Here is a 44,419-nt window from a genome sequence, read left to right as displayed (position 1 = left end):
ACAAGACAGTGAAGCTGACACCTAGATCATCGGAACCGAAATCCCTACTAGGCCGATATGCGCGTTAGACGCCGATGCGCCCAAACCGCCCGCATATCCCTTCATTTCATAGCAATGTCAAAGAGCGATCTTCACACAAAAAACGAACGATCCGCCAATTGCTTGGCGTATCTCTCCGCGCCTTGTCTTCAGATTTTCCGATCCGGTGCCTTGGCTGCGCCGCCGCTTCGAACCGTCACCGTCGCCGTTTCTGCTTCGGTGGAGGGGTATTTACGGAGGGCGCGCCGGGGCCGCAAGAGGAAAAAGTGCAGGCGGGGAGATTTTTTTCCGCTCGGTCGAAAATCATGCGATTTCGGGGCCTTGGCGACAGGAAGCGTCAGATGCGGCCCGGTCTTCCGCAAGAAACTTGCGCCTGGGACACGCAACAGGGGCCGAGTCAGGCAGTCTTTTCACGCTGGACCGGGGCGGGAACCAGCCGCAGGGCAAGAAGCCCGGCGGTCACGGCCAGGTAGGCCAGCGACTCGACCGTCCAGAGCTTGCCGATCATAGCGAAGTGCAGCGCGCCAAGGGGAATGGCCACATAGGCCAGCCGGTGCAGCCGTCGCCAGCGGCGCGCGCCCAGGCGGCGCAGGGCGGCGTCGGTCGAGGTCAGCGCGAGTGGGACAAGCAGCAGGAACGCGGCGAAGCCGGCCAGGATGTAGGGCCGTTTCACCAGATCGCCGGCGATCTGCGGCCAGCGCAGACCCATGTCCAGCGCGACCCAGACCAGGAAATGCAGCGCCACATAGGCAAAGCCCAGCACCCCCACCGCGCGGCGGAACCTGACCAGCCGCAGGCCCGCCCGCATCAGCGGGGTCACCGCCAGCGAGGCGATCAGCAGCCGCAGCCCCCAGAGGCCCAGCGGATGCTGCAGCCCCCGCACCGGATCGGGGCCAAGATCGCCCGCCAAAGCGCGCGCCATCAGCACGCCCAGCGGTACGCAGCCCAGGGCCCAGACCGGCCAGGTCGGCAGGCGGCGCAGCAGCGTGTTGACACGCTGCATCAATAGTCCGCCGCCAGGTCCTGCCCGGCATAAAGGCCGGCGACGTGTTCGGCATAGCCGTTGAACATCCGCGTGTCCTCGCGCCCGCCGAACAGGCCCGAGCCGACGCGGCGCTCGCTGGACTGGCTCCAGCGCGGATGGTCGACCTGCGGGTTCACGTTGGCGTAAAAGCCGTACTCCTCGGGCTGCAATTCGTTCCAGGTGGTGCCCGGGCGGTCTGCGACCAGGCTGATGCGGGTGATGCTCTTCAACGATTTGAAGCCGTATTTCCACGGCACCACGACGCGGATCGGCGCGCCGTTCTGCTTGGGCATCGCTTCGCCATACAGCCCGGTGGCCAGAATCGTCAGCGGGTGCATCGCTTCGTCCAGCCGCAGCGCCTCGCGCAGCGGCCAGGGCATCAGCGGGCTTTGCTGGTTCCACATCTCCTCGGGCCGGTGCAACGTTTCGAAGCTGACGTATCTGGCGGCGGGCTGCACGCCAACGCGGTTCAGAAGTCCCGCCAGTTCGAAGCCGATCCAGGGCACCACCAGGCTCCAGGTTTCCACGCAGCGCAGGCGGTAGATGCGTTCCTCAAGCGGCTGGCCCTTCAGCACGTCGGCCAGATCATAGCTGCCGGGGCGGTCGACCAGGCCGTCGATGGTGATCGCCCAGGGGTCGGTTGTCAGCGCCGAGGCATAGGCGGCCGGGTCGCCCTTGTCGAAGCCGAATTCGTAGAAGTTGTTGAACGATGTGATGTCCTCAAGGCTGTTCGGCGCCTCGGCGCTGGAATAGAGGCTGGGTGCGGCCGCGATGCGGGCCGCGGCGGGAAAGGCGGCCAGCCCGGCCGCCCCGGCGATCAGCTGGCGGCGGTTCAGCCAGTCCGTTCGCGGCGTGACGTCTGACCAGCGCAGGTCGGATTTCCAGGGCATCGGCACGGCTCCTTGCGGCGGCTGGGAAACAGTATGGGGCGTTCGGGCGGCTTGGCAAACAGGCCCCGCTGTCCACATTACGGTCAGGCACGCGGCAGCGTTTCATCACGCGCGCTCAACCGGGTTCACCTTGATTTGACTGGAAAGCCGCAACGTCGCTGGCTTAGCGCGGTCGGCCGGCAGGGCAAGGGCGGCTCACGCAGGCGTGCAGGTGATCTTCCGGCGGGGCTGGCCCATATGATGCGGGCCGATGACGGCAGAGACCATGACCCAAGGAGTGAGTCCAAGATGATCCGCAGAACCTTTCTGGCCCTGACCGCCGCCACCGCCTTCGCCATGCCTGCCTTCGCGCAGGACAAGGACATTGTCGATACCGCCGTGGGCGCGGGCAGCTTCACCACGCTGGTCGCCGCCGTGCAGGCGGCCGGGCTGGTTGACACGCTCAAGGGCGAAGGCCCGTTCACCGTGTTCGCCCCCACCGACGCCGCCTTTGCCGCGCTGCCGGCCGGCACGGTGGAAGACCTGCTCAAGCCCGAGAACAAGGACAAGCTGGTGGCGATCCTGACCTACCACGTCGTGGCGGGCAAGGTGATGTCGACCGACCTGACCGAAGGCATGACGGCCGCCACCGTGAACGGCAAGAACATCACCATCACGCTGGATGGCGGGGCCAAGGTGAACGGCGCCGTGATTTCGGCCGCGGATGTCGCCGCCTCGAACGGGGTGATCCATGTCATCGACTCGGTGATCCTGCCGCCGGAAGGCTGACGCACGGAAAGGGGGGGCGCCAAAAGCGCCCCCCTTTCGCATCGGACAAACGCAATCCTCATGAAAACCGGGATCACCAGATGAACCGTCGCACTCTCTTCCAGCTTGGCGGGGCCATTTCGGCCGTCGCCCTTTTCGCGGCCTGCGTGCCGGCCGACACCCAGCCCGACATTGTCGACATCGCGTCGTCGAATGACGACTTCTCGACCCTGGTCGCCGCCGTTTCGGCGGCGGGTCTGGTCGAGACGCTGAAGGGCGACGGCCCCTTCACCGTCTTTGCGCCGACGAATGCCGCCTTCGCGGCGCTGCCGCCGGGGACGGTCGAGAACCTGCTGAAACCCGAGAACAAGGACCAGCTGGTCAAGATCCTGACCTATCACGTCGTGCCGGGCGAAGTGACCTCGGACCAGCTGGCCGGCAAGCGGATGGATGTGGCGACCGTGCAGGGCCAGACAGTGCACGTCGACGGACGCGAGGGCGTGAAGGTCAACAAGTCGCGGGTGACCACGGCAGACCTGATGGCGTCGAACGGTGTGATCCACGTCATCGACAAGGTGCTGCTGCCGAAGTGACGGCGTCGGACGGGCGGTCCGCCAGCCGGTCCGACCGGGCGGATGCCTGTGGAAAGGGGGCCCGAAGGCCCCCTTTGTCATCGGCGCCGGCCGATGGCTTCAGTGCACCACCGCCGCTTGCGGCCGTTCGCGGTTCGAGGCAATCACCCGGTCGCCCACGATCAGGCCTTCCGGCCCCGCCGAGACCTTCAGCGTGGTACCGTCCAGCACGTCGCCGGCCAGCAGCATCTCGGCCAGCGGGTCCTGCAACTGGCGCTGGATCACCCGCTTCAGGGGCCGCGCGCCGAACACCGGATCATAGCCTTCGTCGGCCAGCCACTGTTTGGCCTGCGGGTCAAGGTCGAGCGTGATCTTGCGCGCCGCCAGCCGCTGTTCCAGCCGGCGAAGCTGGATCTCGACGATCCCGCTCATGTCGGCCCGGTTCAGCCGGTCGAAGATGATCTGCTCATCCAGCCGGTTCAGGAATTCGGGGCGGAAGTGGGCCCGCACCGCTTCCATCACCTCGGCCCGCGCGGCGGCGGGATCGGCGCCATCCGGCAACTCGCTCAAGGCCCGCGCGCCAAGGTTGCTGGTCAGGATGATCAGCGTCTGCTTGAAGTCGACCGTGCGGCCCTGGCCATCGGTCAGCCGCCCGTCGTCCAGCACCTGCAACAGCACGTTGAACACATCGGGGTGGGCCTTTTCCACCTCGTCGAACAGCAGCACCTGATAGGGCCGGCGGCGGACGGCCTCGGTCAGCACGCCGCCTTCGTCATAGCCGACATAGCCGGGCGGCGCGCCGATCAGGCGCGACACCGAGTGCTTTTCCATGAATTCCGACATGTCGATGCGGACCATCGCCTGATCGTCGTCGAAGAGATAGGCCGCGAGCGCTTTGGTCAGTTCGGTCTTGCCCACGCCGGTGGGGCCAAGGAACAGGAAGCTTCCCAGCGGGCGGCTTTCATCCGACAGCCCGGCGCGGGACCGCCGGACGGCCTTGGACACGGCCTCGACCGCGGCCCGCTGGCCGATGACGCGCTTGCCCAGTTCCTCTTCCATCTTGAGCAGCTTTTCCTTTTCGCCCTCAAGCATCTTGGTCGTCGGAATGCCGGTCCAGCGTTCGACCACCTCGGCGATCTGCTCGGGGCGGACGGATTCGGACACCAGCGCATCGCCTTCGCGGGCCTCGGCCTCGGCCAGCTGCTTTTCCAGCGCCGGGATGCGGCCATACTGCAACTCACCCGCCTTGGCGAAGTCGCCCTCGCGCTTGGCGGTTTCCAGCTCGCTGCGGGCGTGGTCCAGCTGCTCCTTCAGCGTGCGCGCGGCCTCAAGGCTGTCGCGCTCGGCCTGCCACTTGGCGGTCATCTCGGACGAGCTTTCCTGCAGGTCGGCCAGTTCCTTTTCCAGCTTTTCCAGCCGGTCCTTGGACGCCGCGTCGTCTTCCTTCTTCAGCGCCTCGGCCTCGATCTGCAGCTGCAGGATCTGGCGATCCAGCTGGTCCAGTTCCTCGGGCTTGCTGTCCACTTCCATCCGCAGCCGGCTTGCGGCCTCATCCACCAGGTCGATGGCCTTGTCCGGCAGGAACCGGTCGGTGATGTAGCGGTGCGACAGCGTTGCCGCCGCCACCAGGGCCGCATCGGCGATCTTCACCCCGTGGTGAAGCTCGTACTTCTCCTTGATGCCGCGGAGGATGGAGATGGTGTCCTCGACCGTCGGTTCCGACACGAACACCGGCTGGAAGCGACGGGCCAGCGCCGCGTCCTTTTCCACGTGCTTGCGGTATTCGTCCAGCGTGGTGGCGCCGATGCAGTGCAACTCGCCCCGCGCCAGCGCCGGCTTGATCAGGTTGGCCGCATCCATCGCGCCTTCGGATTTGCCGGCGCCGACCAGGGTGTGCATCTCATCGATGAACAGGATGATCTCGCCCGCGGCGGATTCGATCTCCTTGAGGATGGCCTTCAGCCGTTCCTCGAACTCGCCGCGATACTTGGCCCCGGCGATCAGCGAGCCCATGTCCAGCGCCATCAGCTTCTTGTTGCGAAGGGATTCCGGCACGTCGCCGTTGACGATGCGCAGCGCCAGGCCCTCGGCGATGGCGGTCTTGCCGACGCCGGGTTCGCCGATCAGGACGGGGTTGTTCTTGGTGCGCCGGCTCAGCACCTGCATGGTGCGGCGAATCTCGTCGTCGCGGCCGATGATCGGGTCGATCTTGCCGCTGGCGGCGGCTTCGGTCAGGTCGCGGGCGTATTTCTTCAACGCCTCCATCGTGTCTTCCGACGAGGCCGAATCCGCCGTGCGCCCCTTGCGAACGTCATTGATCGCAGAGTTCAGGCCCTGCGCCGTGACCGCCCCGGCGGTCAGCGCGTCCTTGGCGCGGGTGTTGACCAGCGCCAGCGCGGTCAGGATGCGTTCGACGGGAACAAAGCTGTCGCCGGCCTTCTTGGCCACCGACTCGGCCTCATCCAGGACCCGCACCAGCGAGGGGTCAATGTAGGTCTGCCCGTCCCCGCCCGAGACCTTGGGCAGCTTGGCGATCGCCGCATTCACCGCGGCGTTGACCTGCTCGGGCGACCCGCCCGCCTTGCGGATCAGGTTCGCCGCGAGGCCCTGGTCGTCATCCATGAGGGCCTTCAGCAGATGGTCGGGCAGCACGCGCTGGTGGCTTTCCCGCATCGCGATGGTCTGCGCAGACTGAAGAAATCCGCGCGACCGCTCGGTGAACTTTTCAAGGTTCATCCGTTGTCTCCTTTTTCCAAGCACCGCCTGGCGGACGCCCTGAAAAGGCACGCCCACCCCTGGCCTTGGGCATGACATGGGGGTGCCCGCCGCGGCCTTCAAGCGCCGATCCGCCGGCGCCCGGGAATTTTCCGGCGGCTTCCCGCAAGGCCCCGTCGCGCGGCCTTTTTCCGCCCATGCCACAGGGTGGTTTCGGCGGCTTTGGCCGGGGGGTGCAGAGCCGGACTTGCAGCAAAGGTCCGGGGCGGTCAGGTGAGATGGGTTCAGCCCGGGAGGCGCGCGCGATGTACGACGTGATGGAACCGATCCTGCCGGTGGTGCCGGTCGAGGGCATCGCCGTGAACATCAGCCGATCGGGGCTGGCCATGGGCGACCGCTGCGAGGCGCGGCTGATGTCGGACGGCCGGGTGGGAATCTTCGCCCGGGTGCGCCAGCCGATCCTGCGGGTGATCCCGCGCTGGCGGCAGGGCTACCTGGGCCATCTTGGCCCGGTGGCCGGTCAGGTGATGGCTCCGGCGTTGCTGGAGGGCGCGTCTCTGCGGGTGCGGGTGGTGCAGTTGACCCCCGAGCATCTGGCCGGGCCGGGCATGCCCGAAATCATGATCTCGGTCTGGGGCGATCCGCGCTGGCTGACACCGTTCCTTGCGGTGCCCGCGGCGTTCCAGACGATGGACCTGGAGCCAGCCCCCGAGCCCGCTCTCCGCAACCGCCCCCGGCGGCTGAAGCCGGCCTAGAGGTCAGTCCCGGGGCTTGGGTGTCAGCAGCCGCTTCGGCCGCATCGCCTCGGCCGCCTTGAACAGGCTGAAGGTCTGGTTGACGTAGTTCACCACGCCCGAAAGCTTGTCCATGTAGGCCGCCAGTTCCGGCGTCCGCTCGGCCTCGACCATCTGCACCGGGCGGGCGGGGTCGGTGCCTTCGAACTGGCAGTAGAACAGCGGCTCGCCGCGGCGCAGGATCAGGTCCTTTGCGGGTTCATGCCATTCGAACGCCCACATCAGCGGCCGCGGCCACAGGCTGACCGGGAACCGCCCACCGAAGATGGTGCCGGGCATCGGGTCGGGACGATAGTGCAGAAAGGCCGACAGTTGGGTGATGTAGACCAACTCATCGGCGACAAAGCAGTAGGGCAGGTGCAGTTGCACCGTCGGCCGGTCGGGATAGCGCCACTCGGCCTCGGACACCAGCGTCAGCACCTCGCCCAGCTTGGTGCTGCGGATCGGGCTGGCCGCGCCCGCCCGGTTCACCAGCTGCGGCTTGCCCCTGTCATCGCGCTGGAAGCCCACCTGAATGTCGAACGGGCATTTCACCGCGAAATACCGGCTTTCCAGCTGGATCACCCCGGGGCAGCGGCTGGCCGACTTGGCATGCGCCTTGTTGGTCTGGCGGAAACTCACCCGTTCGGGCGGATCATACAGCACCGCGCCCTTGTCATGGGCCAGGAACCAGCCCACCAGGATCGGCCCGGAGCCGGGTCCATCCTCGGGCCGGTCGATGGTGACGGTGATGTCCATGCGCGCGGCCCTCCTGTCCCGGCGCAGCTTGCCGCAAAGGGTTTGCGAGTCAATGAACGGCGGCGACCAGCGCGCGCACGCAGTTCGCATCGGTGACGCGCAGGGTCGCCGGGCCGAAGCCGAAGGCGGCGACCGGCCCCGCCGCAGCGACATCGACCAGGCAAGAGGCGTGCAGTTCGGTCAGGCCCGCGGCCACAAGGCGCGCGGCATTCGCGGCGGTGATGCCTGATCCGGCCAGGATCGCGATCCGGCCTTGCGCCGCCTGAACCAGGGCCGCCAGGGACACAATCCCGTCCTCGGCCCTGGGCACCCCGCCCGAGGTCAGCACCCGGGCAAACCCCAGCCCGATGGCGGTTTCCAGCGCCTCGACCCGGTCGGGCACCAGGTCGAAACAGCGGTGCAGCGTCAGGTCCAGGCCCTGTGCGGCGGTGACAAGCCGCACAAGCAGCCCTGCATCCAACCGCCCATCCGGCAGGCTTGCCCCCAGAACCACGCCGGCCAGGCCCGCCGCGCGGGCGGCGGCGATGTCGGCCTCCATCACCACCACCTCGGCGGGCGAAAAGACGAAATCCCCCGCCCGCGGCCGGATCATCGCCAGCGCCGGCACCCCGGCCTGTGCCGCAAGGCCCATCAGCCCGACCGAGGGGGTAAGGCCACCGACCGACAGTGCCGAACAGACCTCAAGCCGGTCCGCACCGCCGTTGATCGCCGCCGCCAGGCCTTCGGCCGTGTCGACGCACAGCTCGACGGTCACCCGCCCCATGCCTGTTCCCCGGCCTGTGCCGCGCCCAGGATGCCGGCATCCGCCCCGCAGACGGCCGGCACCACCAGCGCGCCTTCGGGGCGCCGCAACACCCGGTCGCGCACCGCCTGGTCCAGCCAGCCGATCAACGCGGCATCGTTCGACAACCCGCCGCCCACCGGCACCGCCGTTGCGCCGACCGTGTTCACCACCATCGCCAAGGGCCCCGAGACAAGGTCGCGCCACAGCTCCATCGTTGCGCTCGCCGCCGGTTCGCCGTCGCGCCAACGGCCGACGATTTCGCGCGTGTGAAGGCTTTCGCCGGTTCGCGCCAGGTGCAACCGCTCCATCCCCCGTGCGCCGCCGATGGTGTCCAGGCAGCCCACCTGCCCGCAGCCGCAGGGCAAGGCCCAGGGTTCGCAAACCACCGGCCCATGGCCCCATTCGCCGGCATGGCCGCCGGCGCCGGTGACCAGACGCCCGTCGATCACCAGCCCGCCGCCAACGCCGGTGCCCAGGATGATGCCGAACACGTTGCGGTGCCCCCGCCCGGCGCCGCGCCGCGCCTCGGCCAGGGCAAAGCAGTCGGCGTCGTTCAGCACCAGCACCGGCAGACCCAGCCGTTCGGCCAGTTCCGGCCCCAGCGCCAGCCCGTCGATGCAGGGAATGTTGGCCACCTTGCCCGTGCCGGTTTCCGGGTCCACCACCCCGGGCACCGACAGCGCCAGACCCTTCAGCGTGCGCCCCGCGGCATAGCCCCCGACCACGGCGGCGAACGCGTCAAGCGAACGCGCCGGCGTCTCGGCCTCGCCCAGACGTTCCAGCACATGCCCGTCCCACAGACCGGCCCGGATGCGGCTGCCGCCGATGTCGAATGCCAGGATCATGCGCGCCCCCTTCGTGCCCCCAGTCTTGACAGCCCTTCCCCGCGCCGTCAAACCGCCCCGAACCCGAAAGAGAGGCCCCGATGGATGACCGCCTGATCGTCGCGCTGGATGTGCCGAACCTGCTGGACGGCCTTGCCCTGGCCGACCGGCTGGGGGACTCGGTGTCGTTCTACAAGATCGGCCTCGGCATGCTGACCGGCGGCGGCCTTGCCCTGGCCAACGAGCTGAAGGCCGAACGCGGCAAGCGCATCTTCCTGGACCTCAAGCTGTTCGACATCGGCGCCACGATCGAGGCGGCGGTGCGCGGCATCGCCCGCTACGACCTGGACTTCCTGACCGTCCACGGCGACCCGCAGGTGGTGCGGGCGGCGGCCACCGGCAAGGGCGGCAGCGGACTGAAGATCCTGGCCGTCACCATCCTCACCTCGCTGGACCGCGCCGATCTGGATGCCAACCTGATCCGCCCCGGCGACATCCATGAGATCACGCTGGAACGTGCCCGCCGCGCGCTTGAGGCTGGCGCCGATGGCGTGATCGCCAGCCCGCAAGAGGCCGCGATGATCCGCGCGCTGCCCGAAGCCAAGGGCCGCCTCATCGTCACCCCCGGCGTCCGCCCCGCCGGCGCCGCCACCGGCGACCAGAAGCGCATCGCCACCCCCGCGCGGGCCATCGCCGACGGCGCCGATCACATCGTCGTCGGCCGCCCGGTCTGGCAGGCCGAAGACCCGGCGGCGGCGGCCCGCACCATCATTGCAAGCCTGCCGCCACGGCCCTAGCCTGCCCCGAAACCGAAAAGGGGCCTGCATGACCATCGACGGAACCCTCAAGGCCCGCAGCCCGCGCATCCGTTTGGGCATGGTCGGCGGCGGGCGCGATGCCTTCATCGGCGCAGTCCACCGCATCGCCGCGCGGCTGGACGACCGGTATGACCTGGTGGCCGGCTGCTTCTCGGCCAGCCCCGAAAAGGCCCTCGCCTCGGCTGCCGACATCGGCGTGCCGCGGGCCTATGCCAGCTTCGCCGAGATGGCCTCGCGTGAGGCGCGGCGGGAAGACGGCATCGAGGCGGTGGCCATCGTCACCCCCAACCACCTGCACGCGCCGGTGGCGATGCAGTTCCTGCGCCGCGGCATCCACGTGATCTGCGACAAGCCGCTGACCGCCACGCTGCCCGAGGCGAAACGCCTGGCCAAGGCCGCCGAAGCCAGCGGAGTGATCTTCGCGCTGACCCACAACTACACCGGCTATCCGCTGATCCGGCAGGCCCGGGCCATGGTCCAGGCCGGGGTGCTGGGCGAATTGCGGCTGGTGCAGGTGGAATATGCGCAGGGCTGGCTGTCGACGGACCTTGAGACGACGGGCCACAAGCAGGCCGACTGGCGCACCGACCCGGCCCGCACCGGGGCCGGCGGCAGCACCGGCGACATCGGCACCCATGCCTTCAACCTGGCGGGCTTCGTCTCGGGCCTGCGGGTCGCTGAACTGGCCGCCGATGTGCACAGCTTCGTGCCCGGCCGCCGGGTGGACGACAATGCCCACGTCCTGTTGCGGTTCGAAGGCGGGGCAAAGGGCATGCTCTGGTGCAGCCAGGTTGCCGCCGGAATGGAGAACGGCCTGCGGCTGCGGGTATTCGGCACGCGGGGAGGCCTGGACTGGGCGCAGGAAGACCCCAACGTGCTGTGGCACCTGCCGCTGGACGCCCCGCGCCAGCGGCTGACCCGTGGCGGCATCGGCATGGGGCCGGAGGCGGCGCGGACGATCCGCGTGCCGGCGGGCCACCCGGAAGGCTATCTGGAAGGCTTCGCCAACATCTACACCGAAGCCGCCCACGCCATCCTGGCCCGGCGCGAGGGCCGGCCGGTGGACCCCGAGGTCGCGTTCCCCGGGCTGAAGGAGGGAGTTGAAGGGCTGGCTTTCGTCGACGCCTGCGTGCGGTCCTCGGCGCGCAATGGAACCTGGGTGAAACTCGCACTCTGACGGTCCGGCCGGGAACCGGAATTCGAAGTCGAATTCCGTCCGCGATTTCCGACTTCGGAAATCGCTTCCCTCATGGATTGTCGTTGATGTCGCGATCCCAAAGCTTGACCTGACCCTGCCGCGTGCCCACCAGCTTGCGCGTCACCGCCCAGGCGACCAGCGACAACACGGCGAACACCAGCAGCAGCAGCGGCAGTCCCGGCCCAACGATGCCGAAGCCCACCAGCACCCCGGTCAGCACCGCGCCCACGGCAAAGCCCAGGAAGATGAACCCTGGCGCCAGCACCTCAAGCACGCCCAGGCCGAAGCCCAGCACGATCCAGGCCCACCATACCGTCCAGATCTGTTCCGGCATCGTTCAGCCCTTCCCTTTCAGAAGCTTGAAGGCATCGCCAAAGACATCCAGCGCGGCAGTGGGGATCAGGATGGTCTGCTTGCCCTGGCCCACGGCCACCGCCTGCAAGGCTTCGACCTGCTTGAGCGCCACCTGATACTGCGCCGCTTCAAGCCCGCTTTCCTTGATCGTCTCGGCAATCACACCAGTCGCATAGGCCTCGGCATCTGCGGTGATCCGCTTGGCCTTGGCCTGCTGTTCGGCGGCATACAATTCGGCATCCGCCTGCAACTCGACCGCGCGCTTCTTGCCCTCGGCCTCCATCACCTGGGCCCGCCGGGCGCGCTCTGCGTTCAGTTGCTGCAGCATCGCCGCCCGCGTCGCCTCGTCCAGATTGACGTCCAGGATTTCCGCCCGGGTCACTTCGACCCCCCAGTCGTCGACCATCATGGCGACCTGCTCGCGCACCCGTTCGATCAGCTGCGCGCGGTTCGACTGCACCTGGTCCAGCTCCAGCTTGCCGATCTCGCTGCGCACGATGCCGGCCACCGTGGTGGCGATGGCGCCGTCGATGTCGCGGATGCGGTAGACGGTCTTTTCCGGCTCGGTCACCCGGTAGAACACCGAGGTCTCCACCTTGACCAGCACGTTGTCGGCGGTGATCGCGTCCTGGCTGGCGTTCGGCAGCTGGCGTTCCAGCACCGAGACCTTGTGCGCGATCCGGTCCAGGAAGGGCACCACGAAGTTGATCCCCGGCCCCAGCACGGCCTTGAGCCGGCCGAAGCGTTCGACCACATGCTTGTCGCTTTGCGGCACGATCCGCACGCCAAGGAAGATGCAGAGAATGATGAAGGCCGCGATCGCCAGATAGACCGCGTTCCAGCCGATGAAATCCTGTCCGTCCACGAAACCTCTCCCGACAAATCGCTTTCAGGCGCCCCCGCCCGCATGTCGGTCAATCTGGCGATTCGGAACGCCGGTCGCAAGGGCCGGCATTCCGCCGCCGCTACCAGCGGCGCTCGAACCGGCGACGCAACAGGATGGCTGCCACGTTCATCACCAGAAGAAAGGCCAGCAGCACGATGATCGCCCCGTTCGACCGCTCGATGAAGGCCGGGTCGGCGCGGCTGGCCCAGGAATAGACCTGCACCGGCAGCGCGGTTGCGGGGTCAAGGAAGCCTTCGGCCGGCGCCGCCGGGTAGTTGTCGACAAACGCCACCATGCCGATCAGCAAGAGCGGCGCCGTTTCCCCCAGTGCCGAGGCCAGACCAAGGATGGTGCCGGTCAGGATGCCGGGCATGGCCAGAGGCAGCACGTGGTGGAACACCGTCTGCATCTTCGACGCCCCGATCCCCAGCGCCGCATCGCGGATCGACGGCGGCACCGCCCGGATCGAGGCGCGGGTGGCAATGATGATCGTCGGCAGCGTCATCAAGGACAACACCAGCGCGCCGACCAGCGACGACGATTGCGGAAAGCCGAAGAAATTGATGAACAGCGCCAGACCCAGGATGCCGAACACGATCGACGGCACCGCGGCCAGGTTCGAGATGTTCACCTCGACCGCATCGGTCCAGGTGTTCTTGGGCGCGAACTCCTCGAGGTAGATCGAGGCGGCAATGCCCACCGGCACGCACATCACCAGCACCAGAAGCATCATGTAGACCGAGCCAAGGATCGCGACGCCCAGGCCAGCGGCCTCGGGGCGCTGGTCCGAGGCGTCCGGATTGGTCAGGAAATCCCAGTTGAAGCCGGAACTGAGAATGCCTGCCTCTTGCAGTCTCTCGGCCAGCATCAGCTGCTCGGGCGAGACGTTGCTGTCGCGCTTGGCCGTCTCCATCGTCACCCGGCCCTTCAGGAAGCCGTCGATCCGGCCCGCTGCCAGCACATCGGCCGGGATCGTGGTGCCCACCAACTGAGGATCGGCCAGGACCTTCGCCCGCAACTCGCCCGCCGCATCCTTCGAGATCAGCGCGGTCACATCCTTTTCGGACAGATCGCCGGTGTCGATGCCCAGGCGTTCCAGTTCCGCCTTCAGGCCGGCGGCGATCACCTTGCCATAGCCCACGGTCGTGACCTTGGTCATCTCGTCGCGGCTGCGATTGCCCTTGGGGTCCAGCACGGATTCGCTCAGTTCGACCGGGAAGCTCAGCCGCGCCTGGCTGAACGACGACACGCCGTCACGCAGGATGGTGAACAGCATGATGCCCAGCATCAGCAGCGAGACCGAGATCGCGATCACGCCATAGGCACGGAAGCGCGCCTCTACGGCATTGCGACGGCGAGTCAGCGGCGATTCGGACAGCAGCGACTGGCGCGGCCGGTGGTGGCTGTCGGGGGCGGCAGAGATGTCGGTCATTCGTATTGCTCCCGATACTTGCGCACGATCCACAGCGCGAAGATGTTCAGCGCCAGCGTGATGATGAATAGCGTCATGCCCAGTGCAAAGGCGACAAGCGTCTCGGGCGCGGCGAAATCGGTGTCGCCGGTCAACTGGCCGACGATCTTCACCGTCATCGTCGTCATCGCCTCGAACGGGTTCAGGCTCAGCTTCGCCGCAGCGCCGGCGCCCATCACCACCACCATGGTCTCGCCGATGGCGCGGCTGGCCGACAGCAGGATGGCACCCACGATACCCGGCAGGGCGGCGGGCAGGATCACCTGCTTCACCGTCTCGGACCGGGTGGCGCCCAGGCCCAGGCTGCCGTCCCGGATGGACTGGGGCACGGCGTTGATGATGTCATCCGACAAGGACGAGATGAACGGGATGTTCAGGATGCCGATCACCAGGCCGGCGGTCATCACCGAAGACCCCGAGTTGCCAAGGCCCAGCGGCTGGGCGAAATAGTCGCGCAGGAACGGCCCCACCGTGACCAGCGCGAACAGGCCGAAGACCACGGTCGGGATGCCGGCGATCACCTCGATCATCGGCTTGACCCAGGCGCGCACCCGCGGGGTGGCATATTCCGAAAGGTAGATCGCGGCGAAAAGCCCGATCGGCACCGAGACGATCATCGACACCAGCGTGATGTACATCGTGCCCCAGACCAGCGGCGCGATCCCCAGATCCGACCCGCCGCGAAAGTTCGGCGACCAGGTCAGGCTGAAGAAGAAGTCCTTGGCCGGGTATTTGGTGAAGAAATCCCAGGTCTCGGACACCATCGAATAGACGATGCCAATGGTGGTCAGGATGGCGATCGAAGAGGCCAGGATCAGCAGGCCCATGATCACCCGCTCGACCGCATTGCGGGCGCGGAACTTTCCCGAACTCCGCCCGACCGCCCAGAACAGCCCGCCGACCGCCGCCGCCAGCACCAGCAGCGTGCGCCCGAGCGCGCCCCAGGACGCCATCTCGCGGTAACTCTGGGCGGCCGCGAGAACCTCTTTGGTGACGTTCGAGCCAAGCGCCACGCCGACAGCGGCCAGGCGGTCGCGGACATCGGTGAATTCGGTGCGGATCATGCCCGCTTCCTGTTCCGTCATGGCGCCTTCCGCCACGGCGGTATCCAGCCCGGCGGCCACGCGGCGCACGTCGGCCAGCATCAGTTCGCGGCTGGAGCCGTCGGCCACCATCGCCTCGGGCAAGGTGGCGCTGATCCGGCTCTCGATGACGATGGGCTGTGCGATCAGCCAGACGATCAGCACCGCCAGCGCCGGCAAGACCGTGCTCAGCGCGCCGTTCCAGCCGTAGTGCGCGGGCAGCGAATGCAGCCCGCGCGGGTCACCGCCGGCCGCGACCATCACCCTCCGCCTGGCCAGGACATAGCCTGCGATGCCAAGCACCACGACGACGGCAAACAGCAGCAGGACGGACATGGGCGCTTCCGTTCGGAAAGGGTGGAAAAAGACGTCGGGGCGGCACCCGATGGCGCCGCCCCGCAAAGGTCAGATCATTCCAGCGGGCCCATCGGGGTTTCCGCGGCCACGGCTTCCTGGGTCGCCTTCAGTTCCGGGTCGGACACCAGGCCATAGGCGGCCAGCGGGCCGTCCGGGCCGGCAATGTCGTCCGACACGAAGAACTCGATGTATTCCTTCAGGCCGGGGATCACGCCGATGTGGGCCTTCTTGACGTAGAAGTACAGCGGACGCGACACCGGGTAATCGCCCGAGGCGATGGACTCGGTCGAGGGAACGACGCCGCTCATGGTGGCGACCTTCAGCTTGTCGGTGTTGTTCTGGTAGAACGACAGGCCGAACACGCCGACGGCTTTCTTGTCGGTTTCCAGGCGCGCCAGCGTCTCGGTGTAGTCGCCGTCGATGTCGATCGACTTGCCGTCGGTGCGCAGCTCAAGGCAGGCCTTGGAAGCGTTGCCCTTCTTTTCCTTCTCGTCCGCGCCCGCGGCGGCGGCCAGGAACAGGTCGTAGGCGCCGGTATCCTTGCAGCCCGCCTCGATCACCTTGATGTCGAAGACTTCGCGGGTGCCGTGCTTGGTGCCCGGGACCAGCGTCAGGATGTCCTGCGCCGGCAGGGCGGCGTTCACTTCGGCCCAGGTCGCAACCGCGTTGTCGACGATCGCGCCATCCTTGGCGACCTTGGCCGCCAGAGCAAGGTAGACATCGGACGGGGTCAGCGCGAAGTCGGGTCCGTTCACATCGCTGGCGAAGACGATGCCGTCATAGCCGATGCGGACTTCCATGATCTCTTCGATGCCGTTGGCCTTGCACAGGTCGATGTCCGACTGGCTGATGCGGCTGGACGAGTTGGCGATGTCGACGGTGTTCTCGCCCACGCCTTCGCACAGCTTCTTGCGGCCCGCACCCGAACCGCCGCCTTCCACGACCGGGGTCGGGAAGTCGAAGTTCTCGCCGAAGGCTTCGGCGACGATGGTGGAATAGGGCAGCACGGTGGACGAGCCGGTGATCTGGATCTGGTCGCGCGCGGCGGCCAGCGACGTCGACGCGGCCAGAACAGCCAACGCCGAGACGGTGAGCTTGATGGGGGTCATGGGAATTGCTCCTCAGGGTCAATGCGGGCCGCAGGACGGGCCTCGCACAGCGGGCTAGGCCCGTTCGATGACGTCTGTATTGCGCTTTTGTAAAAGCTGGATGACAGATCGCCGACAGGCGGTACCGCCGGCGACACCTTTCCCCCGCCCGGCCTTGCCGCTAGGGTGCGCGCCACAACAGGACCGGAAGCTCAGCATGACCCAACGCCTGCACCTCGTCTTCGGCGGCGAACTCGTCAGCCCCGACAAGACCATGTTCAAGGACGTGTCGCAAATTCACGTCGTCGGGATGTTCCCCGACTATGCCAGCGCCCATTCCGCCTGGAAGGCCGAGGCGCAGCGCACCGTGGACAATGCCCACATGCGCTATTTCATCGCCCACATCCACCGCCTGCGGGATGAGGAACAGGCCGCTTCCTCCACCGAAGAGCTTGGCTGACGCAGATGCCGGGGTCGATCGGGCTGCGGCTCTACACGCTGTCGCAACGCCGCGAGACCGGCCCCGAGACTGCCCGGCCGCCCCGACCCGAAGGTCGCCTGGCCTGGCTGCACGCCGGTGGCCCGCCGGCCGGACTGCAGGAACTGGCCCGCCGCCTGGTCGAAGAGGACGGCATCGCCGTTCTGCTGACCGGCGCTGCCGAGGCCAAGGCCGACCCCGGGGTGATTCTGCAACCCGCACCCTCCGAGACCCCAACCGAGGCGCTGGCCTTCCTTGACCATTGGCGCCCCGAGATCGCGCTGATTTCGGATGGCGAGCTGCGCCCGGTGCTGCTGCATACCGCGGCCGAACGCGGCCTGCCGCTGCTGATGGCCGACGCCCGCGCGCCGCATCTGCTGCGCGACCGCGACGGCTGGTATCCGGGCCTTCTGCGCAGCACGCTGGGCCTGTTCACCCAGATCATCACCGTCGACACCGCCGCCGCCCAGCGCTTTCGCAAGGCCGGCGCGCTGCCCTCGGCCGTCTCGGTCGCCGGCCGGATGGAGGAACGCTCGGCGGTCCTGCCCTGCCTAGAAGCCGAACGCCAGGCGCTGGCGCAGATGCTGGCCTCGCGCCCGCGCTGGCTGGCCGCGCCGCTGCCCGAGGCCGAGGTCGAGACCATCGTCGCGGCGCATCGCTCGGCGATGGGCCTGGCCCACCGGCTGCTGCTGATCGTGATGCCGGAACGGCCCGAGCAGGCCGAACCGCTGGCCCGGCGGCTGGAAGCCGAGGGCTGGTCGGTCGCCCTGCGCACGGCCGAGCAGGAGCCAGAGGCAGAGACCGAGATCTACGTCGTCGATCACCCCTCGGAATTGGGCCTGTGGTATCGGCTGGCCCCGATCACCTTCCTGGGCGGCAGCCTGTCGGCTGGCGGCGCACTCCGCAACCCGCTGGAACCCGCGGCGATGGGCTCGGCCATCCTGCATGGCCCGCGGCCAGGCCCGCATGGCGGCGTGCTGGGCCGTCTGGGCGCCGCGCGAGCCGCCCGCGCGGTGGCGTCGGCGGGCGATCTGGCCGAAGCCTTGGGCGACCTTCTCTCGCCCGACCGTGCAGCCCGGCTGGCACAGGCGGCCTGGCTCGTGGCCTCGGAAGGGGCGGAGGTGACCGACACCGTGCTGGCCCGCGTTCGCCAGGTCTTGGACGGGGCCGGTTGATGCGCGCGCCCGGGTTCTGGGCCACGCCGCCCGACCAGCCGGCACTGCTGGCGCGGCTGCTGGCGCCGCTGGGCCGGGTCTACGCCGCCGCCACCGCCCGCCGCCTGAAAGCGCCCGCTTACCGCGCCCGTGTGCCAGTGATCTGCATCGGCAACCTCAACGCCGGCGGCACCGGCAAGACCCCCACCACCATGGCCCTGACGATGCGCCTCCTGGCCCGCGGCCAATCCGTCCACATCGTCAGCCGCGGCTACGGCGGCAGCCTGCAAGGCCCCGAGCGCGTCGACGACCAGCGCCATGCTGCGGCACAGGTGGGCGACGAACCCTTGCTGCTGGCGGCCTTCGCCCCGGTCTGGGTGGCCCGCGACCGCGCCGCCGGCGTGCGCGCGGCCGAAGCGGCGGGGGCGCGGGTGATTCTGCTCGATGACGGCTTTCAGAACCCGTCGGTGGTGAAGGACCTGTCACTGGTGGTGGTCGATGCCGGACAGGGGTTTGGCAACGGCCTCTGCCTGCCCGCCGGCCCGCTGCGCGAACCCGTCGCGACCGGCCTCGCCCGCGCCTCGGCGGTGCTGTCGATCGGCGATGCCGCTGCGCAAGCCGCCTTCCGCGCCACCTGGGGCGCCGCCCTTGGCCCGCTGCCGCACCTGACCGGCCGGCTGGAACCCCTGCAGATGGGCATGGACTGGCAGGGCGCGCGCGTGCTGGCCTTCGCCGGCATCGGCCAGCCGGAAAAGTTCTTCGCCACCCTGCGCAGCCTGGGCGCCAACGTCGTCCGGGCCGAGCCGCTGGACGACCACCAGCCGCTTTCGCCCACCCTGCTGACGCGCCTGGAAGCCGACGCCGCAACCCTGAACGCCCAGCTTGTCACCACCGAAAAGGACGCCGCCCGCCTGCCTGCCGCCTTTCGCCCCAAGGTCCTGACCCTGGTGGTGCGGCTGGAGCTGGACGACTGGTCAGCCCTCGACGCTTTGCTGGCCGGCCTGGGCCTCTAACCCCGGCCGCCGGACCGGGGGCCAGCCCCCGGACCCCCGGAGCATTTGGCAAAGGGCAAATGCAGGCAGACCGGATCTCTTGCATTTGCCCTTTTCAAAATACTCCCGCCGGAGGCAGCGACGCCGATGCCGGGCGCGCCGGTCAGCCTTCGGGATCGGCGAAGTAATCCTCGTCCACGCTGCGGATGACATAGGTCAGCCGGTCTCGCACGCCGACGCCATGGCGGATCATCAGCCGGGCCAGGTGCGCACCGTCGATCAGAACCACCCGGTGCTGCACCTTGCCCAGATAGGCCCGCGCGTCGGCGCTGAAGGTCGAGGTGGTGACGAACACGCCCTTGGTCGCGCCCTCGCCGGTGAGGCTGCCGATGAACTGCTGGATCGCGGGCCGCCCGACCTTGATCTCGGGGGCGTAGCGCTTGGCCTGGATATAGACCGCGTCCAGCCCCAGCGCGTCTTCGTGAATGATCCCGTCGATGCCGCCATCGCCCGAGGCGCGCGTCATGTGGTGGCTGCCGAAGTTGCCCGCGCCGTAGCCCATCTTCGCCAGAAGCTCCAGGATCAGCCGCTCGAAGCGCACCGGGTTGATGGCATAGAGCCGCTGGAGGATACCGTCTGCCAAGGCTGACTCGATCTCGCGGTGGGCGCGGTCGATCACGTCTTCCGGGGTCTCGCCCGGCAGATCGGCGGGGGCGGGGCGGGGCGAAGGCTCGCTCTCCCCGGACTTCTGGGCCGCCTTCGCCATCGCCGCCTGATGCGACGGAAGCGACCGGATGATCCTCCAGTCCAGCGGCTTGCGCGCCGCAAGCCAGGCCCGGCCTTCGTCGGAGGCGACCATCACGCCGCGCGCCGGACGGTCCACCAGCCCTGCCTTGAGCAGGTGGAAGATCGCCCAGTCCGCCCGGTCGAAGACACGCGTCCGGGTGCCGCTTTTCAGCATCTCGGCCATCTCTTCGCCGGTCAGGCCGAACTCGCGTTGCAGCGAGGGCAGGCAGGCACGGGCATTCCGCGCCTCGCCCGCCAGAAGCCGCAGGCAGGGCAGCAGGAACTCCCCCATCGACGGGATGGTCACGCCGTCATCCCGATCGCCGCGCGGCCCATCACCTCGACCACCTTCGCCTCGATCTGCGCGGCGTCCATCCCGGCGACGCGGTACATCGCTTCGGGGCTGGCCTGGTCGATGAAGCTGTCGGGCAGCACCATGCTGCGGAACCGCAAGCCGCCGTCGAAGACGCCTTCCTCGGCCAGGAACTGGGCGACGTGGCTGCCGAAGCCGCCTACGGCGCCTTCTTCGACGCAGATCAGCGCCTGGTGGTGGCGGACGAGCTGGCGGATCAGGTCGTGGTCCAGCGGCTTGGCAAAGCGGGCATCGGCCACGGTGGGGGCCAGCCCACGGGCCGCCAGCGATTCGGCGGCCTTGAGCACCTCGGCCAGCCGCGTGCCGAAGGACAGGATCGCCACGCGCGAGCCTTCCCGCATCACCCGGCCGCGGCCGATCTCCAGCGGAACGCCCCGTTCAGGCATCTCGACGCCCATCCCCTCGCCGCGGGGATAGCGGAAGGCGATGGGGCCGCTGTCGTGCGCGACCGCGGTAGCGACCATGTGTTTCAGGTCGGCCTCATCCGCTGCGGCCATCACCACCATGCCGGGCAGGTTGGCCAGGAAGGCCACGTCGAAGGCGCCGGCATGGGTGGCGCCATCGGCCCCCACCAGCCCGGCCCGGTCGATGGCGAACCGGACGGGCAGGCGCTGGATCGCCACGTCATGCACCACCTGGTCATAGCCGCGCTGCAGGAAGGTGGAGTAGATCGTGCAGAAGGGCTTCATCCCCCCCGCCGCCAGGCCGGCGCTGAAGGTCACGGCGTGCTGTTCGGCGATGCCCACATCGAAGCACCGCTTCGGGAAGCGGGCGCCGAACAGGTCAAGGCCCGTGCCTTCGGGCATCGCCGCCGTCACCGCCACCACCTTGTCGTCGGCCTCGGCCTCCTGGATCAGCGCTTCGGCGAAGACGCGGGTATAGACGGGGGCGTTCGAAATGGCCTTCTTCTGCTCGCCCGTCACCACGTCGAACTTGCCCCGCGCATGGCCGCGGTCGGGGGCATTCTCGGCCGGGGCATAGCCCTTGCCCTTCTTCGTCAGCACATGGATCAGCGTCGGCCCGGTGGCCCGCGCCTTCACCGTGCGCAGGACCGGCAGAAGCTGGTCAAGGTCGTGCCCGTCGATCGGGCCGATGTAGTCGAAGCCCAGTTCCTCGAACAGGGTGCCGCCCACCGCCATGCCCTTGAGCATTTCCTTCGCCCGCCGCGCGCCTTCCTGGAAGGGCGAGGGCAGCAGCGACACGAACCCCTTCGCCGCCTGCCGCAGGTCCTGCACCGGGGCCTCGGCGTAAAGCCGCGACAGATAGGACGACAGCGCCCCCACCGGCGGGGCAATCGACATCTCGTTGTCGTTCAGGATGACGAACATCCGCGTCTTCAGGTGGCCGGCGTTGTTCATCGCCTCGAAGGCCATGCCCGCGCTCATGCTGCCATCACCGATCACGGCAATGGCATCGCCGGGGTCGCCGCCTAGGTCGGCCGCCACGGCCAAGCCCAGCGCCGCGCTGATCGAGGTCGACGAATGCCCCGCCCCGAACGGGTCATAGGGGCTTTCCGACCGCTTGGTGAAGCCACTGAGGCCGCCCTCGGTCCGCAGGGTGCGGATGCGGTCGCGCCGCCCGGTCAGGATCTTGTGCGGATAGCACTGGTGGCCGACGTCCCAGACCAGCTTGTCGCGCGGCGCGTCGAAGACGGCATGCAGCGCCACCGTCAGTTCCACCACGCCCAGACCCGCGCCCAGATGCCCGCCGGTCACCGACACGGCCGAAACCGTCTCGGCCCGCAACTCCTGCGCCAGAAGCGCAAGCTCTCGGTCGGTCAGCGCCTTCAGGTCGGCGGGAGTGGCGACACGGTCAAGGATCGGGGTGGCGGGACGGTCGGCCAAGGGGGCCTCCTTCACTGGCTCAGTTCTGGCGGTGAATCGTGAATGCCGCCGCCGCTATAAGGTTTTCCGCGGCCTTTCCATAGGGCGACAGTGCCGCAGCCGCCTGCGCCACCAGCGCCTCGGCCTTGGACCGGGCACCCTCAAGGCCCAGGAGCGAGACGAAGGTGGCCTTGCCCGCGGCCTCGTCCTTGTGCACCCGCTTTCCGGCGGTTTCGGCATCGCTGGTGACATCCAGGATGTCGTCGGCGATCTGGAACGCCAGCCCCAGCGCGGTGGCATAGGCCCGCAGCGGCCCGCGGTCGGCCTGCGCAAGGATCGCCCCGGCTTCGGCCGAAAAACGGATCAGCGCGCCGGTCTTGCCGGCCTGCAGCGCGGTGATCTCGTCCAGGGTCAGCGGCCGCCCGGCGGTTTCGGCGGCAATGTCCAGCGCCTGGCCCAGCACCATGCCTTCGGCGCCCGAAGCCCTGGCCAAGGCCTCGACCAGCCCGATCCGCACTTCGGCACTGCCGCAGGCCGGGTCGGCCAGCAATTCGAAGGCCAGCGTCTGCAGGGCATCTCCGGCCAGCACGGCGGTTGCCTCGTCCCACTTCACATGCACCGTGGGCAGGCCGCGGCGCAGGTCGTCGTTGTCCATGCAGGGCATGTCGTCATGCACCAGACTATAGGCGTGCAGGCATTCCACCGCCGCCGCGGCATTCAGCGCCCGCGTGTCGGGCACCCCCAGCATCCGCGCCGATTCCATCACCAGGAACCCGCGCAGCCGCTTTCCGCCCTGCACGGCATAGCGCATGGCCGCCACCACCGGCTGATCGGGCTTGCCCGCCAGCACCTGCATCAGATGCGCCTCGATCCGGGCCGCATCCGCTTTCAACACATCCGAAAAGCTCACATCCCCTCCGCCGGCACCGTGCCCGTGACGCGGCCCTCGGCGGTGCGGATCAGTTCCACCTTCGCCTCGGCCTCGGCCAGCTTGGCCGCGCAATGCGCCTTCAAGGCCGCCCCGCGCTCATACAGCGCAATCGACTGCTCCAGCGCCACTTCGCCCCGCTCCAGCGCGGTGACCACGCCTTCCAGCGCCGCCATCGCCTCTTCGAAGCTCATCTCCGCCACAGGTTTGTCAGTCATGCCGCACGCCTCGCCAGTTCGCCCACATACGCCCCGACCGAGGCCGCCAGCGCATCCAGATCATAGCCCCCTTCCAGTGTCGAGACCATGCGGCCCCCCGACACCTCCCACAGCCGGGCGGCCAGCCAGGCATAGTCCGCCGCCTCCCACTCCAGCCCGGCCAGAGGGTCGGCGGCATGGGCATCGAACCCCGCACTCACCAACAGCAGGTCAGGCCGCCAGTCGGCCACCGCGGGCAGGATCAGCCGCTCATACGCCGCCCGCATCGCCGCGCCCCCGGTGCCGCCGCGCAACGGCACGTTCAGCACCTGGCAATGCGCCCCCACCTCTGACGGGTCGCCCGAGCCCGGATACAGCGGCATCTGATGGCTGCTGGCGAACAGGCACCGCCCCTCGTCCCACAGCACATCTTGCGTGCCGTTGCCGTGATGCACGTCGAAATCGACGATCGCCACCCGCGCCAGCCCATGCGCGTCCAACGCCCGCATCGCACCGATGGCCACCGTGCCGAACAGACAGAACCCCATCGCCCGCGCGGCCTCCGCATGGTGGCCCGGAGGCCGCCCGGCGACAAACGCCGCGCCCCCGCCCGCCACCACCGCATCCACCGCCGCGCAGATGCCTCCCACCGCCCGCATCGCCGCCCGGAACGACCCCGGCGACAGGAACGTGTCGCCATCCAGCTGCGCCCAACCCGCCTCGGGCACCGCCCCCTTCACCGCCGCCAGATAGCCCGCCGGATGACAGCGCAGCACCTCGGCCTCTTCCCCCAGGGGGCACTCCCGGCGCTCCACGGCCAGCCCGGCCAACCCGGCCTCGACCGCCCGCAACCGCTCCACCCGCTCGGGGTGCCCCGGCGGGTTCACATGGCCCGAACAGTCCTCCGACGTGAACACCAGCATGGCTTGCCCTTTTCGAAATACTCCGGGGTCCGGGGCAGCGCCCCGGGGCCGCCATTCAGTCCGGCGCCAGCATGTAGCCTTCGCCGCGCACCGTCTGCAAATAGCGCGGCGCCTTCGGGTCGTCCTCGATCTTGCGCCGCAGCCGGGTGATCTGCACATCCACCGCCCGCTCCTGCGCGGCCTCCTCGCGGCCAAGGTCCGCCACCAGCCGCTCTCGGCTGATCGCCTCTCCCGCCGCCGCCGCGAACAGCCGCATCAAGGCCGCCTCGGTCGCAGTCAGCCGCACCAGATCGGTACCCCGCCACAACTCGCCCCGATCCAGATCATACCGCACCCCACCCAGATGCAACACCCTGGGCGCCGGCTCGGCCGCGCGCGCCTGCGGCACCCGCCGCAGGATCGCCCCAACCCGCAAGAGCAACTCTTTCGGCTCGAACGGTTTGACCAGATAATCGTCGGCGCCTGCTTCCAGCCCCTCGATCCGGTTCGCCGCCTCGCCTTTCGCCGTCAGCAGCAGGATCGGCGTCTGCATCTGCTTGCGCAACGCGCGCGTCAGGGCAATGCCGTCCTCGCCCGGCATCATCACGTCCAGCACGATCAGATCGAACTCCAGCCCCGCCAGCAGCTTGCGCGCCTGCCCCGCATCGCGCGCAACCGTGACAAGATAGCCGTTGCGGACCAAGAACTTCTGCAACAGCCCCCGGATCCGCTCGTCATCGTCTACCACCAGCAGATGCGCCTCGATCATGCCCCGGCCTCCATCAGGCGCCATCCTTCAGCCGGCTATATTGCACCCGCATTTCCGGGTCCATCATCGCCTCAAGCACCTGCCGGAAACCCTGCACCGCCTGCGGCCCGGCCGCGCGATAGGCCGCCCGCATCCGCGCCCGCTGCGCATCCGACAGCGCCCGCTCCAGCTCGGACCCCCGCGCCGTCAGGTACAGATGCCGCTCGCGCGCATCCACCTTGCCCTTCTCGACCCGCACATGGCCCTCGTCGATCAGCGTCCGCAGCACCCGGTTCAGGCTTTGCTTGGTCACCGCCAGGATCGCCAGCAGGTTCGAAACCGTCGTCCCCGGGCTGCGGTGGATGAAATGCACCGCCCGGTGATGCGCCCGGCCATAGTCCATGGTTTCAAGAATCCGGTCCGGGTCGGCGGTAAACCCGCGATAGGCAAAGAACATCGCCTCGATGCCCTTCCGCAACTGCTCGTCCGTCAGATACAGCAGGCCTTCCCCGCCCGGTGCCTCGGCCATTGGCAGCCTCCCTTTTCGGCGGAATTTATGTCAGCCTTGTTGACTTTCCAAGCCACATTCGATACCGAGTCGCCGGTTTGACGCAAGATTGTGTCCGAAGCGGACCTATCCTGCGCAAGATTCGAAAACTGCAGGAGGCCGCAATGGCAGCATATGATGATCGCGACGGGTTCATCTGGATGGATGGCAAGCTGGTGGAATGGCGCGGCGCGCAGGTCCACGTCCTGACCCACGCGCTCCACTATGCCAGCGCCGTCTTCGAAGGCGAGCGCTGCTACAACGGCCGCATCTTCAAATCGACCGAACATTCCGAGCGCCTGCTGAAATCGGGCCAGTTGCTGGACATGCCGATTCCCTACACCGCCGCCCAGATCGACGCCGCCAAGGTCGAGGTGCTGAAAGCCAACGGCCTGACCGACGCCTACGTCCGCGCCATCGCCTTTCGCGGCGCCGGTGACGAGATGGGCGTCGCCAGCTTGGGCAACCCGGTCCGCCTGGCCATCGCCTGCTGGACCTGGGGCGCCTATTACGGCGACGCCAAGATGAAGGGCGCCAAGCTGGACATTTCCAAATGGAAACGCCCCAGCCCCGAAACCATCCCGTGCGAGGCCAAGGCCGCCGGCCTTTACATGATCTGCACCATGTCCAAGCACGCCGCCATGGCCAAGGGCTGCAGCGACGCGATGATGTTCGACTATCGCGGCTACGTGGCCGAGGCGACCGGGGCGAACATCTTCTTTGTCAAGGACGGCGAGGTGCACACCCCCGCGCCCGACTGCATCCTGAACGGCATCACCCGGCAGACCGTGATCGGCATGCTGCGCGACATGCAGATCAAGGTGCATGAGCGGCAAATCGAGGCCTCCGAGCTTGAGGGCTTCGAGCAGTGCTGGCTGACCGGCACTGCGGCCGAGGTCACACCGGTTGGCCAGATCGGTACCTGGACCTTCGAAGTGGGCGACCTGACCCGCCGCGTCGCCACCGAATACGAGAAGCTGGTCCGCGCTTGAAGCCGCGCAAGGATCGACTGGCGCGGCGGCAGGACCGTCAGGGGCCTTGTCGCCGCTCCAGCAGCCGAAACAGCACCGGCGCGCCCAGGATCACGATCAGGATCCGCGTCAGGTGGTGCAGCACCACGAAGCCCAGGTCGGCCCCGGCGATGATCGCCAGCATCGACATCTCCGCCTGCCCGCCCGGGGTGAAGGCCAGGAAACCCTCGACCGGGGGGGCCAGACCGCTGAGGGTGACGATCTCGGTCACCACCGCCGCCAGTGCGGCCAGGATCAGCACGAAGGCCGCACCACCGGCGACCGTGTCGCGCAATTCGCGCAAGGTCACGCCCACGTAGCTGACGCCGATGCCGATCCCGATCAGGAATTGCGCCGCCAGCAGCGCCTCGCGCGGGGGGCGCTGCGTCAGCACCCCCGCCAGCGACAGCGCCGCGCCCAGGATCAGCGGCCCCAGGATCGCCGCGCCGAAGAGGCCCAGCCGCTCGCCCCCCTTCCAGCCGATCAGCGCCACCGCCACCATCAGCGCCATCTGCGCGACCGAGATCTCGGCCGCGGGCAGCCCGATGGGATGGTTCAGCGTCACGCCGTAAAGCTGCACCAGCACCACCGGCGCCACCACCATGATCACCAGCAGCCGCGTCGCATGGACCAGCGACAGCTGCCGCACGTTCGCCCCGGCCTCTTGCCCGAACAGCGTCATGTCGGCGGCGCCGCCCGGCATCGCGGCGTAGAAGGCGGTCACCGGATCAAAGCCGCAGACCCGGCGGAAGAACGGCACGCCGACCAGCGCGATCACCCCGATGTAGACCGGCACCAGCGCCACCGAGGCCAGCATCTGCGGCACCCGCTCGATCAGCGCCGGGGTGACGGCGGCGCCGATGGCCACCCCCAGCACCGTCCGCGCCGCGACCGAGACCTGCCCCAGCCCGCGCAACGGCGCACCGGCCAGCGCGGCCAGCAGGCAGGCCGCCATCGGCCCGAACAGGAACGGCAGCGGCAGGCCAAGCGCCGCGAAGACGGCCACCCCTGCGGCGGCAAGGGCAAGGGTCATGCCCTGCCGTTGCAGCGCGGGCATCATCCGGCGGGACCGCGCGGGGCGGACCGCGCCGGCATCAGCTTTCGTCCCCGTCGGGGAAGGTGATCTTGCGGGTGCGGTGCCAGTGCAGCGCCGCCGGCACCGCCACGATCAGCACCGCCGCTGCCATCAGCACCGCCGACAAGGGGGTGGAGACCAGCACCGTCGGGTCGCCCTGGCTGATCGCCAGCGCCCGGCGCAGCTGCACCTCGGCCATCGGTCCCAGGATCAGCCCGATCAGCACCGGCGCGATGGGAAAGTCGTAGACCCGCATGACATAGCCCAGGCAGCCCACAGCGAACATCATCGCCAGGTCCACCCAGGAATTCGACACCCCCCAGATCCCCACCAGCGAAAAGATCAGGATGCCGGCGTAGAGATAGGGCCGCGGAATGAACAGGAGCCGCACCCAAAGCCCCGCCAGCGGCAGGTTCAGGATCAACAGCATCAGGTTGCCGATGTAGAGCGAGGCGATCAGGCCCCAGACCAGGTCTCCCGAGTTGATGAACAGCATCGGCCCCGGTTGCAGGCCGTAGTTCTGGAACGCCGCCAGCATGATCGCCGCGGTGGCCGAGGTCGGCAGGCCCAGCGTCAGCAGCGGCACCAGCACCCCCGCGGCCGAGGCGTTGTTGGCCGCCTCGGGGCCGGCCACCCCCTCGATGGCGCCGTGGCCGAATTCCTCGGGGTACTTGGTCAGCTTGCGCTCGGTGACATAGGACAGGAAGGTGGGGATCTCGGACCCGCCCGCCGGCAGCGCGCCGATGGGAAAGCCGAAGGCGGTGCCGCGCAGCCAGGGCTTCCACGACCGCTTCCAGTCTTCCTTCGTCATCCAGATGCCGCCGGCAAGCGGGTTCAACTGCGGCACGTGCAATCCGAAGCGGCTGGCGACGTAAAGCGTCTCTCCGATGGCGAAAAGGGACACCAGGACGACGGTCATCTCGACCCCGTCCAGAAGGTCGGGCACGCCGAAGACCAGCCGTTGCTGGCCGGTGGCCTTGTCGATGCCCACCAGCCCCAGCGACAGCCCGATGAACAGCGCGATGAAACCGCGCACCTTGGAGGTGCCCATCACCACGCTGACCGACAGGAAGGCCAGCAGCATGAGCGCGAAGTAATCCTGCGGCTTGAAGATGAAGGCCAGCTCGGCAATCGGAGGGGCCAGGAAGGTCAGCCCCAGCGTGCCGATGGTGCCGGCGACGAAGGACCCGATGGCCGCAGTGGACAGCGCCGCCGCGCCGCGGCCCTGGCGGGCCATCTTGTTGCCCTCGAGCGCGGTCATCATCGCACCGCTTTCGCCGGGCGTGTTCAGCAGGATCGAGGTGGTCGATCCGCCATACATGGCGCCGTAGAAGATGCCGGCGAACATGATGAAGGCCGCCGTCGGATCAAGATAGACCGTCACCGGCAGCAACAGCGCGATGGTCAGCGCCGGGCCGATGCCGGGCAAGACGCCGATGGCGGTGCCCAGCAGGGTGCCGACAAAGGCCCAGACCAGGTTCATCGGCTGCAGCGCGACCGAGAACCCCTGCATCAGGCCGGCAATCGGGTCCATCGTCACACCCCCAGCGCGGGCAGAAGGCCGCCCAGCTGGACCCCCAGCTTGCCAAACAGCCACCAGGTCACCAGCGAGACCACGGCGCCCAAGGCCAGGTTCAGCCCCCAGCGGCGCGACTTGAAGGCGGCGGCGACCAGCACGAAGCAGCCGGTGCAGGTGACGACAAAGCCCAGCGGCTTCATCGTCAGCAGGGGCAGCGCGCAGGCCGCCGCCGCCAGTGTCAGCGCCTTGTGCGACACGACGTGGTTGTCGTTCACATCCTCGGCGCCCTGTTCCTCGAACGGAACGCCCCGACGGATCTGCAGCGCCAGGATCAGGCCCAGAAGCACCAGCCCCGCCCCCACCGCCGTGGGCATCAGCCCCGGTCCGATGTGGGCGTACTGGTCGAACTGCGGCAGCTCATGCGCCTTCCACAGCACGATCGCTCCCCAGCCCGCGGTCCCGGCTGCCAGCCAGTAGGGGCGTTCCGTCATGTCATGTCCCTCCGGGACGGCGGGGCTTACTTGACCAGCCCTGCGTCCTTGAGGATCGCGCCGATGCGGGTCTTTTCCTCGCCCAGGAAGGCCACGAAGTCGTCACCCGCAAGGAAGGCGTCTTCCCAGCCCTGCTTGGCCAGGGTGTCCTTCCAGGCCGGCCCCTCGTGCATCTTGGAGAAGCGGTCCAGCCACATGGCGCGGCCTTCGTCAGACATGCCCGGCGCGCCGACGATGCCGCGCCAGTTGCCCACCACGACGTTCAGCCCGGCCTCTTTCAGGCTGGGGGCGTCGATGCCGTCCACCCGGCCTTCCGAGGTGACCGCGATGATGCGGATGCGGCCGGCGTCGGCCATCGGCTTGAACTCGGACACGCCCGAGACGGCCACGGCCAGGGCGCCGCCGCCCAGCGCGGTGACGGTCTCGGCACCGCTGTCATAGGGGATGTAGTTCAGCTTCGACGGGTCCAGCCCGCTTTCCTTGGCGACCAGCGCCATCACGATATGGTCCACCCCCCCGGCCGAGCCGCCGCCGATGGCGACTGCGCCCAGGTCGGCCTTCATCGCGGCCACCAGGTCGTCGACGGTCTGGATGGGCGACTCGGGCGGCACTGCCACCACGCCGGTGTCGTTGGTCAGCCGCACCAGCGGCGTCACGTCGTCCAGCGTGACGGGCGAGTTGTTCAACAGGATGCCGCCGACCATGATGACGCCCATCGACATCACCGCGTTGTCGTTGCCCTGGTTGGCGCCGACGAATTCGGCTAGGCCGATGGTGCCGCCCGCACCGCCCTTGTTGGTGAAGGTCGCGCCGTCGCTGAAGATGCCGTCGGCCGCCATCGCCTCGAACGGCAGGCGCGCGGTGGCGTCATAGCCGCCGCCCGCACCGCCCGGCGCCATCACCACCGCCGGATCGGCCTGCGCCGCCGACAGCCCGGCCAGCGTGACCGCCGCAGCGGCCGCGAAAATCGTTCTGATCATTGTTGTTTCCTCCCTTTCGGTTTTCGCACTCTGCCCCCTGCATCGCGGCCGGGCAAGCCTTGCGAACGGAAACGCCGCCGCTCAATCGATCTGCAATTCCTCCAGCAGGCAGGCCCAGCCCGCGCCGTGCATGTCGCGGTCGGCGCGGGTGCCCTGCACCACCGGGCGCGGGACCGAGAACTTGACCACGTTCAACGATGCGATGTCGAAGCGTTTCAGCAATTGCCGGTCCACCCCGAACAGCCGCGCCACCGCCTCATCGCGCAAACCCTTGCGGACCCGGTCATAGACCGCCGGGGTGTCGCAGAAGACGTCGATGGTCAGCCAGAACGGCCCGGCGTTCTTGGACCGCACCTTGCTGACCAACTGTCCCAGCTCAGGCATGGCCGACCTCGTGGACGTCCAGCACGAAGGCCTCCATCGGGTCATCCAGCTCCATCACGTGGTTCAGGCAGAATTCGTACAGCGCCCCGCGCTGCATCTCTGCCGGCGAGAACGGGAAGGCGAAGGTCGGCATCGGCTCGTCCTCGGTCAGCGGATGGTGCAGGAGATAGGGGTTCAGCATCTTGGCCGCCTCGGCCGCCTGTTCCGCCGTGGGGCAGGTGACGATGCCCAGCACCCCGACCTCGAGCGGCATCTCGTGCCGGGTCTCCAGCGCGCCCAGCGTGGCATCCATCCCGATCAGCCGCAGTTCGACGGCGAATTCCTCGGCTGCAAGACCCATGCGTGCGCGGATCTTCTGGCAGACCTGCGCCGTCACGTCCGCCGCCCAGGCCCTGGCGTTCTGCACATAGCGGCGGTCGCGGATCACCGCCAGGCCCACCGCCTGGTGGCCCACCACCCGCGCGCCCTCCAGCTTGACGGTGTAGCGCCCGGGCACCCAGCGAGAGCCCTCCACCCGCACCCGCCGCCCGTCCAGCGCCCGGTAGTCCGAACCCGTCACGTCCAGATGCCCGCCGGGTTCATACAGGATGAAGGGATCGGAGTTTTCGTACAGCATGTGCGCCGAGACCGTGTAGGGCGTGGCCGCCGCCTCGGGCAGCATCGGTTCCACGGTGAAGCCGGTGGCGTCGAAGTCGATCTGGATCACGCCGGAATTCGGGTGCGTCGTCGCCAGCGCCCCGCATTCGCCCACCTTGGCGCCGTGCCAGGCCGCGCCCGCATGGTCGCCCCGCAGGATCGGCAGCGCGGCGATGATCGCGGTATCGGTGGTGCGCCCGGCAATAACGATGTCGGCCCCGGTGGCCAGCGCCGCGGCCACCTGCTCCACCCCCGCCAGCGCCACGATGTTGGTGCAGGCGTCGATCACGCCGTCCGAGATCTCGGGCGCGGCCGGCAATGCCCGCACCCGGCCCGCCGCCAGCGCCGCCTTGACCCGCCCGGCCGGCTGGCCCGACCGCAGGGTCGCAACGCGCGCCCGCATCCCGTCCTCCGCCGCGATCTCGCGGGTGATGTCCAGAAGCCAGTCCACCGCCGCATCCGCGCCGCAGGTGCCCGCGGTGCCGATCACCAGCGGCACCCCCGCCGCCGCCCGCGCCTGCATCAGCTCGCGCCATTCCGCCTTGGTCGCGGCGCGGGAATACTTCGACACCCCCAACCCCAGGTAGGACGGCCCGCTGTCGGTGGACCCGCCGTCCACGGCAATGATGTCTGGCCGCATCGCCACGCCACGGTCCAGCGCGGCGCGGTCATAGCCCAGCCCCAGGGCCCCCGTCGGCACCAGCACCCGTGTCATCCCCGTCCCTCCTGTTGCAGCCCGTCTGCCACCCGTCCGGCAAAGGCCGCCGTCCCCAGCGGTCCGCCCAGATCGGCCGTCCGCCCCGCCGGTTCGGCCAGCGCCGCCTGTGCCAGTCTTGGCGCGCCATGCCGCCCCGCCATCCAGCGCAGCAGCATCGCCGCCGACAGGATCAGCGCGGTCGGGTTGGCCCGGTCCTGCCCCGCAATGTCGGGGGCCGAGCCGTGCTGCGCCTGCGCCACGCAAATCCCGTCGCCCTGGCTGATCGAGCCGCCCGGGCCAAGGCTGCCAGGCAATTCCGCCGCTTCGTCCGACAGGATGTCACCAAACATGTTCGTCGTCACGATCACGTCGAAGCGGTCGGGCTGGCGGATCAGCAGTGCCGCCGCAGCATCGACGATCACCTCGTCCAGTTGAACGACCGGGTAGCCTTGCGCCACCTTGCGCACTTCGCGCAGGAACAGCCCGTCCGACAGCTTCAGCCCGATGTCGGCCATCTCAAGCTCTGGCCCCAGGCCCATCGCGGCATCGGCGGCGTGCAACACCTGCAGCGTCGCCTGGGTGATCTCGGGGCCGATGCCGTCACCGGGCAGGATCAGGAGACGCATGCAAGCCTTCCCTCACAAGGATGGCACTTTGAGCTTGCGAAAGGCCATACGACGCAGCCCGGGCTTTTGCAAGCGCAAAGAACCACCAGCTTGGCAGGACGCCGCGGATATGCGACAAGGCCCTGTCGTCCGGTCGAAGGTCCCTCCGGTGTCAGCCATCGCCAGCAGCCTTGCCCAGCAGATCGCCCGCCTGATCCAGGCCGAGGGCCTCGCCGAAGGCGACGCGCTGACCGAACGCAGCCTCGCCGCCCGCTTCGATGTCTCGCGCTCGCCGGTCCGCGGTGCCTTGCGCGACCTGGAACGCGCCGGCGTGCTGCGCCCGGCCGACCGCGACGGCTATCGCCTGGCCGACCCGGCCGCCGCAGCGGCGCTGGCCGTTGCCCCGACGGAACCGGACGAGGATGAAGCGGTCTACCTTGCCATCGCCCGCGACCGGCTGGCCGGGCAGGTGCCCGACCGGATCAGCGAGAACGCGCTTCTGCGCCTGTACGGCATCACCCGGCCACGGCTGCAGGCGCTGCTGCGCCGGATGTCCAAGGAAGGCTGGGTCGAACGGCTGCCCGGCAACGGCTGGCGTTTCCTTCCGGTGCTGACCTCGATGGAAACCTACCGGCAAAGCTACACGTTCCGGCAGGCCATCGAACCGGCCGCCCTGCGCGATCCCGGCTTCCGCGCCAATGTGCCGGACCTGACACGCCACCTCGACCAGCAGCGCCGCCTTGTCGCCGGCGAGGTGCTGGCGATCTCGGCCGTTCAGCTGTTCCAGATCAACAGCGACCTGCACGAGGCGATTGCACAGTGCAGCGGCAACGCCTTCTTCATCGATGCGTTGCGCCGGGTGAACCGGCTGCGGCGGCTGATCGAATACCGCCTGACGGTCGACCGCGAACAGGCCCGCCTGCGCTGCGCCGAGCATGTCCGCATCCTGGAACTGGTGTTGGCCGGGCGCACCGCCGACGCCGCTGACGAGATGCAACGCCACCTTGCGGCCCTGGGGCCGATCAAGGCCCCAACCGCCCTGCCCGACACTCTGCCGGTCTAGGCCGCACCAGCACTGCGGGCGGTGGCTTGCCGATCAGGTCCCGGCCGAGGCTTCAGCCCGTCCGGCCGCGCTCGATCCGCAGGAACTGCATCAGCCGCGATTTGCCGGCCTCGCCGCGCGGCCGCCGCCAGGTTTCGCGGGCCGTCCGCGCCAGCCGCAGGAAATGCTTCACCCGCTCGCCGGTCGTGGCCTTGCGATGGTCTGCCAGATGCTTCGACATTGGGTGTCCTCCTAAGGCTACGGGAGGCAGACCCTAGCACGATTCGCCGCTTGGCCCCACCCCGTCATCCTGCAGTTGCGAAAGCCGGCCCACGGCCCAGCGTGCCGCCTCTGCCACCACCGGGTCGGAATCCCCCAGCAGCACTGCCGCCACCGGCGCCAGCGTCGCCCGGCCCGAGTTCCCGATGGCATAAAGCACGTTGCGCACCAGCCGGTTACGCCCGATCCGCTTGACCGGAGACCCGGCAAACCGTGCCCGGAACGCCGCATCGTCCAGCCCCGCCAGATCGGCCAGATCCGGCAGGCCGATGCGCGGGGCATAGCCGATCTCGCGCGCCGCCACCGCGAACTTGTTCCACGGGCAGACCGCCAGGCAGTCGTCGCAGCCATAGATGCGGTTGCCCATCAGACCCCGCAGGCCCTCGTCCACCGGCCCCGCATGCTCGATCGTCAGATAGGAAATGCAGCGCCGGGCATCCAGCTGGTAGGGCGCCGGAAAGGCCGCCGTCGGGCAGATGTCCAGACAGGCGGTGCAACTACCGCAATGGCTGACCTCGGGCGCATCGGGCTCCAGCTCCAGCGTGGTGAAGATCGCCCCCAGGAAGACCCAGTTCCCAAGGCCCTTGCCCAGCAGATTGGTATGCTTGCCCTGCCACCCCAGCCCCGCCGCCTGTGCCAGCGGCTTCTCCATCACCGGAGCGGTATCGACAAACACCTTGATCTCTGCGCCGGTCTCGGCCACCAGCCAGCGCCCCAGCCGCTTGAGCCGCCGCTTCACCAGGTCGTGGTAATCCTTCCCCTGGGCATAACAACTCACCACCCCCCGATCGGGTTGTGCCAACCCCGCCAAAGGGTCGCCCTCCGGCGTGTAGGCCTCGGCCAGCATCACCACCGACCGCGCCCCGGGCCACAGCGCCGCGGGCGACCCTCGCCAGCCCTCGCGCGCCTCCATCCAGCCCATCTGCCCGTGCCGCCCCGCCGCCAGGAAGTCACGCAGCCGCCCCGCCGCCCCGGGCACCGCGTCAGGACGACAAACCCCCATGGCCGAGAACCCCTCCGCCAGGGCCTGCTCTCGCAAACGCTGCTTCATCTTGGCCCAAATACCCCGGGGGCCGGGGCAGCGCCCCGGGGGCCGGGATCAGAAATCCAGGTCGGCATAATGCGCCGGCGGCGGAAACCCCGGCACCTGGTCGGCCAGCAAGGGCCGGAAACTCGGCCGCGACTTGATCTTGGCATACCAGTCCTTCACCACCGCATGCCGGTTCCAGTCCACATCGCTGATGTAGTCCAGGCTCGACAGATGCGCCGCCGCGGTGAAATCGGCCAGAGTCATCTCGTTCCCGGCGAGCCAGCGCCGCTGGTCCAGAAGCCAGGCCAGATAGTCTAGATGATACTTGATCCGGCTCGCCCCGGCCTTGACATTCTTCGAATCCGGATAGCCTTGGCCGGTGATCTTCTTGTTCACCCGCTCATACAGCAGCTTCGATGTCACCTCGGCGTGGAACTTGTCGTCGAACCAGGCGCACAACCGTCGCACCTCATAGCGCGCATCCGGGTCGCGCGGCATCAGAGCGGGGCTGGGCACCGTCTCTTCCAGATATTCGCAGATCGCCTGGCTTTCGCTGAAGGTCCGGCTCTCCATCCGCAGTACCGGCACCTTGCCCGCCGGGTTGCGGCGCAGGAAATCGGGCGAGGGCTCCCAATAGCGCTCCTCGACCAATTCCACCTCGATCTTCTTTTCGGCCAAGGTCAGCCGGACCTTGCGGCAGAACGGCGACAATGGAACGTGGTACAGACGGATCATGCGCGGCTTTCCCGGGGTGTTCCCTCTTTCCTAGCCGCGCCCGCGGGGCTGTTTCAATCCCCGCGCGGGGTCAGCCCTCGAAACAAGCGGATCTGCCGTCGGCAGCAATGGTCTCTGCCCCCGACATGATCGACCGCGTGCGCCGCTTGACCACCGGGCCGGGCTTGGCGGCATCGCGCGTCTTCGGGTCGGGCAGCACCGCGGCCAGACGCGCCGCCTGCAGCGCGGTCAGGTCCCTGGCATCGACGCCAAAGTAATGTTGTGCCGCCGCCTGCACACCGAACACGCCCTCGTCGAATTCGACCACGTTCAGGTACACGTGCAGGATGCGCCGCTTGGTCCAGACCAGCTCGACCGCCGGGGTCAGCGCCGCTTCCATCGCCTTGCGCAGGTAATTCCGGCCGTGCCAGAGATAGACATTCTTCACCAGCTGCTGGCTGATGGTCGAGGCGCCGCGATTGCCGCCCTCTTCGATCGCCTCGCGGATGGCGGCCATGTCAAAGCCCCAGTGCAGGCAGAAATTCGCATCCTCTGCCGCCACGACCGACCGCGCCATCACCGGCGCGATCTCGTCCCAGCCGACCCAGTCCTTCTCGATCCCGCCCAGCCGGAACCGCTCGCCCATCTGGTACAAGTTGATCGGCGGCGGCACCATCGCAAAGGTCAGGATCAGAACCGCGTAGAAAGCTGCGATGCCCGCCGCGATTCGCCCCGCCCAGCGCAGCCCCTTGCGCCAGCCCTTCTCGGGCACAGGCGCGGCCTCGGCGTCGGGGGCATCCCCCGTCTTCGCCTTCCTGGCCCTGGGCTTTTTCGCTGCGGTCTCGACCATGCGCGACCTTAGGCCCCAAGCCCGCGCCGGGGTCAAGCCCGCGGGGCCGCGCCAAAGTCACGCGCCAGCCTTGGCCCGCGTATTGCCGCCCAGTTGCGGATCGGCCGCGCCCAGGCTTTCGGCCTTTTCCAGCACCGCCTTCAGCTTGGCCTCCATCTCGTCGGTCAGCGAGGTCTGGATGACCCGCCCCTTCGCGCGGAACTTGTCCAGCCGGGCCAGCAGCTTGTCCGCCGTCATCTTGCGGATCAGAACCGCCACCGCCGACTGGCCCTTGTCCAGCGACTTGCCCACATCCTTGAGGAAATCGTCGTTGATGCCCACGTCCACCAGCGCGCCCGACAGGGCACCGGCACCAGCCCCGGCCGCCGCCCCCAAAAGCGGGTTCAGGAACAGAAGGCCGATCAGCATGCCCCACATGCCGCCGCCCACGGCGCCCGCCGCGGTCATGTTCACCGCCTGGTGCAGCTTGACCTCGCCCGCCTCGTTGCGGGTGACCACGACCGCATCCTCCATCTCGACCAGATAGTCCTTCTGCAACCGCACCAGTTCGGCGCGGGCCTCGAAGGCGGTGGCTTCATCGGAAAAGGCGACGATCACAAGGTCCGACATGGCAATCCTCCTGCGCACCGCGGCCCTACGCCCGGCGCTCTGCATTCCCTAACGCAAGGATGTGACGCCGGTTCCCTCGCCCGCCAGAAGATGAAGGGCCCCCGCGCGGGGGGCCTTCACCTTATTCCGCCGGCACCTTCACCGGCTCGTCCGACAAGGGGTGCGCCAACAGCGGCACCATCTCTTTCGGGCAGACCTGCAGGAAGTTGCGCTTCTCGCTCTCCCACTCGGCCAGCAGCCTTTGGGCCAGTTTAGAGCCTGTTTCCGCCGCGTGCCGCTCGACCAGACCCTTCAGCTGCGCCTCCCAATGCGGGTGGCCCAGGGCGCAGGTCAGGATCGATTCTAGGTTCATGAAGTCTTCGGCCACGCCCTTGGGGTCGTAGACATAGGCCATGCCCCCGGTCATCCCGGCGCCGAAGTTGGCGCCGATCCGGCCCAAGATCACCGCCACGCCGCCGGTCATGTATTCGCAGCCGTTCGACCCGCAGCCCTCGACCACCACCTTCGCGCCGCTGTTGCGCACCGCAAACCGTTCCCCCGCGCGGCCCGCCGCGAACAGGAAACCATCGGTCGCGCCATACAGCACCGTGTTGCCGACGATGGTATTGTCGCAGGCCGTCAGCGGCGACGACATCAGCGGCCGGACCGAGATGGTGCCGCCCGACAACCCCTTGCCGACATAGTCGTTGGCGTCGCCCATCACTTCAAGCTTCAGGCCCCGCACGCCGAAGGCGCCCAGACTTTGCCCGCAAGACCCGGTCAGCTTGACCGTCAGATGATCCGGCTGAAGGCTGTTCTTCATGCCGAACTTCTTGACGATGTGGCTGGAGGCCCGCGTTCCGATGGTCCGATGCGTGTTTCGCACCGCATAGGAAAGCTGCATCTTCTCGCCGTCTTCAAAGAAGCGGTGGCCGTCCTTGATGATCTCGGCGTCCAGCGTGTCGGGCACCGCATTGCGCGGCTTCGACCGGTCATAGGTGATCCGGTTGCTGCCATCGACGCTGATCAGCAAGGGGTTCAGGTCCAGATCGTCCAGGTCGGCATGGCCGCGGCTGACCTGGGTCAAGAGGTCGGCCCGGCCGATGATCTCGTCCATCGACCGCGCGCCGATCTGCGCCAGGATCTCGCGCACCTCTTGCGCGTAGAAGGTGATCAGGTTCACCACCTTGTCCGCCGACCCGCTGAACTTGGCCCGCAGCGCCTCGTTCTGGGTGCAGACGCCCACCGGGCAGGTGTTCGACTGGCACTGGCGCACCATGATGCAGCCCATGGCGATCAGCGCCGCGGTGCCGATGCCGTATTCCTCGGCCCCCATCATGGCCGCCATGACGATGTCGCGGCCGGTGCGCAGGCCGCCGTCGGTGCGCAGCGTCACCCGCTCGCGCAGGTTGTTCATCGCCAGCACCTGATGCGCCTCGGTCAGGCCCATTTCCCAGGGCAGACCGGCGAACTTGATGCTGGTCGCGGGGCTGGCCCCGGTGCCGCCGTTGTGCCCCGAGATCAGGATCACGTCGGCCTTGGCCTTGGCCACCCCCGCCGCGATGGTGCCCACGCCGGAGGCCGCCACCAGCTTGACCGTCACCTTGGCCCGCGGGTTGATCTGCTTGAGGTCATAGATCAGCTGCGCCAGGTCTTCGATGGAATAGATGTCATGGTGCGGCGGGGGCGAGATCAGCGTCACCCCCGGCGTGGAATGCCGCAACCGCGCGATCAGCGCCGTGACCTTCATCCCCGGCAACTGCCCGCCTTCGCCGGGCTTCGCCCCTTGGGCGACCTTGATCTCAAGCTCTTCGCAGGCGTTCAGGTATTCCGCCGTCACGCCGAACCGACCACTGGCGACCTGCTTGATCTTGGCCGAAGGGTTGTCGCCGTTCGGTTCCGGCACGAAATGCGCCGGGTCTTCGCCGCCCTCGCCGCTGTCGCTCTTGGCGCCGATGCGGTTCATCGCCACGTTCAGCGTCTTGTGCGCCTCGGGGGACAGGGCGCCAAGGCTCATCCCCGGCGTGACAAAGCGCTTGCGGATACTGGTGATCGACTCGACTTCTTCAATGGGAACCGGCTTGCCCAGCGCCTTGATGTCCAGAAGGTCGCGCAGGTGAATCGGCGGGTACGCCCGCATCGCCGCGGTGAACTGCTTCCACATGTCGAAGCTGGCCTTCTCGCAGGCCGTTTGCAGCATATGCATCGTCTGGGCTTCCCAGGCGTGCTTTTCGCCCGACCGCCGCGCCTTGTAGAAGCCGCCGATCGGCAGCACGTCCTGCCCGCCGCGCCAGCCCTTGGCGTGGACCTCTTCCAGCTTGGCCTCAACCCCATGCAGGCCGATGCCGGAAATGCGGCTCTGCATTCCCGGGAAATACTCGGCCACCATGGCGCGGCTCAGACCCACCGCCTCGAAGTTCAGCCCGCCGCGGTAGGACGACACAACCGAGATTCCCATCTTCGACATGATCTTCAACAGCCCGGCGTCGATCGCCTCGCGATAGCGGCGCATGGCGTCTTCAAGGCTGCCATCCAGCAAGCCGCGCGCAATCCGGTCGGCAATCGAATCCTGCGCCAGATAGGCGTTGACCGTGGTCGCCCCCGACCCGATCAGCACCGCAAAGTAATGCGCGTCGATGCATTCCGCCGACCGCACGTTGATGGAACAGAACGTCCGCAGCCCCTTGCGCGTCAGCCAGGAATGCACCGCGCTGGTGGCCAGGATCATCGGCATTCCCACCTTGTCCGGCCCCTGATGCTCATCCGTCAGCACCAGTTGGCCCGCGCCCGACCGGACGGCATCTTCCGCCTCGGTGCGGATACGCTCCAGCGCCTTTGCCAGGTCGTCATGGCTGGGGCCGACCGGGAAGGTGCAGTCGATGAACGCCACCTGTGCCCCGAACCGCTGCACCAGCACGTCGAATTCGGCATTGGCGATGAACGGGCTTTCCAGCACCAGAATCTCGCTCTGGCTGTATTTCTCGTCCAGCACGTTGCGCAGGTTGCCAAAGCGGGTCTTCAGGCTCATCACCCGGCCTTCGCGCAGGCTGTCGATGGGCGGGTTGGTCACCTGGCTGAAGTTCTGCCGGAAGTAGTGGCTCAGCGGCCGATAGACCTTGGACAAGACCGCCGGTGGCGTGTCGTCGCCCATCGAGGCCAGCACTTCCTTGCCGTCCTCGGCCATCGGCGCCAGGATCGTCTCAAGGTCTTCGATGGTGAAGCCCGCCGCGATCTGCCGCTTGCGCAGCTCGGCGCCGGTGTAGGACACCTTCTCGGGCACATCACGCAGGGCGGCGTTCAGATCGACGATCTTGCCCACCCATTCGCCATAGGGCATGAGGCCGGCCAGCCGGTCCTTGATCTCGGTGTCGTGGTACAGCTTGCCTTCGGCCATATCGACCGCGATCATCTGCCCCGGGCCCAGCGCGCCCTTTTCGATCACCGTGGTCTCGTCCACCGGCACCATCCCGGCCTCAGACCCGGCAATCAGCATCCCGTCGCCAGTGACCACATAGCGCATCGGGCGCAACCCGTTGCGGTCAAGCCCGCCGCAGACCCAGCGGCCATCGGTCATTGCCAGCGCGGCCGGGCCATCCCAGGGCTCGATCACAGAATTGCAGTAGGAATACATGTCGGCCCAGGCCTTGGGCATGTTGGTGGTGGCCTTCGACCAGGCTTCCGGCACCAGCATGGTCTTGGCCATCGGCGCCGACCGCCCCGACCGAACCAGCACCTCGAACACCGCGTCCAGCGCGCCGCTGTCGCTGGTGCCCGAAGGGATGATCGGCTTGATATCCTCGGCCGCATCGCCGAACGCCGATGACGCCATCCGAATCTCGTGGCTCTTCATCCAGTTGACGTTGCCCTTCAGCGTGTTGATCTCGCCGTTATGGGCCAGCATGCGGAACGGCTGCGCCAGCCACCACTGCGGGAAGGTGTTGGTGGAATAGCGCTGGTGATAGATCGCGAAGGCGCTCTCGAACCGCTCATCCTCAAGGTCCGGATAGAAGGTGCTCACCTGCTCGGCCAGCATCATCCCCTTGTAGATGATGCTGCGGCACGACAGGCTACACAGGTACATCCCCTGGATGCCCGCCGCCGTTGCCGCCTTCTCGATCCGCCGCCGGATGATGTACAGCTCGCGCTCGAACTGCTCTTGTCCGATGTCCTTCTCGCAGCGGATCAGGATCTGCTCGATCTCGGGCCGCGTCGCATTGGCCTTCTCGCCCAAAACCGAGATGTCCACCGGCACATGCCGCCAGCCATAGATGTAATGCCCCATCCGCAGGACTTCCGTCTCGACGATGGTCCGGCAGCGTTCCTGCGCGCCAAAGTCCGTGCGCGGCAGGAACACCTGGCCCACGGCGATCAGCTTCTTCATGTCGGGCTCATGCCCGGTGCGGCGGATCACGTCGTAGAAGAGCCGCACCGGGATTTGCACATGGATGCCGGCACCGTCACCGGTCTTGCCATCGGCGTCCACCGCGCCGCGGTGCCAGACCGCCTTCAGCGCCATGATGCCGTTTTCGACCACCTTGCGCGACGGCGTGCCCGACAGCGAAACCACCAGACCCACGCCGCAGGACGAATGCTCGTCCTCGGTCCTGTAAAGCCCGTTCGCGTCCAGCCAGGCACGCTTTTCCTCTTCGGCCCGGACCCAGGCTTCGTCATGCTTCATCATGGATTTGTCCTTTCATTCGCTGGCCAGAACGGGGAACTTCGCAACGCAGTCCGCCCGGGTCATCACGTTCCGATCTTCGCCCGCATAAGAGAAACTGTCGGGCTTGTGGTCGATCCAGATTTCATTCGTCATGTTGAGGCCGTTCGGATCGTCGAACAGGCCGATGGGAATCTCATAGGCGTCTGCATAGGGTCCCTCGGCCGTAACGCGGAAATAGACGCCCGAGCCACAGTCGCGGCACCAGGCGCGCATCGCCCAGGCGCTGGTCTGGCGGGTGGCGATGCTGTCGGCCCCGACCCAGTTGACGTTGCCTTCCGGCACCGTGATGCCCAGCAGCGCCGAACCGGTCCAGCGCCGGCACATCTCGCAGTGGCAGGCGCCGAAATTCGTGCCCGACAGTCGCGCGGCAAAGCGCACGGCGCCGCAAAGACAGCCGCCGGCGCGGATGTCAGAAGACACGATCGCCCTCCTGCGGCCAGGTCAGCGACAGCACCGCGTCGCAGTCGAAGATCGGCTGCGTCGCACCGAACCCCTTGTCTCCGGGAAAGGCAAAGTCCATCGGCCGGCCGTCGCTGGGCAGCCACTGGCCGTCGCCAAGGTCTGTCTCGCCGGGCCCGGCGAAGAACAACCGCATGTCACGGCTGATATACTCGTTGCCGCGCGACCGGCGCAGCACGTTCCCGAAATCGTCCGTCTCGGTATAGTCGAACTCGGTCTGCTCAAGGGTCTGGCCGTCGATCACCACGGTCTTGCCGGTGAGCCGGTCTGCCCCGGTCACGTTGGAATGCGTGCCGTCGTCGCGGGTCAGGCCGAAGGCGTAGGTGTCCACGCCGGTCGCCAGCAACTCGCTGAAGCTGGCCGGGTCTTCCGCGCCCGGATCAAGCACTTGCCGGACGGTCGGGTTGAGGTCGAAGCTCTCAACCCATTCTGCTTCGCTGTTGATGTGCGACTGGAAATACATCCCCTCCTGGTCGAAGTCGGCACGCCACTGGTCGCCGGCCGGATCGCCCGCGCAACGGTAGTGGTTGGAAACCCGGCAGGCCTTGGACTGCACGGTCATGAACAGCTCGCAGCCTTCCGGCGGGGTCCAGCTGCCAGCCAGCGCCGGCGCCGCCATCACGGCCGCCAGAAGGGCGAAAGCGATTGTCTTCGTCATGGCGGGCCTCCCTTTCGAACTACGTCAAACGTGCTGACCTTGGGGTTTTCCCGTGTCGGCGCAGGTACGGCGGATTGCCATACGTCCGCCTTACGCGGGCGATTTGTCATTCCTACATCATTCCGCAGCGGCCTGGGCCGGCTGCGCCAGGTAGGTCAGGATCGCCTCGGCAGCTTCTCGCCCGTCGCGGATGGCCCAGACCACCAGGCTTGCCCCGCGCACGATGTCGCCCACGGCATAGACGCCGGGCAGGTTGGTCGCGTGGCTGCGGAAATCCGCCTTGATGGTCCCCCAGCGGGTGGTCGCCAGGTCCCTGACCCCCCAGAGGGCGGGAATTTCCTCTGGCTCGAAGCCCAGCGCCTGCACCACCAGGTCGGCAGGCTCGACGTAGTCCGCGCCCTCGATCACCTCGGGCGACTGGCGGCCGCTGCTGTCGGGCGCGCCCAGCCGCATTTTCTGGACGATGACGCCCTCGACCTCGGTGCCGCCGGTGAACCCGCGCGGGGCGGTCAGCCAGACGAAGTCCACGCCTTCCTCCTCGGCATTCTGCACCTCGCGCTGCGAACCGGGCATATTGGCCCGATCGCGCCGGTAAAGGCACTTCACGCTCAGCGCGCCCTGGCGGATGGCGGTGCGGACGCAGTCCATCGCGGTGTCGCCACCGCCGATCACCACCACGCGCTTGCCCATCGCGTTCAGGTCTCCGCTGTCAAAGGCCGGCACCTCGTCGCCAAAGCTCTTGCGGTTGCTGGCAGTCAGGTAGTCCAGCGCCTTGACGATACCGCGCGCGCCCGATCCGGGGCATTCGATGTCGCGCGACCTGTAGACGCCGGTGGCGATGACCACAGCATCATGCTGACCGCGGATGGCGTCGAAGGTCAGGTCGGTGCCGACGCTGCAATTCAGCACGAAGGTCACCCCGGCCTCCTGCAACTGGGTGACGCGCTGCATCACGATATGCTTTTCCAGCTTGAAGCCGGGAATGCCATAGGTCAGCAGGCCCCCCGCGCGGTCATAGCGGTCATAGACCGTGACCTGCACGCCCGCCCGGCGCAGCACGTCGGCCGCGGCCAGGCCGCCCGGTCCGGCGCCGATGATGCCCACGCTTTCGGGGCGTTCCATCGCCGGCCGGATCGGCTTGACCCAGCCTTCCTCCCAGGCGGTGTCGGTGAGGTATTTCTCGACCGCGCCGATGGTGACGGTGCCGTGGCCCGACTGCTCGATGACGCAGTTGCCTTCGCACAGGCGGTCCTGCGGGCAGATGCGGCCGCAGATTTCCGGGAAGGTGTTGGTGGCCTGGCTCAGCTCGTAGGCCTCTTGCAGCCGGCCCTCGGCGGTGAGGCGCAGCCAGTCGGGAATGTTGTTGTGCAGCG

General features: G+C 68.1%; 44 protein-coding genes (1 of these 44 only partly in view). 10 read left to right on the top strand and 34 right to left on the bottom strand.

Translation table 11 applies throughout. The features are described 5' to 3' along the window. Positions 1–436 precede the first annotated feature (436 nt). Together LHP98_RS08410 and msrP are read right to left on the bottom strand one after the other, a co-directional pair. Positions 437–1,042, bottom strand: a complete 606-nt coding sequence (locus LHP98_RS08410; RefSeq protein WP_227252067.1) for a sulfite oxidase heme-binding subunit YedZ — start codon at positions 1,040–1,042, stop codon at positions 437–439. Then, a complete protein-coding gene (gene msrP, locus LHP98_RS08405) occupies positions 1,042–1,953 on the bottom strand; it encodes a protein-methionine-sulfoxide reductase catalytic subunit MsrP (protein WP_227252066.1) in 912 nt (303 codons plus the stop codon). Before msrP ends, LHP98_RS08410 begins: the two co-directional genes overlap by 1 nt. 288 nt (positions 1,954–2,241) lie before the next feature. Between msrP and LHP98_RS08400 the strand changes: the two genes are divergently transcribed. Continuing rightward, positions 2,242–2,721 (top strand): fasciclin domain-containing protein, encoded by a 480-nt coding sequence (locus tag LHP98_RS08400; RefSeq protein WP_227252065.1) that lies wholly within the window; start codon positions 2,242–2,244, stop codon positions 2,719–2,721. Between the two features lie 80 nt (positions 2,722–2,801). Further along, a complete protein-coding gene (locus LHP98_RS08395; protein ID WP_227252064.1) occupies positions 2,802–3,293 on the top strand; it encodes a fasciclin domain-containing protein in 492 nt (163 codons plus the stop codon). A 99-nt stretch (positions 3,294–3,392) separates the two neighbouring features. On the opposite strand, the gene clpB is transcribed toward LHP98_RS08395, so the two are convergent. After that, entirely contained in the window at positions 3,393–6,008 is a 2,616-nt protein-coding gene (gene clpB / locus LHP98_RS08390; protein ID WP_227252063.1) for an ATP-dependent chaperone ClpB, read from the bottom strand. 257 nt (positions 6,009–6,265) lie between these two features. Between clpB and LHP98_RS08385 the strand changes: the two genes are divergently transcribed. Continuing rightward, on the top strand, positions 6,266–6,742 hold the full coding sequence (locus LHP98_RS08385) for a hypothetical protein (protein WP_227252062.1): 477 nt from the start codon (positions 6,266–6,268) through the stop codon (positions 6,740–6,742). 3 nt (positions 6,743–6,745) lie between these two features. On the opposite strand, the gene LHP98_RS08380 is transcribed toward LHP98_RS08385, so the two are convergent. From LHP98_RS08380 to LHP98_RS08370, 3 genes are read right to left on the bottom strand one after another with little or no spacing between them, the layout of a single operon-like run. Further along, positions 6,746–7,519, bottom strand: coding sequence for a hypothetical protein (locus LHP98_RS08380; RefSeq protein ID WP_227252061.1), 774 nt, complete (start codon positions 7,517–7,519; stop codon positions 6,746–6,748). A gap of 49 nt (positions 7,520–7,568) precedes the next feature. After that, the gene (locus LHP98_RS08375) at positions 7,569–8,282 is read right to left on the bottom strand and encodes a copper homeostasis protein CutC (RefSeq protein ID WP_227252060.1); all 714 of its coding nucleotides are present in this window, start codon (positions 8,280–8,282) and stop codon (positions 7,569–7,571) included. Then, entirely contained in the window at positions 8,270–9,148 is an 879-nt protein-coding gene (locus tag LHP98_RS08370) for an ROK family protein (protein WP_227252059.1), read from the bottom strand. The genes LHP98_RS08375 and LHP98_RS08370 overlap by 13 nt, the downstream gene beginning before the upstream one ends. An 80-nt stretch (positions 9,149–9,228) precedes the next feature. Here LHP98_RS08370 and pyrF point away from each other — a divergent pair, with 80 nt between their 5' ends. Continuing rightward, a complete protein-coding gene (gene pyrF / locus LHP98_RS08365) occupies positions 9,229–9,924 on the top strand; it encodes an orotidine-5'-phosphate decarboxylase (RefSeq protein ID WP_227252058.1) in 696 nt (231 codons plus the stop codon). A gap of 28 nt (positions 9,925–9,952) precedes the next feature. Then, positions 9,953–11,122 (top strand): Gfo/Idh/MocA family protein, encoded by a 1,170-nt coding sequence (locus LHP98_RS08360; RefSeq protein WP_227252057.1) that lies wholly within the window; start codon positions 9,953–9,955, stop codon positions 11,120–11,122. 70 nt (positions 11,123–11,192) lie between these two features. Here the strand turns inward: LHP98_RS08360 and LHP98_RS08355 are convergent, their stop codons facing one another. From LHP98_RS08355 to LHP98_RS08335, 5 genes are all read right to left on the bottom strand, one after another. After that, entirely contained in the window at positions 11,193–11,477 is a 285-nt protein-coding gene (locus LHP98_RS08355; RefSeq protein WP_227252056.1) for an NfeD family protein, read from the bottom strand. A 3-nt stretch (positions 11,478–11,480) separates the two neighbouring features. Then, complete coding sequence (locus tag LHP98_RS08350; RefSeq protein WP_227252055.1) at positions 11,481–12,362, bottom strand: SPFH domain-containing protein; 882 nt, start codon at positions 12,360–12,362, stop codon at positions 11,481–11,483. 100 nt (positions 12,363–12,462) lie between these two features. Further along, positions 12,463–13,815: a phosphate ABC transporter permease PstA gene (gene pstA / locus LHP98_RS08345; protein ID WP_227252054.1), complete on the bottom strand. Its 1,353-nt coding sequence runs from the start codon at positions 13,813–13,815 to the stop codon at positions 12,463–12,465. Beyond that, positions 13,812–15,272 carry a phosphate ABC transporter permease subunit PstC gene (pstC, locus tag LHP98_RS08340; protein ID WP_227252053.1) on the bottom strand — a complete coding sequence of 487 codons (1,461 nt, stop codon included), beginning with the start codon at positions 15,270–15,272 and terminating at the stop codon, positions 13,812–13,814. The genes pstA and pstC overlap by 4 nt, the downstream gene beginning before the upstream one ends. Before the next feature lie 74 nt (positions 15,273–15,346). After that, positions 15,347–16,402: a PstS family phosphate ABC transporter substrate-binding protein gene (locus LHP98_RS08335; protein WP_227252052.1), complete on the bottom strand. Its 1,056-nt coding sequence runs from the start codon at positions 16,400–16,402 to the stop codon at positions 15,347–15,349. A 196-nt stretch (positions 16,403–16,598) separates the two neighbouring features. Here LHP98_RS08335 and LHP98_RS08330 point away from each other — a divergent pair, with 196 nt between their 5' ends. The 3 genes from LHP98_RS08330 to lpxK are packed head-to-tail and all read left to right on the top strand — an operon-like array spanning position 16,599 to position 19,026. Next, positions 16,599–16,841 carry a DUF4170 domain-containing protein gene (locus LHP98_RS08330; RefSeq protein ID WP_227252051.1) on the top strand — a complete coding sequence of 81 codons (243 nt, stop codon included), beginning with the start codon at positions 16,599–16,601 and terminating at the stop codon, positions 16,839–16,841. A gap of 5 nt (positions 16,842–16,846) precedes the next feature. Beyond that, positions 16,847–18,034 carry a 3-deoxy-D-manno-octulosonic acid transferase gene (locus LHP98_RS08325; protein WP_227252050.1) on the top strand — a complete coding sequence of 396 codons (1,188 nt, stop codon included), beginning with the start codon at positions 16,847–16,849 and terminating at the stop codon, positions 18,032–18,034. Next, positions 18,034–19,026: a tetraacyldisaccharide 4'-kinase gene (gene lpxK / locus LHP98_RS08320; RefSeq protein ID WP_227252049.1), complete on the top strand. Its 993-nt coding sequence runs from the start codon at positions 18,034–18,036 to the stop codon at positions 19,024–19,026. Before LHP98_RS08325 ends, lpxK begins: the two co-directional genes overlap by 1 nt. Positions 19,027–19,168: 142 nt before the next feature. Here the strand turns inward: lpxK and LHP98_RS08315 are convergent, their stop codons facing one another. The 7 genes from LHP98_RS08315 to LHP98_RS08285 are packed head-to-tail and all read right to left on the bottom strand — an operon-like array spanning position 19,169 to position 25,291. After that, complete coding sequence (locus LHP98_RS08315) at positions 19,169–20,098, bottom strand: restriction endonuclease (protein ID WP_227252048.1); 930 nt, start codon at positions 20,096–20,098, stop codon at positions 19,169–19,171. Beyond that, positions 20,095–22,008: a 1-deoxy-D-xylulose-5-phosphate synthase gene (gene dxs / locus LHP98_RS08310; RefSeq protein WP_227252047.1), complete on the bottom strand. Its 1,914-nt coding sequence runs from the start codon at positions 22,006–22,008 to the stop codon at positions 20,095–20,097. Before dxs ends, LHP98_RS08315 begins: the two co-directional genes overlap by 4 nt. Before the next feature lie 19 nt (positions 22,009–22,027). Then, complete coding sequence (locus tag LHP98_RS08305) at positions 22,028–22,897, bottom strand: polyprenyl synthetase family protein (protein ID WP_227252046.1); 870 nt, start codon at positions 22,895–22,897, stop codon at positions 22,028–22,030. Continuing rightward, a complete protein-coding gene (locus LHP98_RS08300) occupies positions 22,894–23,133 on the bottom strand; it encodes an exodeoxyribonuclease VII small subunit (protein WP_227252045.1) in 240 nt (79 codons plus the stop codon). The genes LHP98_RS08305 and LHP98_RS08300 overlap by 4 nt, the downstream gene beginning before the upstream one ends. Continuing rightward, positions 23,130–24,035 carry a histone deacetylase family protein gene (locus LHP98_RS08295; RefSeq protein WP_227252044.1) on the bottom strand — a complete coding sequence of 302 codons (906 nt, stop codon included), beginning with the start codon at positions 24,033–24,035 and terminating at the stop codon, positions 23,130–23,132. The genes LHP98_RS08300 and LHP98_RS08295 overlap by 4 nt, the downstream gene beginning before the upstream one ends. A 55-nt stretch (positions 24,036–24,090) precedes the next feature. Further along, positions 24,091–24,783 carry a response regulator gene (locus LHP98_RS08290; RefSeq protein ID WP_227252043.1) on the bottom strand — a complete coding sequence of 231 codons (693 nt, stop codon included), beginning with the start codon at positions 24,781–24,783 and terminating at the stop codon, positions 24,091–24,093. Between the two features lie 13 nt (positions 24,784–24,796). Further along, a complete protein-coding gene (locus LHP98_RS08285) occupies positions 24,797–25,291 on the bottom strand; it encodes a MarR family winged helix-turn-helix transcriptional regulator (RefSeq protein ID WP_227252042.1) in 495 nt (164 codons plus the stop codon). Between the two features lie 143 nt (positions 25,292–25,434). On the opposite strand from LHP98_RS08285, the gene LHP98_RS08280 reads away from it, so the two are divergent. Continuing rightward, a complete protein-coding gene (locus LHP98_RS08280) occupies positions 25,435–26,301 on the top strand; it encodes a branched-chain amino acid aminotransferase (RefSeq protein ID WP_227252041.1) in 867 nt (288 codons plus the stop codon). A 37-nt stretch (positions 26,302–26,338) separates the two neighbouring features. Here the strand turns inward: LHP98_RS08280 and LHP98_RS08275 are convergent, their stop codons facing one another. From LHP98_RS08275 to LHP98_RS08245, 7 genes are all read right to left on the bottom strand, one after another. Then, a complete protein-coding gene (locus tag LHP98_RS08275) occupies positions 26,339–27,352 on the bottom strand; it encodes an AbrB family transcriptional regulator (protein WP_227252040.1) in 1,014 nt (337 codons plus the stop codon). Positions 27,353–27,413: 61 nt separating this feature from the next. Then, entirely contained in the window at positions 27,414–28,928 is a 1,515-nt protein-coding gene (locus LHP98_RS08270; protein ID WP_227252039.1) for a tripartite tricarboxylate transporter permease, read from the bottom strand. A 2-nt stretch (positions 28,929–28,930) separates the two neighbouring features. Further along, positions 28,931–29,404 carry a tripartite tricarboxylate transporter TctB family protein gene (locus LHP98_RS08265; protein ID WP_227252038.1) on the bottom strand — a complete coding sequence of 158 codons (474 nt, stop codon included), beginning with the start codon at positions 29,402–29,404 and terminating at the stop codon, positions 28,931–28,933. Between the two features lie 26 nt (positions 29,405–29,430). Further along, on the bottom strand, positions 29,431–30,384 hold the full coding sequence (locus LHP98_RS08260; protein WP_227252037.1) for a tripartite tricarboxylate transporter substrate binding protein: 954 nt from the start codon (positions 30,382–30,384) through the stop codon (positions 29,431–29,433). 81 nt (positions 30,385–30,465) lie between these two features. Continuing rightward, a complete protein-coding gene (locus LHP98_RS08255; protein WP_227252036.1) occupies positions 30,466–30,768 on the bottom strand; it encodes a DUF4387 family protein in 303 nt (100 codons plus the stop codon). After that, entirely contained in the window at positions 30,761–32,119 is a 1,359-nt protein-coding gene (locus tag LHP98_RS08250) for an acyclic terpene utilization AtuA family protein (RefSeq protein WP_227252035.1), read from the bottom strand. Before LHP98_RS08250 ends, LHP98_RS08255 begins: the two co-directional genes overlap by 8 nt. Next, positions 32,116–32,727, bottom strand: coding sequence for an isocitrate/isopropylmalate family dehydrogenase (locus tag LHP98_RS08245; RefSeq protein WP_227252034.1), 612 nt, complete (start codon positions 32,725–32,727; stop codon positions 32,116–32,118). Before LHP98_RS08245 ends, LHP98_RS08250 begins: the two co-directional genes overlap by 4 nt. Positions 32,728–32,875: 148 nt before the next feature. On the opposite strand from LHP98_RS08245, the gene LHP98_RS08240 reads away from it, so the two are divergent. Further along, positions 32,876–33,769 carry a GntR family transcriptional regulator gene (locus tag LHP98_RS08240; RefSeq protein ID WP_227252033.1) on the top strand — a complete coding sequence of 298 codons (894 nt, stop codon included), beginning with the start codon at positions 32,876–32,878 and terminating at the stop codon, positions 33,767–33,769. Between the two features lie 52 nt (positions 33,770–33,821). Here LHP98_RS08240 and LHP98_RS08235 read toward each other — a convergent pair whose 3' ends face one another. From LHP98_RS08235 to LHP98_RS08195, 9 genes are all read right to left on the bottom strand, one after another. Further along, a complete protein-coding gene (locus LHP98_RS08235) occupies positions 33,822–33,989 on the bottom strand; it encodes a hypothetical protein (protein WP_227252032.1) in 168 nt (55 codons plus the stop codon). A gap of 33 nt (positions 33,990–34,022) precedes the next feature. Then, positions 34,023–35,078 carry a tRNA epoxyqueuosine(34) reductase QueG gene (gene queG, locus LHP98_RS08230; protein WP_227252031.1) on the bottom strand — a complete coding sequence of 352 codons (1,056 nt, stop codon included), beginning with the start codon at positions 35,076–35,078 and terminating at the stop codon, positions 34,023–34,025. A 48-nt stretch (positions 35,079–35,126) separates the two neighbouring features. Beyond that, complete coding sequence (locus LHP98_RS08225) at positions 35,127–35,792, bottom strand: glutathione S-transferase family protein (protein WP_227252030.1); 666 nt, start codon at positions 35,790–35,792, stop codon at positions 35,127–35,129. Between the two features lie 70 nt (positions 35,793–35,862). Next, entirely contained in the window at positions 35,863–36,621 is a 759-nt protein-coding gene (gene mtgA / locus LHP98_RS08220) for a monofunctional biosynthetic peptidoglycan transglycosylase (RefSeq protein WP_227252029.1), read from the bottom strand. Between the two features lie 57 nt (positions 36,622–36,678). Next, positions 36,679–37,230: a DUF1269 domain-containing protein gene (locus tag LHP98_RS08215; protein WP_227252028.1), complete on the bottom strand. Its 552-nt coding sequence runs from the start codon at positions 37,228–37,230 to the stop codon at positions 36,679–36,681. 121 nt (positions 37,231–37,351) lie between these two features. After that, positions 37,352–41,890, bottom strand: coding sequence for a glutamate synthase large subunit (gene gltB / locus LHP98_RS08210; RefSeq protein ID WP_227252027.1), 4,539 nt, complete (start codon positions 41,888–41,890; stop codon positions 37,352–37,354). A gap of 12 nt (positions 41,891–41,902) precedes the next feature. After that, the gene (locus LHP98_RS08205; RefSeq protein WP_227252026.1) at positions 41,903–42,349 is read right to left on the bottom strand and encodes a GFA family protein; all 447 of its coding nucleotides are present in this window, start codon (positions 42,347–42,349) and stop codon (positions 41,903–41,905) included. Further along, entirely contained in the window at positions 42,339–43,046 is a 708-nt protein-coding gene (locus tag LHP98_RS08200) for a hypothetical protein (RefSeq protein ID WP_227252025.1), read from the bottom strand. The genes LHP98_RS08205 and LHP98_RS08200 overlap by 11 nt, the downstream gene beginning before the upstream one ends. Before the next feature lie 117 nt (positions 43,047–43,163). After that, positions 43,164–44,419 carry the 3' portion of an NAD(P)-dependent oxidoreductase gene (locus tag LHP98_RS08195; RefSeq protein ID WP_227252024.1) on the bottom strand. 181 nt of this gene lie beyond the right edge of the window, so 1,256 of the gene's 1,437 nt are visible here — the last part of the coding sequence; the start codon falls outside the window, past its right edge; the stop codon is at positions 43,164–43,166.

Source organism: Rhodobacter sp. Har01, assembly GCF_020564565.1.
Taxonomy (GTDB): domain Bacteria; phylum Pseudomonadota; class Alphaproteobacteria; order Rhodobacterales; family Rhodobacteraceae; genus Pseudogemmobacter.
This window is presented reverse-complemented; position numbering and strand designations above follow the sequence as displayed.

Excerpts from the sequence above, each read along its gene's own strand:
- LHP98_RS08410 (WP_227252067.1), bottom strand. The coding sequence starts at position 1,042 with ATGCAGCGTGTCAACACGCTGCTGCGCCGCCTGCCGACCTGGCCGGTC.
- msrP (WP_227252066.1), bottom strand. The coding sequence starts at position 1,953 with ATGCCCTGGAAATCCGACCTGCGCTGGTCAGACGTCACGCCGCGAACG.
- LHP98_RS08400 (WP_227252065.1), top strand. The coding sequence starts at position 2,242 with ATGATCCGCAGAACCTTTCTGGCCCTGACCGCCGCCACCGCCTTCGCC.
- LHP98_RS08395 (WP_227252064.1), top strand. The coding sequence starts at position 2,802 with ATGAACCGTCGCACTCTCTTCCAGCTTGGCGGGGCCATTTCGGCCGTC.
- clpB (WP_227252063.1), bottom strand. The coding sequence starts at position 6,008 with ATGAACCTTGAAAAGTTCACCGAGCGGTCGCGCGGATTTCTTCAGTCT.
- LHP98_RS08385 (WP_227252062.1), top strand. The coding sequence starts at position 6,266 with ATGGGTTCAGCCCGGGAGGCGCGCGCGATGTACGACGTGATGGAACCG.
- LHP98_RS08380 (WP_227252061.1), bottom strand. The coding sequence starts at position 7,519 with ATGGACATCACCGTCACCATCGACCGGCCCGAGGATGGACCCGGCTCC.
- LHP98_RS08375 (WP_227252060.1), bottom strand. The coding sequence starts at position 8,282 with ATGGGGCGGGTGACCGTCGAGCTGTGCGTCGACACGGCCGAAGGCCTG.
- LHP98_RS08370 (WP_227252059.1), bottom strand. The coding sequence starts at position 9,148 with ATGATCCTGGCATTCGACATCGGCGGCAGCCGCATCCGGGCCGGTCTG.
- pyrF (WP_227252058.1), top strand. The coding sequence starts at position 9,229 with ATGGATGACCGCCTGATCGTCGCGCTGGATGTGCCGAACCTGCTGGAC.
- LHP98_RS08360 (WP_227252057.1), top strand. The coding sequence starts at position 9,953 with ATGACCATCGACGGAACCCTCAAGGCCCGCAGCCCGCGCATCCGTTTG.
- LHP98_RS08355 (WP_227252056.1), bottom strand. The coding sequence starts at position 11,477 with ATGCCGGAACAGATCTGGACGGTATGGTGGGCCTGGATCGTGCTGGGC.
- pstA (WP_227252054.1), bottom strand. The coding sequence starts at position 13,815 with ATGACCGACATCTCTGCCGCCCCCGACAGCCACCACCGGCCGCGCCAG.
- pstC (WP_227252053.1), bottom strand. The coding sequence starts at position 15,272 with ATGTCCGTCCTGCTGCTGTTTGCCGTCGTCGTGGTGCTTGGCATCGCA.
- LHP98_RS08335 (WP_227252052.1), bottom strand. The coding sequence starts at position 16,402 with ATGACCCCCATCAAGCTCACCGTCTCGGCGTTGGCTGTTCTGGCCGCG.
- LHP98_RS08330 (WP_227252051.1), top strand. The coding sequence starts at position 16,599 with ATGACCCAACGCCTGCACCTCGTCTTCGGCGGCGAACTCGTCAGCCCC.
- LHP98_RS08325 (WP_227252050.1), top strand. The coding sequence starts at position 16,847 with ATGCCGGGGTCGATCGGGCTGCGGCTCTACACGCTGTCGCAACGCCGC.
- lpxK (WP_227252049.1), top strand. The coding sequence starts at position 18,034 with ATGCGCGCGCCCGGGTTCTGGGCCACGCCGCCCGACCAGCCGGCACTG.
- LHP98_RS08300 (WP_227252045.1), bottom strand. The coding sequence starts at position 23,133 with ATGACTGACAAACCTGTGGCGGAGATGAGCTTCGAAGAGGCGATGGCG.
- LHP98_RS08295 (WP_227252044.1), bottom strand. The coding sequence starts at position 24,035 with ATGCTGGTGTTCACGTCGGAGGACTGTTCGGGCCATGTGAACCCGCCG.
- LHP98_RS08290 (WP_227252043.1), bottom strand. The coding sequence starts at position 24,783 with ATGATCGAGGCGCATCTGCTGGTGGTAGACGATGACGAGCGGATCCGG.
- LHP98_RS08285 (WP_227252042.1), bottom strand. The coding sequence starts at position 25,291 with ATGGCCGAGGCACCGGGCGGGGAAGGCCTGCTGTATCTGACGGACGAG.
- LHP98_RS08280 (WP_227252041.1), top strand. The coding sequence starts at position 25,435 with ATGGCAGCATATGATGATCGCGACGGGTTCATCTGGATGGATGGCAAG.
- LHP98_RS08275 (WP_227252040.1), bottom strand. The coding sequence starts at position 27,352 with ATGACCCTTGCCCTTGCCGCCGCAGGGGTGGCCGTCTTCGCGGCGCTT.
- LHP98_RS08270 (WP_227252039.1), bottom strand. The coding sequence starts at position 28,928 with ATGGACCCGATTGCCGGCCTGATGCAGGGGTTCTCGGTCGCGCTGCAG.
- LHP98_RS08265 (WP_227252038.1), bottom strand. The coding sequence starts at position 29,404 with ATGACGGAACGCCCCTACTGGCTGGCAGCCGGGACCGCGGGCTGGGGA.
- LHP98_RS08260 (WP_227252037.1), bottom strand. The coding sequence starts at position 30,384 with ATGATCAGAACGATTTTCGCGGCCGCTGCGGCGGTCACGCTGGCCGGG.
- LHP98_RS08255 (WP_227252036.1), bottom strand. The coding sequence starts at position 30,768 with ATGCCTGAGCTGGGACAGTTGGTCAGCAAGGTGCGGTCCAAGAACGCC.
- LHP98_RS08250 (WP_227252035.1), bottom strand. The coding sequence starts at position 32,119 with ATGACACGGGTGCTGGTGCCGACGGGGGCCCTGGGGCTGGGCTATGAC.
- LHP98_RS08245 (WP_227252034.1), bottom strand. The coding sequence starts at position 32,727 with ATGCGTCTCCTGATCCTGCCCGGTGACGGCATCGGCCCCGAGATCACC.
- LHP98_RS08235 (WP_227252032.1), bottom strand. The coding sequence starts at position 33,989 with ATGTCGAAGCATCTGGCAGACCATCGCAAGGCCACGACCGGCGAGCGG.
- queG (WP_227252031.1), bottom strand. The coding sequence starts at position 35,078 with ATGAAGCAGCGTTTGCGAGAGCAGGCCCTGGCGGAGGGGTTCTCGGCC.
- LHP98_RS08225 (WP_227252030.1), bottom strand. The coding sequence starts at position 35,792 with ATGATCCGTCTGTACCACGTTCCATTGTCGCCGTTCTGCCGCAAGGTC.
- mtgA (WP_227252029.1), bottom strand. The coding sequence starts at position 36,621 with ATGGTCGAGACCGCAGCGAAAAAGCCCAGGGCCAGGAAGGCGAAGACG.
- LHP98_RS08215 (WP_227252028.1), bottom strand. The coding sequence starts at position 37,230 with ATGTCGGACCTTGTGATCGTCGCCTTTTCCGATGAAGCCACCGCCTTC.
- gltB (WP_227252027.1), bottom strand. The coding sequence starts at position 41,890 with ATGATGAAGCATGACGAAGCCTGGGTCCGGGCCGAAGAGGAAAAGCGT.
- LHP98_RS08200 (WP_227252025.1), bottom strand. The coding sequence starts at position 43,046 with ATGACGAAGACAATCGCTTTCGCCCTTCTGGCGGCCGTGATGGCGGCG.